At 67.8% G+C, this 57671-nt stretch carries 56 protein-coding genes and 1 tRNA gene (2 of these 57 only partly in view); 18 read left to right on the top strand and 39 right to left on the bottom strand.

What is annotated here, in order from left to right; all coding sequences use genetic code 11:
- The 17 genes from ACT9TC_RS14720 to prmC all read right to left on the bottom strand — a co-directional run.
- Positions 1-1085, bottom strand: the 5' portion of a protein-coding gene (locus ACT9TC_RS14720; RefSeq protein ID WP_458041201.1) for an APC family permease. It extends 466 nt beyond the left edge of the window; the window shows 1085 of its 1551 coding nt (coding positions 1-1085); its start codon is at positions 1083-1085; the stop codon falls past the left edge of the window.
- A gap of 117 nt (positions 1086-1202) precedes the next feature.
- A complete protein-coding gene (locus tag ACT9TC_RS14715; protein WP_458041200.1) occupies positions 1203-4004 on the bottom strand; it encodes an FtsK/SpoIIIE domain-containing protein in 2802 nt (933 codons plus the stop codon).
- Positions 4005-4061: 57 nt separating this feature from the next.
- Positions 4062-4955 (bottom strand): PP2C family protein-serine/threonine phosphatase, encoded by an 894-nt coding sequence (locus ACT9TC_RS14710; RefSeq protein ID WP_458041199.1) that lies wholly within the window; start codon positions 4953-4955, stop codon positions 4062-4064.
- A 286-nt stretch (positions 4956-5241) separates the two neighbouring features.
- Positions 5242-5889 carry a DUF5684 domain-containing protein gene (locus ACT9TC_RS14705; RefSeq protein WP_458041198.1) on the bottom strand — a complete coding sequence of 216 codons (648 nt, stop codon included), beginning with the start codon at positions 5887-5889 and terminating at the stop codon, positions 5242-5244.
- A 101-nt stretch (positions 5890-5990) separates the two neighbouring features.
- Positions 5991-6758 carry a YaaA family protein gene (locus ACT9TC_RS14700; RefSeq protein ID WP_458041197.1) on the bottom strand — a complete coding sequence of 256 codons (768 nt, stop codon included), beginning with the start codon at positions 6756-6758 and terminating at the stop codon, positions 5991-5993.
- Positions 6759-6849: 91 nt separating this feature from the next.
- Positions 6850-7110, bottom strand: coding sequence for a F0F1 ATP synthase subunit epsilon (locus tag ACT9TC_RS14695; RefSeq protein ID WP_458041196.1), 261 nt, complete (start codon positions 7108-7110; stop codon positions 6850-6852).
- 2 nt (positions 7111-7112) lie between these two features.
- Positions 7113-8567 carry a F0F1 ATP synthase subunit beta gene (gene atpD, locus ACT9TC_RS14690; RefSeq protein WP_458041195.1) on the bottom strand — a complete coding sequence of 485 codons (1455 nt, stop codon included), beginning with the start codon at positions 8565-8567 and terminating at the stop codon, positions 7113-7115.
- A gap of 24 nt (positions 8568-8591) precedes the next feature.
- Positions 8592-9500 (bottom strand): F0F1 ATP synthase subunit gamma, encoded by a 909-nt coding sequence (locus tag ACT9TC_RS14685; RefSeq protein ID WP_458041194.1) that lies wholly within the window; start codon positions 9498-9500, stop codon positions 8592-8594.
- A gap of 20 nt (positions 9501-9520) precedes the next feature.
- Positions 9521-11161: a F0F1 ATP synthase subunit alpha gene (gene atpA, locus ACT9TC_RS14680; protein ID WP_458041193.1), complete on the bottom strand. Its 1641-nt coding sequence runs from the start codon at positions 11159-11161 to the stop codon at positions 9521-9523.
- 79 nt (positions 11162-11240) lie between these two features.
- The gene (locus ACT9TC_RS14675) at positions 11241-12032 is read right to left on the bottom strand and encodes a F0F1 ATP synthase subunit delta (protein ID WP_458041192.1); all 792 of its coding nucleotides are present in this window, start codon (positions 12030-12032) and stop codon (positions 11241-11243) included.
- Positions 12032-12601 carry a F0F1 ATP synthase subunit B gene (locus ACT9TC_RS14670; protein ID WP_458041191.1) on the bottom strand — a complete coding sequence of 190 codons (570 nt, stop codon included), beginning with the start codon at positions 12599-12601 and terminating at the stop codon, positions 12032-12034. Before ACT9TC_RS14670 ends, ACT9TC_RS14675 begins: the two co-directional genes overlap by 1 nt.
- A gap of 28 nt (positions 12602-12629) precedes the next feature.
- Positions 12630-12866 (bottom strand): ATP synthase F0 subunit C, encoded by a 237-nt coding sequence (gene atpE / locus ACT9TC_RS14665; RefSeq protein ID WP_165138922.1) that lies wholly within the window; start codon positions 12864-12866, stop codon positions 12630-12632.
- Positions 12867-12909: 43 nt separating this feature from the next.
- Positions 12910-13719 carry a F0F1 ATP synthase subunit A gene (gene atpB / locus ACT9TC_RS14660; protein WP_458041190.1) on the bottom strand — a complete coding sequence of 270 codons (810 nt, stop codon included), beginning with the start codon at positions 13717-13719 and terminating at the stop codon, positions 12910-12912.
- A 229-nt stretch (positions 13720-13948) separates the two neighbouring features.
- On the bottom strand, positions 13949-14500 hold the full coding sequence (locus ACT9TC_RS14655) for a hypothetical protein (RefSeq protein WP_458041189.1): 552 nt from the start codon (positions 14498-14500) through the stop codon (positions 13949-13951).
- Positions 14497-15672, bottom strand: coding sequence for an MraY family glycosyltransferase (locus ACT9TC_RS14650; RefSeq protein WP_458041188.1), 1176 nt, complete (start codon positions 15670-15672; stop codon positions 14497-14499). Before ACT9TC_RS14650 ends, ACT9TC_RS14655 begins: the two co-directional genes overlap by 4 nt.
- A complete protein-coding gene (locus tag ACT9TC_RS14645; RefSeq protein ID WP_458041187.1) occupies positions 15669-16346 on the bottom strand; it encodes an L-threonylcarbamoyladenylate synthase in 678 nt (225 codons plus the stop codon). Before ACT9TC_RS14645 ends, ACT9TC_RS14650 begins: the two co-directional genes overlap by 4 nt.
- 51 nt (positions 16347-16397) lie before the next feature.
- Complete coding sequence (gene prmC, locus ACT9TC_RS14640) at positions 16398-17285, bottom strand: peptide chain release factor N(5)-glutamine methyltransferase (RefSeq protein ID WP_458041186.1); 888 nt, start codon at positions 17283-17285, stop codon at positions 16398-16400.
- Positions 17286-17465: 180 nt separating this feature from the next.
- Here prmC and cysK point away from each other — a divergent pair, with 180 nt between their 5' ends.
- The 4 genes from cysK (at position 17466) to ACT9TC_RS14620 (ending at position 21468) form a co-directional block, all read left to right on the top strand.
- Positions 17466-18404: a cysteine synthase A gene (gene cysK, locus ACT9TC_RS14635; protein ID WP_458041185.1), complete on the top strand. Its 939-nt coding sequence runs from the start codon at positions 17466-17468 to the stop codon at positions 18402-18404.
- Position 18405: 1 nt separating this feature from the next.
- Entirely contained in the window at positions 18406-18984 is a 579-nt protein-coding gene (epsC, locus tag ACT9TC_RS14630; RefSeq protein ID WP_458041184.1) for a serine O-acetyltransferase EpsC, read from the top strand.
- Between the two features lie 163 nt (positions 18985-19147).
- Entirely contained in the window at positions 19148-19891 is a 744-nt protein-coding gene (locus ACT9TC_RS14625; protein WP_458042947.1) for an ABC transporter ATP-binding protein, read from the top strand.
- A complete protein-coding gene (locus ACT9TC_RS14620; RefSeq protein ID WP_458041183.1) occupies positions 19873-21468 on the top strand; it encodes a hypothetical protein in 1596 nt (531 codons plus the stop codon). Before ACT9TC_RS14625 ends, ACT9TC_RS14620 begins: the two co-directional genes overlap by 19 nt.
- A gap of 46 nt (positions 21469-21514) precedes the next feature.
- Here the strand turns inward: ACT9TC_RS14620 and ACT9TC_RS14615 are convergent, their stop codons facing one another.
- The 12 genes from ACT9TC_RS14615 to ACT9TC_RS14560 all read right to left on the bottom strand — a co-directional run bounded on the left by ACT9TC_RS14615 (position 21515) and on the right by ACT9TC_RS14560 (position 37212).
- Positions 21515-23242, bottom strand: coding sequence for an amidohydrolase (locus tag ACT9TC_RS14615; RefSeq protein ID WP_458041182.1), 1728 nt, complete (start codon positions 23240-23242; stop codon positions 21515-21517).
- Between the two features lies 1 nt (position 23243).
- Positions 23244-23657: a hypothetical protein gene (locus ACT9TC_RS14610; RefSeq protein WP_458041181.1), complete on the bottom strand. Its 414-nt coding sequence runs from the start codon at positions 23655-23657 to the stop codon at positions 23244-23246.
- 159 nt (positions 23658-23816) lie between these two features.
- Positions 23817-24800 (bottom strand): endonuclease domain-containing protein, encoded by a 984-nt coding sequence (locus ACT9TC_RS14605; protein ID WP_458041180.1) that lies wholly within the window; start codon positions 24798-24800, stop codon positions 23817-23819.
- 198 nt (positions 24801-24998) lie between these two features.
- Positions 24999-26072, bottom strand: a complete 1074-nt coding sequence (prfA, locus tag ACT9TC_RS14600; protein ID WP_458042946.1) for a peptide chain release factor 1 — start codon at positions 26070-26072, stop codon at positions 24999-25001.
- Positions 26073-26098: 26 nt separating this feature from the next.
- Positions 26099-28522 carry a transcription termination factor Rho gene (gene rho / locus ACT9TC_RS14595; protein WP_458041179.1) on the bottom strand — a complete coding sequence of 808 codons (2424 nt, stop codon included), beginning with the start codon at positions 28520-28522 and terminating at the stop codon, positions 26099-26101.
- Positions 28523-28656: 134 nt separating this feature from the next.
- Entirely contained in the window at positions 28657-29649 is a 993-nt protein-coding gene (gene thrB, locus ACT9TC_RS14590) for a homoserine kinase (protein WP_458041178.1), read from the bottom strand.
- Positions 29650-29662: 13 nt separating this feature from the next.
- A complete protein-coding gene (thrC, locus tag ACT9TC_RS14585; protein ID WP_458041177.1) occupies positions 29663-30748 on the bottom strand; it encodes a threonine synthase in 1086 nt (361 codons plus the stop codon).
- 1 nt (position 30749) lies between these two features.
- Complete coding sequence (locus tag ACT9TC_RS14580; RefSeq protein ID WP_458041176.1) at positions 30750-32105, bottom strand: homoserine dehydrogenase; 1356 nt, start codon at positions 32103-32105, stop codon at positions 30750-30752.
- A complete protein-coding gene (gene lysA / locus ACT9TC_RS14575; protein ID WP_458042945.1) occupies positions 32102-33550 on the bottom strand; it encodes a diaminopimelate decarboxylase in 1449 nt (482 codons plus the stop codon). The genes ACT9TC_RS14580 and lysA overlap by 4 nt, the downstream gene beginning before the upstream one ends.
- Before the next feature lie 118 nt (positions 33551-33668).
- On the bottom strand, positions 33669-34478 hold the full coding sequence (locus ACT9TC_RS14570; protein WP_458041175.1) for an LmeA family phospholipid-binding protein: 810 nt from the start codon (positions 34476-34478) through the stop codon (positions 33669-33671).
- A 2-nt stretch (positions 34479-34480) separates the two neighbouring features.
- Positions 34481-36148: an arginine--tRNA ligase gene (gene argS / locus ACT9TC_RS14565; RefSeq protein ID WP_458041174.1), complete on the bottom strand. Its 1668-nt coding sequence runs from the start codon at positions 36146-36148 to the stop codon at positions 34481-34483.
- A gap of 212 nt (positions 36149-36360) precedes the next feature.
- Complete coding sequence (locus ACT9TC_RS14560; protein WP_458041173.1) at positions 36361-37212, bottom strand: transglutaminase-like domain-containing protein; 852 nt, start codon at positions 37210-37212, stop codon at positions 36361-36363.
- Positions 37213-37327: 115 nt separating this feature from the next.
- Between ACT9TC_RS14560 and ACT9TC_RS14555 the strand changes: the two genes are divergently transcribed.
- The 3 genes from ACT9TC_RS14555 to ACT9TC_RS14545 all read left to right on the top strand — a co-directional run bounded on the left by ACT9TC_RS14555 (position 37328) and on the right by ACT9TC_RS14545 (position 39043).
- Positions 37328-38143 carry an SGNH/GDSL hydrolase family protein gene (locus ACT9TC_RS14555; protein WP_458041172.1) on the top strand — a complete coding sequence of 272 codons (816 nt, stop codon included), beginning with the start codon at positions 37328-37330 and terminating at the stop codon, positions 38141-38143.
- Positions 38144-38207: 64 nt separating this feature from the next.
- Positions 38208-38280, top strand: a tRNA-Arg gene (locus ACT9TC_RS14550).
- A gap of 31 nt (positions 38281-38311) precedes the next feature.
- Positions 38312-39043, top strand: coding sequence for an HNH endonuclease family protein (locus ACT9TC_RS14545; RefSeq protein WP_458041171.1), 732 nt, complete (start codon positions 38312-38314; stop codon positions 39041-39043).
- Here the strand turns inward: ACT9TC_RS14545 and ACT9TC_RS14540 are convergent.
- The 7 genes from ACT9TC_RS14540 to ACT9TC_RS14510 all read right to left on the bottom strand — a co-directional run bounded on the left by ACT9TC_RS14540 (position 39033) and on the right by ACT9TC_RS14510 (position 43990).
- Entirely contained in the window at positions 39033-39374 is a 342-nt protein-coding gene (locus ACT9TC_RS14540) for a putative quinol monooxygenase (protein WP_458041170.1), read from the bottom strand. The genes ACT9TC_RS14545 and ACT9TC_RS14540 overlap by 11 nt on opposite strands.
- A gap of 14 nt (positions 39375-39388) precedes the next feature.
- Positions 39389-39967, bottom strand: coding sequence for a hypothetical protein (locus tag ACT9TC_RS14535; protein WP_458041169.1), 579 nt, complete (start codon positions 39965-39967; stop codon positions 39389-39391).
- A gap of 50 nt (positions 39968-40017) precedes the next feature.
- Complete coding sequence (locus ACT9TC_RS14530; protein WP_458041168.1) at positions 40018-40611, bottom strand: hypothetical protein; 594 nt, start codon at positions 40609-40611, stop codon at positions 40018-40020.
- A gap of 1 nt (position 40612) precedes the next feature.
- Positions 40613-41143 carry an RNA polymerase sigma factor gene (locus ACT9TC_RS14525; protein ID WP_458041167.1) on the bottom strand — a complete coding sequence of 177 codons (531 nt, stop codon included), beginning with the start codon at positions 41141-41143 and terminating at the stop codon, positions 40613-40615.
- 62 nt (positions 41144-41205) lie between these two features.
- Complete coding sequence (locus ACT9TC_RS14520; protein ID WP_458041166.1) at positions 41206-42114, bottom strand: CPBP family intramembrane glutamic endopeptidase; 909 nt, start codon at positions 42112-42114, stop codon at positions 41206-41208.
- A gap of 44 nt (positions 42115-42158) precedes the next feature.
- Entirely contained in the window at positions 42159-42911 is a 753-nt protein-coding gene (gene trmB, locus ACT9TC_RS14515; protein WP_458041165.1) for a tRNA (guanosine(46)-N7)-methyltransferase TrmB, read from the bottom strand.
- A gap of 236 nt (positions 42912-43147) precedes the next feature.
- Complete coding sequence (locus ACT9TC_RS14510) at positions 43148-43990, bottom strand: DUF3097 domain-containing protein (protein WP_458041164.1); 843 nt, start codon at positions 43988-43990, stop codon at positions 43148-43150.
- Positions 43991-44213: 223 nt separating this feature from the next.
- Here ACT9TC_RS14510 and ACT9TC_RS14505 point away from each other — a divergent pair, with 223 nt between their 5' ends.
- The 4 genes from ACT9TC_RS14505 to ACT9TC_RS14490 all read left to right on the top strand — a co-directional run bounded on the left by ACT9TC_RS14505 (position 44214) and on the right by ACT9TC_RS14490 (position 48598).
- A complete protein-coding gene (locus ACT9TC_RS14505; RefSeq protein WP_458041163.1) occupies positions 44214-46358 on the top strand; it encodes a TPM domain-containing protein in 2145 nt (714 codons plus the stop codon).
- 98 nt (positions 46359-46456) lie between these two features.
- Positions 46457-47209, top strand: coding sequence for a PspA/IM30 family protein (locus ACT9TC_RS14500; RefSeq protein ID WP_458041162.1), 753 nt, complete (start codon positions 46457-46459; stop codon positions 47207-47209).
- Between the two features lie 97 nt (positions 47210-47306).
- Positions 47307-48137, top strand: coding sequence for an arginase family protein (locus tag ACT9TC_RS14495; RefSeq protein WP_458041161.1), 831 nt, complete (start codon positions 47307-47309; stop codon positions 48135-48137).
- The gene (locus ACT9TC_RS14490; RefSeq protein ID WP_458041160.1) at positions 48134-48598 is read left to right on the top strand and encodes a Fe-S oxidoreductase; all 465 of its coding nucleotides are present in this window, start codon (positions 48134-48136) and stop codon (positions 48596-48598) included. Before ACT9TC_RS14495 ends, ACT9TC_RS14490 begins: the two co-directional genes overlap by 4 nt.
- Here the strand turns inward: ACT9TC_RS14490 and ACT9TC_RS14485 are convergent.
- On the bottom strand, positions 48577-49050 hold the full coding sequence (locus tag ACT9TC_RS14485; protein ID WP_458041159.1) for an SIP domain-containing protein: 474 nt from the start codon (positions 49048-49050) through the stop codon (positions 48577-48579). The genes ACT9TC_RS14490 and ACT9TC_RS14485 overlap by 22 nt on opposite strands.
- Before the next feature lie 188 nt (positions 49051-49238).
- Here ACT9TC_RS14485 and ACT9TC_RS14480 point away from each other — a divergent pair, with 188 nt between their 5' ends.
- The gene (locus tag ACT9TC_RS14480) at positions 49239-50693 is read left to right on the top strand and encodes a DUF222 domain-containing protein (RefSeq protein WP_458041158.1); all 1455 of its coding nucleotides are present in this window, start codon (positions 49239-49241) and stop codon (positions 50691-50693) included.
- Positions 50694-50831: 138 nt separating this feature from the next.
- Here ACT9TC_RS14480 and ACT9TC_RS14475 read toward each other — a convergent pair whose 3' ends face one another.
- Positions 50832-51551, bottom strand: a complete 720-nt coding sequence (locus ACT9TC_RS14475) for a tyrosine-protein phosphatase (protein WP_458041157.1) — start codon at positions 51549-51551, stop codon at positions 50832-50834.
- Entirely contained in the window at positions 51548-52051 is a 504-nt protein-coding gene (locus ACT9TC_RS14470) for a carboxymuconolactone decarboxylase family protein (RefSeq protein WP_458041156.1), read from the bottom strand. Before ACT9TC_RS14470 ends, ACT9TC_RS14475 begins: the two co-directional genes overlap by 4 nt.
- A 117-nt stretch (positions 52052-52168) precedes the next feature.
- Here ACT9TC_RS14470 and ACT9TC_RS14465 point away from each other — a divergent pair, with 117 nt between their 5' ends.
- From ACT9TC_RS14465 to ACT9TC_RS14440, 6 genes are all read left to right on the top strand, one after another.
- Positions 52169-53107 (top strand): alpha/beta fold hydrolase, encoded by a 939-nt coding sequence (locus tag ACT9TC_RS14465; protein ID WP_458041155.1) that lies wholly within the window; start codon positions 52169-52171, stop codon positions 53105-53107.
- A gap of 219 nt (positions 53108-53326) precedes the next feature.
- Positions 53327-54838 (top strand): ABC transporter substrate-binding protein, encoded by a 1512-nt coding sequence (locus ACT9TC_RS14460; protein ID WP_458041154.1) that lies wholly within the window; start codon positions 53327-53329, stop codon positions 54836-54838.
- Positions 54835-55782 (top strand): ABC transporter permease, encoded by a 948-nt coding sequence (locus ACT9TC_RS14455; RefSeq protein ID WP_458041153.1) that lies wholly within the window; start codon positions 54835-54837, stop codon positions 55780-55782. The genes ACT9TC_RS14460 and ACT9TC_RS14455 overlap by 4 nt, the downstream gene beginning before the upstream one ends.
- Positions 55782-56678 (top strand): ABC transporter permease, encoded by an 897-nt coding sequence (locus ACT9TC_RS14450; RefSeq protein ID WP_458041152.1) that lies wholly within the window; start codon positions 55782-55784, stop codon positions 56676-56678. Before ACT9TC_RS14455 ends, ACT9TC_RS14450 begins: the two co-directional genes overlap by 1 nt.
- Positions 56675-57496 carry an ABC transporter ATP-binding protein gene (locus ACT9TC_RS14445; RefSeq protein WP_458041151.1) on the top strand — a complete coding sequence of 274 codons (822 nt, stop codon included), beginning with the start codon at positions 56675-56677 and terminating at the stop codon, positions 57494-57496. The genes ACT9TC_RS14450 and ACT9TC_RS14445 overlap by 4 nt, the downstream gene beginning before the upstream one ends.
- Positions 57493-57671 carry the 5' end (the start) of an ABC transporter ATP-binding protein gene (locus ACT9TC_RS14440; protein WP_458041150.1) on the top strand. The gene runs 616 nt beyond the window's last position, so only the first 179 of its 795 coding nucleotides appear in the window; the start codon lies at positions 57493-57495; its stop codon lies beyond the right edge, outside the window. Before ACT9TC_RS14445 ends, ACT9TC_RS14440 begins: the two co-directional genes overlap by 4 nt.

Genomic DNA, 57671 nt, shown 5'->3' with positions numbered 1-57671 from the left:
CCCATCACCAGGGTCGAGAAAGACGGGGTCTTGTACTGCGGGTGCACGGAGGCGAACCGATGCGGTAGGGCCTTGTAGGCCGCCATGGAGAGGGTGCCGCGAGCGGTGGGAAGGATCGTGGTCTGCGTGGACGAGACCGCCGAGATGAGGACCGCGACGACGAGCACCCACCCGAACGGGCCGAGCAGGCCGTCCTTGATTGCCAGGAAGAAGTCGTCGGCGTTGGCTTCGTTGCCGAGCCCCGTGCCGTTCGTTCCGAGACCCGCGTACATCATCGCGGCGACGGTGACGGTGACGTAGGTGACGAGCAGGATGACCGTGGTGAGCAGAGCAGCGCGCCCCGGGATGCGCTTGGGGTCCTTCGTTTCTTCGTTGAGGGCCAGGCAGGTGTCCCAGCCCCAGTAGATGAAGAGCGCGAGCAGGATCGCCTCGGTGAAGCCGGACCAGTCGGTGAAGCCCAGCGGGTTGAACCAGGCCCAGTCGAACGGCGTCGCGTTGGGGGCGGTGCCCGAGAAGAATTGCGTGAGCGCTGCGATCACGAAGATCGCCAGGGCGAGATATTGGATGGCGAGCAGAATGTTCTGCACGCGCTCGCCGATTTCGACACCGCGCCAGCTGATCCACGTCATCGCGGCGATGAAGAAAACGCCGGTGGCCGTGACGAGCGGGACGTTCTCGGAGAGCGAGCCGTCGCCGATCAGGGACCAGAAGTAGATGGCCGCGATCTGCGCGAGGTTGGCCAACACGACCATGCCGGCGACTGCCACGCCCCAGCCGCCCATCCACCCGACGAACGGGCCGAATGCCTTGGTGCCCCAGGTGAACGTGGTGCCGCAGTCGGGGACGGCTCTGTTGAGTTCGCGGTACGCGAAGGCGATGAACAGCATCGGTATGAAAGCGATCACGAACGCGATCGGGGCCTGGGCTCCCACCGCGAGCACGACGAAGCCGAGGGTCGCGACGAGCGAGTAGACGGGCGCCGTCGAGGCCAGTCCGATCACGGTCGAACCCCAGAGCCCCAGTGTGCCGGCGGCGAGACCCTTGCCTTCGGGACGGCGGAGGTCGATCGGAGTGGTGGCGGTCATGTCCACACCTTGGCCGAGCGGAAGGCTCCTGCGCAAGTAGAAATCGTGTGGGCGGTGTCCTCGTCCGTTTGCGTCTCCCTCGAAGCGTGTTCGGTCATGCGGCCGATAGCTCTCGCGTCACCCCTCCGACCCGAGCAGGTTCACGCGCACCGGGCGGCAGGCGGGGGCGCACAGCCACGCCCGTCCGATGCCGGGGCGCGCATACGGCGGCAGCGATCGCTCCCCCGCGACGGTCCGCAACTCGGTCGGGCAGTCCGCGTCGATGACCAACGGATGCCGAACGCGCAACTCCTGCAGCAGCCCCCAGTGGGACAGCCAGTCCTCACCATCGCCCACGAGAACCTGCGGCTCTCGCGAGTCGCCGACGATGTCGGCGAGCCGGGACGCCGCGGGGATCTGTCGGAGCATCCGCACGTCGCCGCGTCCATCCCGGCGCACACGCAGAGCATCCGCAACCGTATCCGTCTGCCGCGTCACGACACCGGTCAATATCTCCGGGTTCCAGTTCGCGACCGTTGCGGGCGCAGACGACGGGCGCTCGTGGGTGCGCGCGAACTGAACGTCCCAGGTCGCCAATCGACCACGCCCGGGGGGAAGATCGGGCCGGAATCCGCCGCCTTCGCCACCCGCCGCGACATGATCCATTCGCGTGCTGAGCGCCAACAGCGCGCGCTGCGGCAATGCATCCACGATCCGCGCCAGCCGCCCGGACAGCGACCGCGCTGTGACGACGAGCCGGCCGGCGCGCGCGATCCGGTCCAGCCGGTCGCTGACGGCGACCGCGTGATCGGGCGGGAAGCGCGCGAGAAGGTCATCCGCATCATCGACGAGCCACAGCCCGGACTCCTCGGCGCTCATGAGCGTGTCCCAGGCCGCTTCGAGATCGTCGGAGACGACGACGGCATCAGCCGCCTGTGCCGCGATGAGCGCGATGATCGACGACTTTCCCGACGCGACACGTCCGACGACCGCCAGCCCACCCGCCGCCGTGAGCGTGATCGGGAATTGCCGCTGCCGGGCGGGGTCGTCCGCGAGCGCCAGGAGGACGCCCGCGTCTGTCTCCGAGTGCTCACGCAGCGTGCGCTCGCGAAGCTGTTCGAGCGTCACCGTCGGCGGAAGCGCAGGAAGCCACGGCGAGCTGGGGGGATCCTGCGAACGAGTGGCGGCCGCGACGTCTGCGAGGTCGGCGATGCTGGTCAATGCGATTCTCACGGGGTGCGGAGCCGAGTCGCCCGCGCGCCTCACGAAGGCGCGGCCGCTGCCGGGCAACCCGCCGGGCAGGCGTGACGCCGAGTCATCACCGATGATCGCGCGACTGTCGGCAGCGTCCGCCGCGCGTAGCGCTATCCGCAGCGGACAGTTCGCGAGCAATGCATCGGGCATCGCGCCCGACGCACGCTGAGATCCGAGGACGAGATGCATACCCAGCGCTCGCCCCCGAGCCGCGACATCCGCGAAGATGCGATGCAGACCCTCGTGCTCGGCGAGAAGCGCAGCGAATTCGTCCACGACGATGACGAGCCGGGATAGCTCGGCCCGCGGATCCGCGATATCCCGTGCCCCGCGAAGGGCGAGTTCGTGCTCGCGCCGACGCATCTCGGCACGAAGGCTCGCAATCGCGCGCTCGGCAGAACCACCATCGAGGTCGGTGATAACCCCGGTCACGTGCGGCAGGTCGGCGAGAGCGTCGAACGTCATGCCGCCTTTGAAGTCCGCGAGCAGAAACGTGACCTCTCGCGTCGAATAGGCGGAACACAGACCGGCGATCCACGTGGTCAACAACTCGGACTTGCCGCTGCCCGTTATTCCGGTGACCACCGCGTGGGGGCCGTCCCGTACGAGGTCGACAATCACGATCCGGTCGCCGTCTCGTCCCAGCGCCACGGACAGGCCGCCGGGAGAGCCGACACCGGGCACAGTGCGCACGGCGGAGAAGGAGACCGCCTGCTCCGCCTCGTACCGCCCGTACAGCGTCTGCCCGCGTTCCGAGAGGATTCGGGCCATCGCGCGTGCCTGCGCTTCCGACACCGCCTCGACGGCCAACTCGGTTCGGTCCACCCCGATCACGAGCGTGGCGTCGTCGGGTTCGCGCACGTCGAGCACGGCGCCGCATCGGGGATCTATCGTCGAGCCCGCACTCCCCCACGTCAGAAGAACTCCGGTCGGTGCGGGACCCGCCCCCGCGGGACTGATGACGACGCGGGTCGGAGCTTCGACGTGATTCACGATGGGCGGCAATTCCTGCGGCCCCAGGTGATGGGGCAGCCCCGACATCCATTCCCATTCGTCGGACGCCGGACCCATGACCTGGAGAGTCTCGGGCGTGTGGGCTAGGCAGAGTTGGAGAACGAGCGCACGGAGAACGGCACGCGTCTGCGCTGGCTCTCCGCGCACCGCGATACCCGCACGCCAATCGGCCGTCAGCGGTGCATCGCCCAGATTGGCGAATTCGCGCCTCAGCCGTTCAGCCTCGGGGCGGGACGAGTCGCCCGTCAGCCGAGTCATGCTCTGCCGCACTCCCCGACCGACGACGGCGAGATCGCGTGAACCCGACGGTGCGGCTCGCCAGATCTGCTCGCCTCGGAGAGCGAACGCCGCCACATCCGGATGCTTGGCGCGCAGCTCGCTGCGTTCACGACTCTGGCATTCGATCGCGGCGGCTTCGACCTCGGCCAGGGCTCGGGCGTACTCGGTCTCGGAGCGTGCACGCTGCCGACGCCCGCTTCGCGCATGGTCGATGAGCCCACCGAGAGCGACGAACGGGCCCAGCAGCGCGAAGAGCAGCGCGAAGGGCGAACCGATGATGGCCCACAGGGCGACCCCGCCGATGAGTGGCACGATGGTCGCCACCACCGGGAACGACGCACGGGTGGGAGCAACCGGAACGGCGGGAAGGATCAGGGGCTCGTCGAGAGGCACACTGCCAGTCAACGCGCTGCACGCCCTCGAGCCCCGCGGGATCCCCCGAGTTCGGGATCAGGAGCCGGAATCGGCCTCTGGGGAGGAGTCGCCCGAGACAGGGGCCTGCGGGCGGCGCGCGGATCCGCGTTCTGCCGTATCGGTGTCGTCGTCGGTGAGGTCGAGTGGCCGTGTCCCCGGCCGGTGTACGTCGACCACGACGATCGAGATGTTGTCGCGGCCCCCGTTGTCGAGGCAGGCCTGCATCATTTGCTCGATCGCGATCTGCGGGTCTTCGTTCTCGAGCAGGAAATGACGGATGCCGAAGTCCGTGAGTTCTTTCGTCAAACCGTCCGAGCAGATGACGAAGCGATCGCCGTCCAGCACATCGAGCCGGATGTAGTCGGGGTGCACGCTTTCGCTCGGCCCGACCGCACGGGTGATCACGTTCCCGTACGGGTGGTTCTCGGCCTCTTCGGGACTGAGCCGGCCGGAGGCGATCAGCTCCTGCACGACGGAGTGGTCGGTCGTGACTTGGGCGAGCGTGCCATCGCGCAGCAAGTAGACGCGGGAGTCGCCGATATTGAGAGTGACCCACGTCGGTTCGGTGCCGGTGGTCTCGAGGAAAATCCCGGTAACCGTCGTTCCGGTGCCATCATCGGTCGCCTCCGGGTGGGCGATGATGTCCTTGACCGCCCGCGAGAGTGCCTTCTCGATCGATTTCGGGTTGATCCGACCATCCCGCACCAGATCGCCCAGACGATCGACAGCGCTCGCGCTCGCGATCTCGCCGCCGAGGTGCCCGCCCATCCCGTCCGCGACGATGAAAAGCGGATAGTCCGCCAGCACCGCGTCCTGATTGAGCTCGCGACGCATTCCCCGATGCGTGACAGCCGCCCACGAGAGCGAGAGTTCGCCACCGCCCTTGAGCGTCACGGTGCGGCGATCTGCGATCGCGTCGAATTCGGGCACGCGGTCATCCCTCCGATGGGCCAGCGACTCGGTGCGCCGAGATCACGACCGACCGCGCGCGGCGCGGCGCGGCTTACACATCCTAGTAGACCGCTCCCGACCTGCCCATTTCGCTCGGTGGGCGTGACCGTTGCTCCGAGCGGGGATGCTAACGGGACGACTCCGTGTTCGCTCTGGGCGAACGGGTTTCGTTCGCGAACTGACTCGCGGACGGTGGTGATCGGGACTGGATCGCAGACACGACGAAACCCCCGCCAAAAACGCGCGGGGGTTTCGACGATCGTGATTACGGCCGGGGCGCGTTCGGGTCCTCAGGCGCGGCCGGCGGGACCGGGGGCGCTGCGGGCGGCGGGTACGAGCCTGCCGCCGGCGGGTAGGCACCGGGTTGTGTCGCCGCGTTCGACGGGAATCCACCCGCAGGCGTCTGGACAGGGATACCACTCCAGACCGTCTTGTCCGCGAGGAAGTTGCCCGCCCACGGAGCTGCCGGAATTGCGGTGTTCCAGCGAGACTTATCGAATGCCAGGATGCCCAGCCACACGATCGTGAGGAAGAAGTAGAGGATGAGCCAGACGGCTTCCTTCTGAAGCTTCAGTCCCACACGCCAAGCTGCCATGAGCGTGTACAGGAAAGCTGCGAGCAGGATGAGCTGACCCAGGACGGGAACCCAGCCCAACACTCCTCCGGCGAGCCACAGGACCAGCAGCCACCAGGGGTTGAGGTCGCCGAGCTTGACGAAGATGAGGGTGTTGTAGATCGGGACCCAGGCCCGCCACTTGCCCTGGACGCCCGCCTTCTCGAAGATCTTCATGAAGAAGATGGCGCCGATGATATATCCGGCGAGGGCGATCAAAAGGAACAGGGGCAGGAGGAAGAGCAGGAAGGCGAACGCCGCTGCACCGGACCCGTCGTCGTAGCTGATGCTCAAAGGCATAGTGTTATCCATCTCTCGGGGCCCGGAGGCCGCGGTTCGCAGACCCATCGGGCCCGCGTGTCACATGCTAGCGAGATCCCGAGTAAACATGCAGGAGAATCTCAGGTAATTCCCACTTTTCCCTCGACGAGCTCCCACGTGCCACCCTCCCGCGGACGCACGTCCACACCCGCGGAGTTCGCCCAGCGCGCGAACCCGGCGACGCTGCGAATGCGCGGCCGGCCGGTCGCGAGCAGCCGCGTGAGCGCACCCTTGGCGTGCTTGTTGAAGTGGTTCAGGGCGCGCACGGCACCGCCCTCGGACGCCGTGACCACCCGCAGATAGATGGACGCGATCGTCGACGGCACCGGTCCGAGCGCGACATACGCCTCGGACCGCAGGTCCAGGACGAAGGACGCACCGGATACCTCGAGCGCCGCGGTGACCGCTGACGCCCAGTGCCGACGCAGCGGCCCGAGCGATGGAATCGACGCCCCCGCACCCAAGCGGTACGCGGGGATGCGGTCGAGCGCACCCACCGGACCGAAAGGCGCACTGTGGATCATCGCGTGCGAGCCGAGCCACCGGCGCGCCGCCGGCTCGAGCGAGTCTGCCGCGAGAGCGTCGTACAGCACCCCGGTGTAGCGATCTATGGCAGCCATCGTGGGCGAGGTGCGCAGCGCGGCGTTGACCTCGATCTCGCCCAGCTGACGGGAACTCAGCCCCAGTACACGCGCTGCCGCGACGGCATCGCCGGAAAGCTCGACGAGCGCGTTCACCGCGCCCCGCCGTTGCGGCGTGAGCGTCGGCAGCGCCAGCCGTTCCAGATCGAGCGGTGCGTGCGTGCCCCCGAGCCGCTTCGTCTCGGACGGGGGAAGCAGAATCAGCATGACGACTCCGAGACGCGGGAAGACGGATAGCGGGCTGGAACGAACGAAGGCGAGGAGCCCCTGCGGGCCCCTCGCCTTCGATACGTGCGACTTAGCTGACGAGCGCGGCGTTGCCCGCCACAATGGTGAGCACGTCGTTCTCCATCGAGAGGAAGCCGTCCTGGGCGTTCGCGAGGATCTTCGATCCGTCCGGCTGCGTGATCCGGACCTGGCCCTCTGCCAAGATCGCCAAGATCGGCTCGTGACCGGTCATCAGACCGATCTCGCCCTCGACCGTCTTGGCGATGACGAGCGTCGCCTCACCCGCCCACACCTCCGCGTCCGCGGAGACCAGGCTCACGTTGACGGGCATGCTCAGCCGTTTTCCTTCTGGATCTGCGCCCAGCGCTCTTCGACGTCGCCGATACCACCGACGTTGAAGAAGGCCTGCTCGGCCACGTGGTCGAAGTCGCCCTTGACGATCGCGTCGAACGACTCGATGGTCTCCTTGATCGGAACCGTCGAGCCCTCGACACCGGTGAACTTCTTCGCCATGTAGGTGTTCTGCGAGAGGAACTGCTGGATGCGGCGTGCACGCGACACGACGACCTTGTCCTCTTCCGAGAGCTCGTCAACACCGAGGATCGCGATGATCTCCTGCAGTTCTTTGTTCTTCTGCAGGATCTGCTTCACGTTCGTCGCGACACGGTAGTGGTCGGCACCGATGTAGCGCGGGTCCAGGATGCGGCTCGTCGACGTCAGCGGGTCGACGGCCGGGTACAGGCCCTTCGACGCGATCTCACGCGAGAGCTCGGTCGTGGCGTCGAGGTGCGCGAAGGTCGTCGCGGGCGCCGGGTCGGTGTAATCGTCGGCGGGAACGTAGATGGCCTGGAGCGACGTGATCGAGTGACCACGCGTCGAGGTGATGCGCTCCTGGAGCACACCCATCTCGTCCGCGAGGTTCGGCTGGTAACCCACCGCGGACGGCATACGGCCGAGCAGCGTCGAGACCTCGGAACCGGCCTGCGTGAAGCGGAAGATGTTGTCGATGAAGAGCAGAACGTCCTGCTTCTGCACGTCACGGAAGTACTCCGCCATCGTCAGCGCCGACAGGGCGACACGCAGACGCGTTCCCGGCGGCTCATCCATCTGGCCGAAGACGAGCGCCGTCTTGTCGAAGACGCCGGCTTCTTCCATCTCATGGATGAGGTCGTTGCCTTCACGGGTGCGCTCGCCGACACCGGCGAACACCGACACACCACCGTGGTCCTGCGCGACGCGCTGGATCATCTCCTGGATGAGGACGGTCTTGCCGACACCGGCACCACCGAACAGACCGATCTTTCCACCGAGAACATAGGGCGTGAGGAGGTCGATGACCTTGATGCCGGTCTCGAACATCTGAGTCTTCGACTCGAGCTGGTCGAAGTTCGGAGCCTTGCGGTGGATGCCCCAGCGCTCGGTGATCTCGATCTTCTCGCCCGGCTGCGCGTTGAGCACCTCGCCGATGACGTTGAAGACCTTGCCCTTGGTGACATCGCCGACGGGCACCGTGATGGGGCCGCCGGTGTTGCGCACTTCCTGACCGCGGACGAGTCCGTCGGTGGGCTTCAGAGCGATCGCGCGGACGAGGTCGTCACCCAGGTGCTGGGCGACCTCGAGCGTGAGTTCGGTCGACTCTTCGCCGATCGTCACGGTCGTCTTGAGCGCGTTGTAGATGTCGGGGATCGCGTCGTGCGGGAACTCGATGTCGACGACGGGACCGTTGACGCGCGCTACGCGCCCGACGACCGCGGTCTCCGTCGTTTCGGCGGTGGCGGTGGGGGTCATGGTCTTCTTCTCTTTCGTGTGGGCTTATTTGCTCGAGGAGAGGGCGTCGGCGCCGCCGACGATCTCGGCGATCTGCTGCGTGATCTCAGCCTGACGCGCGTTGTTGCGCAGGCGCGTGTACGTCGTGATGAGCTTGTCGGCGTTGTCGCTGGCGGACTTCATCGCCTTCTGCGTGGCGGCGTGCTTTGCCGCGGACGACTGCAGGAGGGCGTTGAAGACGCGGCTCTGGATGTACACGGGCAGGAGCGCGTCCAGCACCGTCTCGGGGTCCGGTTCGAACTCATAGAGCGGGTACACCGCGCTCGACTCCGAGGCATCCGATTCGACGACCTCGAGCGGGAGCAGGCGGACCGTCTCGGCCGACTGCACCATCATGCTGACGAAGCGGTTGTAGACGAGGTGGATCTCGTCAACACCAGCCGCATCGCCATCCGTGTCTCCGCCGCGACGGTAGCAGTCGAGTAGCTCCGCGCTGATCTTCTCCGCCGTCGTGAACTGCGGGGTGTCGGTGTCGCCGATCCACTGCGCGGCACTCGCGAGCTTCCGGAACTGGAAGTAACCGACCGCCTTGCGCCCGACCAGGAAGTACGTGACTTCCTTGCCCTGCGAACGCAGGAGAGCCGACAACTCCAGCCCTTCGCGCAGGATCTGGGAGTTGAACGCTCCCGCCAGCCCGCGGTCCGAGGTGAAGATGACCACGGCCGACCGGCGGATGACCGGGCGTTCCGTCGTGAGCGGGTGTTCGACGTTGGAGTGGGTCGCGACCGCCGAGACGGCCCGCGTCACGGCGCGCGCAAAAGGTGAGGACGCTTTGACGCGTGCCATCGCCTTCTGGATGCGCGAAGCCGCGATGAGCTCCATCGCCTTCGTGATCTTTTTGGTCGTCTGGGCAGAAGAGATCTTCTGCTTGTAGACCCGTAGTTGTGCGCCCATGGTGTCGCTGTCGCGTCTCCCTAGCCCCGGCGGCCCTTGACGATCTGCTCCTGGTTGACGTCTTCGGCCTCAGCGGCCTCGACCTCTTCGCGTCCGGGAGCGGACAGGCTCTGACCCTTGCCGCCCTGGAACTCCAGGGTGAACGCGTCGACCTGCTTCTCGAGCTCGGCGGCGGTGTCGTCGTCGAGAACGTTGGTCGTGCGGAGCGTCGTCAGGATCTCGGTGTTGCGGCGCAGGTGATCGAGCAACTCGGCCTCGAAGCGCAGCACGTCCTCGACCGCCAGGTTGTCGAGCTTGCCCTTGGTGCCGGCCCAGATCGAGACGACCTGCTCCTCGACCGGGTACGGCGAGTACTGCGGCTGTTTGAGAAGCTCGGTCAGGCGTGCGCCACGAGCGAGCTGACGACGCGAGGTTGCGTCGAGGTCGCTCGCGAACATCGCGAACGCCTCGAGCGAACGGTACTGGGCGAGCTCGAGCTTGAGCGTTCCCGAGACCTTCTTGATCGACTTGACCTGCGCGTCGCCACCGACACGCGAAACCGAGATACCCACGTCGACCGCGGGACGCTGGTTCGAGTTGAAGAGATCGGACTGCAGGAAGATCTGGCCGTCCGTGATCGAGATCACGTTGGTCGGGATATATGCCGAGACGTCGTTGGCCTTCGTCTCGATGATCGGGAGTCCCGTCATCGAACCGGCGCCCAGCTCGTCGGAGAGCTTCGCGCAACGCTCCAGCAGACGGGAGTGCAGGTAGAAGACGTCACCCGGGTAGGCCTCGCGGCCCGGCGGACGACGCAGGAGCAGCGAAACGGCACGGTAGGCCTCGGCCTGCTTCGACAGGTCGTCGAAGATGATCAGGACGTGCTTGCCGCCGTACATCCAGTGCTGGCCGATGGCAGAGCCGGTGTAGGGCGCCAGGTACTTGAAGCCGGCAGGGTCGGACGCGGGCGCGGCGACGATGGTCGTGTACTCCATCGCTCCGGCGTCCTCGAGCGCACCCTTGACGGCCGCGATCGTGGAGCCCTTCTGACCGATGGCGACGTACACGCAGCGAACCTGCTTGTTCTCGTCGCCCGACGCCCAGTTGTCCTTCTGGTTGATGATCGTGTCGATCGCGATGGCCGTCTTACCGGTCTGGCGGTCGCCGATGATGAGCTGGCGCTGGCCGCGGCCGATCGGGATCATGGCGTCGATCGCCTTGATGCCGGTCTGCATGGGCTCGTGCACCGACTTGCGCTGCATGACGCCGGGCGCCTGCAGTTCGAGTGCACGGCGTCCCTCAGTTGCGACCGGGCCGAGACCATCGATCGGGTTGCCGAGCGGGTCGACCACGCGGCCGAGGTATCCGTCGCCCACGGCGACCGAGAGGACCTCGCCCGTGCGGGTGACCGAGTTGCCGGCCTCGATGCCCGAGAACTCGCCGAGAACCACGACACCGATCTCGTGCTCGTCCAGGTTCAGGGCCAGGCCCTGCGTGCCGTCCTCGAACGTGACGAGCTCGTTCGCCATGACGCCGGGCAGGCCCTCCACGTGGGCGATGCCGTCTGCCGCGTCGACGACGGTGCCGACCTCGGTCGCGGCCGCGCCGGTGGGCTCGTACGCGGCGGCGAAGTCCTTCAGCGCGTCACGGATGACGTCGGGGCTGATCGATAGTTCTGCCATTGTCTTCCTCTATCTTGAGAGTGCTGTCTGGTGCGGGGCTCTCGCTCCGCGTTCCGCACGGGGTGCGGGAAATCTGGGTTCAGCCCGCCAACCGCTGACGGAGTTCTGCGAGACGCGCGGCGACCGATGCGTCGATCACGTCGTCCGCGATCTGCACGCGCAGTCCCCCGACGACCGTGGAGTCGACGACCGTGTTGAGCGACACGTCGCGGCCGTACTTGGCACTCAGCAGGCGAACCAGCTGCGCTGCCTGCGCGTCCGAGAGTGGGGTGGCCGTCGTGACGGTTGCAACCGTGCGGTTCAACTCGTCCGAAACGATCCGCATGGTGCGCGAGAGGGACTCACGGATGCGTCGCTCCCCCGGCTGCTGAACGATCGACGCGACGACCAGGGCGGTACCCGCGCTGACACGGCCCGCGAGCAGCGTGTCGACGAGCGCACCCTTGGAGGTGGCATCACCGAGGCGGCTACCCAGCGCGAGCTCGAGCTCGGGATTCTGCGTAACCATGCGCAAAACCGAGAACAGCTCGCCCTCGAGATCGGTCGACCCCTCGGAAATCGCCACAACGCGGATCGCGAGTTCTTCGATACCGGCGATCAGATCGGCGGCCGAAGACCACCGCTGCTCAACCGCGAAGGCGAGCAGCGAGACGGTCACCGGCGCAAACGTCGCACCGAAGACATCCTCGACGACCTTCCGCCGCGACACCGTCGAAGCCGACGGGTCGGCGAGCGCACCGCTCAGGTGCGACGAAGAACCGACGACCCGTGCCGAGTGGAAGAGCTGACTCGCCACGGCGAGATCGAGACCCTTCGCACCGACAAGCTCGGCGTTCGTCGCGCGCTGCGCCTGAGTGGTCGCGCTGCCCATTACTCGGCCTTCCCCGCAGCAGCCTTTTCGGATGCCTCGAGCTCGGCCAGGAACCGGTCGACCACGGACTTAGCCTTCGCGTCGTCGGAGAGCGTCTCTCCGATGACGCCGCCAGCGAGGTCGAGCGCAAGCGTTCCGACTTCCGAGCGCAGCGAGACGAGAGCACCCTGGCGCTCTGCCTCGATCTGCGCGTGAGCCGTCGCGGTCTGACGTGCGGCCTCGGCGGCCGCGGCTTCCTTCGCCTCGGTGACGATGCGCTTGCCGTCCTCGCGGGCGGCCTCGCGGATGTCTCCAGCCTCGCGGCGGGCGTCGGCCAGCTGCGCGGTGTACTCCTGGAGCGCCGCCTCAGCCTGCTTCTGAGCCTCGTCGGCCTTGGCGATGTTGCCCTCGATCGCGGCGGACCGCGCGTCGAGCAGCGCCGTCATCCGCGGAAGGATGACGCGCCAGAACACCAGCAGGACGACGACGAAGCACACCGCAGACCAGACGATGTCGTACATCGCCGGAATGAGCGGGCTGGGCGCCTCGCCCTCGCCTTCAGCGGCGAGAGTGACAAGAGCGTTCAGCATCCTGTCTCCTTAGGTCGTAAGCGGATGACTAGGCGCCGAAGATGAAGCCGGTCGCGATACCGATGAACGCAAGCGCCTCGGTGAACGCGATCCCGATGAACATCAGGACCTGCAGGCGGCCGGCCAGCTCGGGCTGACGAGCAACGCCCTCGATGGTCTTGCCGACGACGATGCCCACGCCGATGGCCGGGCCGATCGCGGCGAGGCCGTATCCGACGGTCGCGATGGAGCCGGTGACCTGGGCGAGAACCGTAGTTGCGTCCACGGGGTTGTTTCCTTTCGGTGAGGGGCGGCGTTTGCCGACCCGATTAGTGCTCTTCCGCGACCGCGAGCTGGATGTAGACCGCGGAGAGGATGGTGAAAACGTAGGCCTGGAGGAATGCCACCAGGATTTCGAAGAGGGTGAAGGCGAAGCCGAAGGCGAGCGTCCCGGCGCCGAGCAGCGACCAGAAGCCGCCGAGCGAGAAGATGAAGAACTGTGTCGCCGAGAAGAACAACACGAGCATGAGGTGCCCGACGATCATGTTCATCAGCAGACGGAGGGTCAGCGTGATCGGCCGGATGATGAAGGTCGACAGGAACTCGAGCGGGATGATGATGATGTAGAGCGGCCACGGCACGCCCGGGGGCATCAGAGAGTTCTTGAAGAAGTTGCCCGGGCTCTTGCGGACACCCGCGTAGATGAACATGACATAGGCGATGACAGCGAGCAGCAGCGGCATCGCGATGACGCTCGTTCCCGCGATATTCAGGAACGGGATGATTCCCGTGATGTTCATGAACAGGATCAGGAAGAAGAAGGTTGTCAGGATCGGCAGGAACCGGTCGCCGTCCTTACGCCCCAGCAGATCGTGCGCGATGTTGACGCGGACGAAGTCCAGACCCATCTCGACAACGCTCTGGAAGCGACCCGGAACGACCTTCATTCGGCGCGTCCCGATGACGAAGATCACTACCAACGCCACGGTGGCAAGGATCTGGATCAGGTTGATGCGCGTGAGCGCGAACCACGTTCCTTCGAAAAGAACCGCGTCAGGGAAGAAATCCCAAATAGACGGCGGATAGAATGCACCATCGTCGGTGCTTGCGGTGGCGATGAAAGTCGCGGCTTGAGTCAACTGCGCTGGCTCCAGCTTCGGGGGCACCGATCGAGATCGATGCGACGGGAATTATCAAAAGTCACCGCTGCGGTGCACATCACTGTGTATCGATTTGAGACTTCGTATCGGTAAAAGACTGCCGAAAATACGTCTTACGCCGGTGTCTGTCACGACTGTGTCTGTCACGAACCTAGGTTCAATGCACGGCTCAGGGGAACATCTAGACCCTATCAAGGATCTGGGCAGGTCACGAATCCGCAGGGGGCTTGGTGAGCGGGATCGAAGCGCCGTCCGAACCAGCGAAGCTCGGCCCATTGCCCGGCCCATCCCCCGGCAACGTCACGTCGCTCACATAGGGCAGACGCATCCGGAGCATGACGACCACGTCCACAGCCAGGGAGGCGACGACTCCCGCGATCAATCCGACGAAGAAGACCGGCGGAACGATCCATTCCTGCCCCCGCAGCACGAGCAGGACGACGATGAAGATGACGAACTTGAGCAGCCATCCGCCCAGCACGATCCCGAAGAAGATCGGGACGAACAGCGGGTCGCCGTACCACCGGTTGGCGATCAGGATGCTGACGGCCGTGATGCCGAGGAACACCGCTGCGGTGAGCACGCCGGCGAGGGCGCTCCATGAGCCATCCGCCCCGGCGACGAAGAAACCGATGACCGCCCCGAGAACGGCCAGGGCGGCCGTGAGTAATCCGCCCCAGCGGAGAGTCATGGTGAGGATCGGGGTGCTCGCGACGACGCGGCCCGAAGACGGGGCGGACGGCGGGGACGGGTCGGTCATGGCAGTTCCTCCACGGGGGTCAGAATCTCGTCGGGGGCGTGGGAGCCCGCCTCGCGGCGGGGCCGACGCGAGGGCATGAATGTCAGGACCAGGCACGCGGCGGCGCCGATCACGGCGAAGACGACCCCGATCCAGTAGGAAAGTTGATTGCGTTCGGCGATGAACATCAGCAGGACGGCGAAGCTGATCACGGCCGTCCAGGCGTAGAAGATCAGCACGGCATCGCGGTCGCTATGCCCCATATCGAGCATGCGGTGGTGCAGGTGTTTGCGGTCGGGCGAGAAGGGACTCTTGCCCGCGTGCAGACGACGGAGCACAGCCATCCCGAAATCGAGCAGGGGCAGCAACACGACGACGACCGGGAGCACGATCGGGATGAACGCGCCGAGTAGTTGCGAGCGACCGATGTCCTCGGGGTCGAGAGCTCCCGGCGGAATGGCGCCCGTGATCGCGATCGCGGACGTCGCCATCAGCAGACCGAGCAGGAGAGCACCCGAGTCGCCCATGAAGAGCTTCGCTGGGCTCCAGTTCAGGGGCAGGAAGCCGAGGCACGCGCCCACGAGCACGGCGGCGATGAAGGTGGCGAGCGAAAAGTTGTTCGTCGCGAACTCGCGCAGCAAGAGATAGGAGTAGACGAAGAACACTCCGTTCGCGATCAGGCACACACCCGCGACGAGGCCATCCAGTCCATCGATGAAGTTGACCGCATTCATCACGATGACGATCGAGAAAACGGTCAGGGTGAAACTCACCCAGCTCGACCCGACCGTCAACCCACCGATCGGCAGCGAATAGATCTGCAGTCCCCCGACACCCGCGATCAGGCCCGCCGCGAGAAACTGCGCGCCGAGCTTGATGAGCCAGTCGAGGTCCCACAGGTCATCGAGGACGCCGACGATGACGATCAGCAGCATCGCGCCGAGGATGCCGTAGATCTGCTGCGGGACGAACCAGAACGGATTGAAGAAGTCGTTGGCGCGGGATACGACGAACGCCGCGAAGATGCCGAAGAACATCGCGACCCCGCCGAGCCGAGGTGTCGGGGTCTTGTGGACATCGCGCTCCCGGATGCCGGGGTAGAGCTTGAAGCGCATGCTGAGCTGCCACACCGCCCACGACAGGACGAACGTCAGGAACGCCGTGAAGAGAATCGTGAAGATGTACTGCTTCACGCGGCAGCATCCGGTTCGAGCACGTCGCCCAGCAGCTCGCGCAACCGTTCAATCGAGATGGCGCCCTCGCGAAGAACGTGCACCCGCGCATCCTCCTCCCGTCGGACCACGGCCGTCGCGTCGATGATGGTCGAGGACACACCTGTGCTCGAGGGCCCATCGTCGAGATAGACCTTGACGCTCGAGCGCAGCATCCGCTCGGCCTCGAGGACGGAGGTCGCGGCCGGGCGGCCGGTGAGGTTGGCGCTTGAAACCGCGAGAGGCCCGGCGTCCTGGATGAGGTCGAGGGTGACGCGGTTGTCGGGCATCCGCACGGCGACCGTGCCGTGCGTCTCGCCGAGGTCCCACGCGAGCGACGGCTGGCTGGGTAGCACGATGGTCAGCCCCCCGGGCCAGAGCTCCTCGATCAGCTGTTCGATCGGCTCGGGGACCTCGCTGACGAGAGCGGCAAGCATGGACGCGCCCGAAACGAGCACGGGCGGAGGCGACTGGCGACCGCGTCCCTTGGCTGCGAGCAGGGCCGCCACGGCGGCTGGGCTGAAGGCATCCGCCGCTACGCCGTATACGGTGTCGGTCGGCAGCACCACGAGTTCGCCACGCGCGATCGAACGTCGTGCGTGCCGCAGGCCCGCGAGGAGCTGCGCCTCGTCGCGGCAGTCGAAAATGTCGGACATGTCCCGCCAAGTCTACGGCGGGCACGAGTGCTGCCATTCTCGGCGCGAGGGTCAGGGGCGGAGAGCGGTCGTCGCGCGGTCGCGCATCGTCAGATCCGGATGCGTCGCTGCCGCGCGCCATCCGTCCGCCGCGAGGATGTCGCGCACGGCAGCCCCCTGCCACTCGCCGTGCTCGATCACGACCGTGCCGCCGGGATGCACGAGGCGCAGGGCGGCTCGGCTCACGCGGCGCACCACGTCGAGGCCGTCGGGCCCACCATAGAGCGCGGCCTCGGGGTCGTGGAAGCGAACCTCGGGGTCGCGCGGGATCGCGTCATCCGGCACGTACGGAGGGTTCGAGACGACGACGTCAACGGTTCCGTTTAGGTCGGGGAGCGCCGTGTCGAGGTCACCCCGGACGATCCGTGCGTTGGTCGCACCGACGAACTCGGCGTTGCCCTTCGCCCAGATGAAGGCGTCCGGCGACTTCTCGACGCCGTAGACGATCGCGTGCGGCACCTCGGTCGCAAGCGCCAGCGCCAGCGCACCGCTCCCTGTGCCGAGATCGACCGCGATCGGCGCCGGTGATGCCGCAGCCCAGAGCGAGTCGATGGCGAACTGCGCGACGATCTCGGTCTCGGGTCGAGGCACGAAAACACCGGGACCGACCCGCAATACCAGACGGCGGAACGGGGCAAGCCCCGTGAGGTGCTGCAGCGGTACCCGCGCGGCGCGGCGCTCAACGAGAGCCTCGAATGCCGAGGCATCCTCATTCTCGATCTCATCGCCCCGGATACTGGCAGCCTGCACTCCCCCGCGACTCGTGCCGAGCACGTGCGCCGCAAGCAACTCGACATCGACGCCCGGATCGGCGATGCCCGCCGCCGCGAGTCGCTCGGCGGCCTCGCGCAGAACGGTCGCGAGCGCACGCGGAGAAGAAGAGTTTTCGATGGGAGGCATGAGCGTCCCCACATTACCGGCGCCCCTCCGTCCTGGCCGCGGATCCGCGGATTCGTCACAATCGCGCCGAGCCCGATGGGCCTCGCCTAGGCTCGTGGAAGTGCGTCGACGACGACGCCGAAGCTTCGATCCATCCCGTGACACCCCGTGACATCCCGTGACATCCCGAAAGGCACGCCCATGGCCGGCATCCACTCAGACATCACGTCCGCATTCGGAAACACCCCACTCGTCCGGTTGAACCGGGTCACCGAAGGGCTCGGCGGCGTCGTGCTGGCGAAGCTGGAGTTCTACAACCCGGTCTCGAGCGTCAAGGACCGCCTGGGCATCGCGATCGTCGACGCAGCCGAGGCATCCGGCGAGCTGAAACCCGGCGGGACCATCGTGGAGTCCACGAGCGGCAACACGGGCATCGCGCTCGCCATGGTGGGCGCCGCCCGCGGATACAAGGTGATCCTGACGATGCCCGCCTCGATGTCGAAGGAGCGGCGCACGCTGCTGAAGGCGTTCGGCGCCGAGCTCGTGCTGACCGACCCCACAAAGGGAATGTCGGAGGCCGTCAACATCGCCAAGCAGATCGTCGCCGACACACCGGGCGCCATCTGGGCCCGCCAGTTCGAGAACGAGGCGAACCCGGCGATCCACCGCGCAACGACAGCGGAAGAGATTCTGCGCGACACCGATGGTGACATCGGATACTTCGTGGCCGGCATCGGCACGGGTGGCACCATCACGGGTGTCGGTCAGGTACTCAAGGAGCGCGTGCCGGGTGTCCAGATCGTCGCCGTCGAGCCCGCGGACTCCCCCATCCTGACGAAGGGCCACCCCGGACCCCACAAGATCCAGGGCATCGGCCCGAACTTCGTGCCCGAGATCCTCGACCGTGACGTCATCGACGAGGTCATCGACGTCTCGTTCGAGGACACCCTCGAGGTGGCCCGCAAGGTCGCAACCGACGAGGGCATTCTGGTCGGCATGTCGAGCGGGGCCGCCATCTGGGCCGCCCTGCAGATCGCGGCCCGGCCGGAGGCCGCAGGCAAGAACATCGTCGTCATCGTCCCGTCCGCGGGCGAGCGTTACCTCTCCACGGCTCTGTACGAGCACCTGCGCGAGGAGTGACGTGGGCCTTCGTTCCGCCTGGCTGACGATCCGAGAGGATGTCACCGCCGCTCGTCTGCGGGATCCCGCCGCACGTGGGGATCTTGAGATCGCGCTGCTGTACCCGGGCCTGCACGCCATCTGGGCCTACCGCATCCATCACCGCCTGTGGGTGCGCGGCGCGAAGTTCCTCGCGCGTGCACTGTCGCAGGTGACGCGGTGGCTGACCGGGATCGAAATCCACCCGGGTGCTCGTCTCGGTCGTCGCTTCTTCATCGACCACGGCATGGGTGTCGTGATCGGTGAGACCGTCGAAACCGGTGACGACGTCATGCTCTACCACGGCGTGACGCTCGGCGGACGTCAGCGCGAGGGCGGCAAGCGGCACCCCACGCTCGGCGACCGCGTCGTGGTCGGCGCGGGTGCGAAGATCCTCGGGCCCGTCGTGATCGGCGACGATTCCGCCGTCGGGGCGAACGCCGTCGTGACCCGCGATGCACCCGCGAACTCGGTGCTCGTCGGCATACCCGCAAAGGCACGTGCCCGTCGTCCGGGCGAGGACACGCGGGCACTCTTGACAGCCCCCGAGTATTCCATCTGACGCAGCGGGACGCGACCGCGACCATCCATGGAGCCGCGCGATGCACCTGAGCGACACGCGCGGTGATATACCAGTTCGCGCATGTTCCCGATAGCGTGAAACGGTGACCTCGCCGACTCCCGCCGCTGCCCCGCCGCCACCAGCCGCTTCCCGCGCTCTCGCCATGCAGCTGAACGGCCTCGTCAAGCGCTTCGGCGACAAGATCGCCGTGGATAACCTCGACCTCGCCGTACCCGAGGGCTCGTTCTATGGACTCGTGGGCCCCAACGGAGCCGGCAAGACCACCACACTGTCCATGGCCACGGGACTCCTGCGCCCGGATGCCGGTCGCGCATTCATCCACGGCGTCGATGTCTGGGCCGAGCCTGTCCGCGCGAAGGCCATGATCGGCAACCTCGCCGACGGCGTGCGCCTGTTCGACCGTCTCACCGGCGAACAGCTGGTGACGTACACGGGCATGATGTTCGGGCTCACGCACGCGGATGTCGCGGCGCGCACCGCCGATCTGCTCCGCATCATGGACCTCACAGTGGCCGCCGGCACACCCGTCGTCGACTTCTCCGCCGGTATGACCAAGAAGATCGCCCTGGCCTGCGCCCTCGTCCACGCCCCCCGCATCCTCGTCCTCGACGAACCGTTCGAATCGGTCGACCCGGTGTCGGCGGCGAACATCGAGGACATCCTGCGCGATTACACACAGGGCGGCGGCACGGTGATCGTGTCGAGCCACTCGATGGACCTCGTCCAGCGCATGTGCGACCACGTCGCCGTCATCGCGGCAGGTCGCGTGCTCGCCGCAGGCACGGTCGCCGAGGTGCGCGGCGACGCGACGCTGCAAGACCGATTCGTCGAGCTCGTCGGCGGCCGACACCACACGGAGGGACCCGAGTGGTTGCGACTCTCCTGAGGATCCGCTTCCGCGTCCTCGGCAATACGCTCTCCCGACAGCCCTGGCAGCTCGTCGGATTCATCTTCGGCGCCCTCTGGGCCGTCGGCGCCGTCGTGCTGATCGCGATCGGTCTGTTCTTCGTCGGCACCCTCGGTCTCGAGGTGACGCGGCTCGTCCTCATCGCCGGCGGCAGTCTGCTAACCCTGGGATGGGTGCTCGCACCCGTTTTCGCGGCCGGGATCGATACGACGCTCGACCCCTCGCGTCTCGCAACGTTTCCCCTGACGACAAACCGCATGATGGTCGCCCTGACGGCAGCGGGTGCGACCGGAATCCCCGGTCTCGCAACGATTCTCGGTGGTCTCGCGAGTCTCGTCGCGTGGTGGCGCTGGCCGATCGCCCTCGCGGCGGCGGTCATCTGCGTCCCGCTCGGCATCCTGATCTGCGTCGTCGTCTCACGGACTTTCGCCTCGATCGCGGCCGGACTGACGGGAGGCCGGCGCATCCGTGAAATCGTCTGGATGCTCGCGTTCATCGTCCTCATCCTCGCCGGTCCGATCATCGCCGGCATCGGTTCGCTCCTGCGCGCCGCGAGCGGCCCCTCCGATGACATGACTGCTCTGTCTGGTGTGCTCGAGGCGGTGTCCTGGACACCCCTGGCGGCCGCATGGTCGGCCCCGGGCGATCTGGCATCCGGGGCGCCTCTCGTCGCCGGCGCGAAACTGCTGATCGCGCTGGCGACGATCGCGCTGCTGTGGTTCATCTGGCACCGGAGCCTGTCGGCATCCCTCATCGCACCTCCCGCTCGGGGCGGCCGCAAGGTCGCCGCGGGGAAGATCGGATGGTTCGGGCGTCTGCCCACCGGCGGCACCGGAGCCAGCTGGGCACGATCGTTGACCTACTGGATCCACGATCCCCGCTACCTCCGTCAGCTCATCACCGTTCCGCTCGTGCCGGTGCTCGTGGTGTTCTGGGCTCGAGGCGACACGACCAACACCTTCATCGCCTTCAGCGCGACGTTCGTCGCGTTCGTCCTCGGCATCGTCCCCTACGCGGATGTGTCCTATGACGGCACGGCCTTCGGCACGATCGTCGCGACGGGCGTTCGCGGTCGTCAAGACCGTCTCGGCCGGATGCTCGCGGCCGCGACCGTCGGGCTTCCGCTGGTAGTCCTCACGGCGATCATCACGATCGCCATCACCGGCGATTGGAACTTGGCGCCCGCGATCGTCGGGTCGGCAATCGGCATGCTGCTCACGGCATACGGCGTGTGTGCGGTGAGCTCGGCCTACCTGCTCGTGCCCGTGCCCGCGGCGGGCGACAATCCGTTCAAGCGCGTGCCCGGCGCGACGTTCTCGATCTTCCTCGGCTTCCTCGCCGTGTGGATTCTCGCCGCGGTGCTCGCCGCGCCCGAGATCATCCTGGCCATCCTGACCGTCGCCACGGGCGATGCACTGTTCGGTTGGCTCGCTCTCGTCGTCGGCGTGGTGCTCGGTGTCGTGTTCTTCGTCCTCGGCGTCGGGATCGGCGGTCGAATGCTGGACCGCACCGCTCCGGACCTGCTACAGCGCGTGCGGGCCGCTTCGTCGCAATAGCTCCGCGCTGCGTCCCCCTGATTCGCGCGATCAGGAGAGCGCCGGATTAGGCGGGCGCCTGATGGCAGCAGGCCGGCACGCCGAGCGCACGCAGCGACGCGAACGCGGCGTCATCGACCTGACCGGATGCCTCGGCGAACGCGTCGAGATCGATCTTTGCGCCGTCGAGCCAGGTGCCGGTGACCCCGATCGCACCGATCTTCTCGGGTGCGACTGCGTAGGGATCGGCGTCGAGCGCGACGAAGTCCGCGAGCTTACCGACTTCGATCGATCCGACATCACCGTCGGTCCCGAGGGTGTACGCCGCGTTGATCGTCTGGGCCGCGAGTGCCTCGTGCAACGTCGTCGCCTGCTCCGCCCCGCGGATCGTTCCGCTGCTGGTGCGCCGTGTGACGGCGGTCTGGATATTGAGAAGCGGGGTGGGCGGGCTCACGCTGCCGTCGTTGTGGAAAGAGGGATGCGTGCCCGCATCGAACGCGTCGCGAAAACGCTGCCAGGGCGCGCCAATACGGCTGTCGAACATCTGGCCGTCGAGCAGGTCACCCCAGTAGTAGAACTGGAACGGCCCCATCGATGTCACGACACCGAGCTCAGCCATCCGCGTGAACTGATCGTGGCGCGCGCCGCCGATGTGCTCCACCCGCCACCTGTGGTCGGTGCCAGCCAGACCGTGCTCGTCGAGCGCACGGCTGAAAGCGTCGAGCACGACGTCGAGCCCGATGTCGCCGTTGACATGGAACGCCATCTGCCAGCCGCCGTCGGCATGGGCGTCCAGGACCGCGTCCAGCTGCCCGCGCGTGTAGTTCATCCGCGCCTCACCCGGGATGCCGGGGGCGATACCCGCCGCGCGGGTGGCGTCGGTGTCGAGATAGGGCTCCGACATCGCGATGTTGCCGACCCACGGAGACCCGTCGGCCCAGAGCTTGATGCCGCGCTTGTGCAGCATCTCGACGGGGACGGTCGATTCGAACGGATCCCCCGCGTCGGCCTCTGTGGACATGTGGTACAGCGTTACGCGAATCGGACTGTTCGGCAGCGACGCCAGTGTCTCGTACGCCGCCTTGAGCGGGGTCTTGTACGTCATTTCCGAGGCGGAGGTGATGCCGGCCGTCGCCATGTACATGTAGTACTCGACCGCACCCTGAAGCGGCTTGCCCTGCGCACCGATCGCGTTCAGCACGGGCGTGGCGAGGGCCATGGCTGCGGGCAACTCGGTGCCCCGGCCATCCAGGCTCCCATCGGGCCGGCGCCCGAAGAACGCACCCACGGGATTGGCCGGCGGGGTCTCGACGAAGCCGAGCTCTTTCAGCACGGCAGTCGTCACATACGCCGTGTGGCCCGAATTTCCCATGACCAAGACGAGTCGATCACCAAAGATCGCGTCGAGGCTCGCCGCATCCGGATCCTCGTGCTGATGCAGTAGCCCATCGAATCCGAAGAACGACAGCGCGGTGCCCGGCGCGGACTCGGTGATCGCCTTCTGGAACATCGCGAGAACGTCATCCCAGGTCGGGCAGAACCACGGCGCGATCCAGTATGCGGGCGGCATTGTCGCCATCCCGCTGAGCACAGGGTGGGAGTGCGAGTCGATGAAGCCCGGCAGCAGGGCCCGTGCCTGGGTGTCTTCGATGGTCGCGGTGGGCGCGGCCGCCTGGCACTCCGCCATCGTGCCGACCGCGATGATGCGACCGTCTTCGATCGCCACGGCCTCGGCGCGCGGGTTCGCCGGGTCCATCGTGATGATCGTGCCGGCGGTGAGGATGCGTGCGGTCATGTCAGGCATCCTTGCCGCGGCCCGAGAGGTCTTTGACCTCGCGCTTGAGCAGAAGCATCGGCAGGAACAGGGTCGCGAGCGCCGTCACGAGCCAGACGACGACTGGAGCGAGCACCCACGAGATCGCGTCGGTGATGCGCAGCCCGCCGATCGGAAGCAGCACCACGACGAGCAGCGCGACGAACGTCGACACGATGCCGATACCGCCGAGCAGCGCCGGGGCGTAGCGCCTCGCCATCGTCGCGATCCAGGGCGCGAGGACGCTCTGCAGAACCGCGAAGATCACGATGCAGACGACGAATCCCCACCACTCGCTCCACTGAATCTGGAAGCCGGGCAACACCCAGTCGGCGACGAGCAGGCCGAGCGCGGCCGAGACCACGAAGATGAGGCTGCGGATGAGGAATCTGATCACGGGCTGACCTTATCGCGCCGGCCGCCTCGCGGCGTCTCTCGCCGCACCCCGCCCCCGCGCGCGCCGCACAAGCCCCGCTCCCCTGACACAATGTGTCGCTTCACACCCTCCGCAAGCGACACATCGCGTCAGGGGAACAAGCGGGGACGGCGCGCGGCGTCAGCGCCGGGCGCGGAGCGCGTCGCGCACGAGGCTGACGAGCAGGTGCGGTTTCCGAAAGAGCATTGCGCTGCCGACGCGGATGACGCGCCACCCGGCAGCCTGTAGCGCTTCGTGCTTAGCGAGGTCGCGGTTCCACGTCACCAGATCTGTGCGGTGGTGGTCTCCCTCGTACTCGATCGCGATCTTCAGATCGGGATACGCCAGGTCGACGCATCCAATGAATGCTCCGCTCTCGTCGTAGACGTCATGATCAAGCAAGGGTTCGGGCAGTCCAGCGTCGCAGATCGTCAGGCGCGTCCAGGTTTCAGGTCGGGATGCTGCTGCCACACGCAACCGAGGCAGTGACTCTCTCAAGGCTGGACGTCCGACTCTCCGGCCTGCGCGCACCGCGGCCTCGAGCTGCGCGAACGTCGCCAAGGGCGGTGGCATTTCGCGCACCCAAGGGCCGGGCATCCGCTGCACCCGGATGAATGCGTCGCCCGCCGCGACGAGATCGTACGGATGCAGCAGCTGTGCCCCGAGCATTGCCCACGTCGTCGCGGGGCTCGAAACCCGCAGCCCGGTCGGAGGATGAGTGACAACACGAGTGAGCCCGGGCTGCGCTTCGTGCGCCACCACGCCGGAAGTACGGACGGCACGTGCAGGCGCGAGCACACTCACGTGCAAACGGTCGTCGTGATTCCGCGGCACCGGCACACCCCAAAGCACCGCAGCCGTCCGATGGCTGAAGAACTCATGGTCTGCCATTCGTAGGGCATACACCCGCGCGAGTCGCAGCACCTCGGCACATTCCTCATCCGAGTACGGCGAGGACGATTGCACATCGAGGTCGGGCGGTTCAGCATCTCCCCGGATCCGCACCCCGTGGAACGGGCGGTGCAGATCGAGACGTCGCACGCGCTCGCGACTCAGACCCGCCTGCAACGCATCGCGGACGAGAAACGCGGGCCCGAGCTCATCGGGCAGCTGTCGTGGTTGCATACCCCCACGCTGGACCGCATCCCGCTACCCAAACGCTCCCGCACGCCCCACACGTGCACCTGCGCCGTTGGCGCCCCCTGTGGAGGAAACATCGCATCCGCTCGCCTGACGCAATGTGTTGGCTCGGGCAGCGCCCAGGCGACACATTGCGTCAGGCGAGCAGATCCAAGGCGCGCGGGCGCGGCGGCTGCGGGGGCGTCAGGTGCCGAGAGAGGCCAGGCGCTCTTCCTCGTCCGCGGCGATACACGAGTCGATGACCGGGCCCAGAGCCCCGTCCATCACCTGATCGAGGTTGTAGGCCTTGTAGCCCGTCCGGTGATCCGCGATGCGGTTCTCGGGAAAGTTGTAGGTGCGGATGCGCTCGGAGCGATCCATCCCGCGGATCTGCGACTTGCGGGCATCGGATGCCGCGGCCGCGATCTCTTCCTGCTGTCGCGCGAGAATCCGGGCTCGCAGCACGCGCATGCCGGCCTCACGGTTCTGCAGCTGCGACTTCTCGTTCTGCATCGAGACCACGATGCCCGTGGGCAGGTGGGTGATGCGGACCGCCGAATCGGTGGTGTTGACGGACTGACCGCCGGGACCGGACGATCGGAAAACGTCGATCTTGAGGTCGTTCTGGTTGATCTCGACCTCGTCGGGTTCATCCACCTCGGGGAAGACCAGCACGCCGGTCGTCGAGGTGTGAATGCGCCCCTGCGACTCGGTCGCGGGCACACGCTGCACGCGATGCACGCCACCCTCGTACTTGAGGTGCGCCCAGACGCCCTGCGCGGGATCGGCGGACGACCCCTTGATCGCGACCTGGACGTCCTTGTAGCCACCGAGGTCGGACTCGGTCCGCTCGAGCAGCTCGGTCTTCCAGCCCTTGGACGCGGCGTACTGGATGTACATCCGCAGCAGATCGGCCGCGAAGAGCGCGCTCTCGGCGCCGCCCTCGCCGCCCTTGATCTCCATGATCACGTCGCGGGCGTCGTCGGGGTCGCGCGGGATCAGGAGGCGGCGCAGACGTTCCTGTGTTGCGTCGACGCGTTCCTCGAGCCCCGGCACCTCTTCGGCGAAAGCCGAATCCTCGCGCGCGAGTTCACGCGCGGCGGCGAGATCGTCGGATGCCGCGGCCCACGCGTCGTACGCGGCGACAATCCGGCTGAGCTCTGCGTAGCGTCGGTTGACGCGCTTCGCACGGCCGGCATCGGCGTGCACGGCGGGGTCGGAGAGTTCCTCCTGCACCCGCCGGTGCTCGTCGATGAGTCCGCGAACGGAGTCGAAAATCCCGGGGTCGGCCACGGCGGACCCGATCAGCGGATGTTGTTGTCGTGCCCGTGGCTGCTGCCGTGCGCACCCTGTGTGGGCGCCGGGATCGACTTCTGCATCTGGATGAGGAACTCCACGTTCGAGCTCGTTTCCTTCAGCTTGCCGAGCACGACCTCGAGGGCCTGCTGCGGGTCGAGACCCGCGAGCGCACGGCGCAGCTTCCAGGTGATCTTGACCTCGTCGGACGAGAGGAGCATCTCTTCGCGGCGCGTGGAGGATGCGTTCACATCGACGGCCGGGAAGATCCGCTTGTCGGCGAGCTGACGGGACAGACGCAGCTCGCTGTTGCCCGTTCCCTTGAACTCTTCGAAGATGACCTCGTCCATCTTGGACCCGGTCTCGACGAGCGCGGTCGCGAGGATCGTGAGCGATCCGCCGTTCTCGATGTTGCGCGCGGCGCCGAAGAAGCGCTTGGGCGGGTACAGAGCCGAGGCATCCACACCACCGCTCAGCACGCGACCCGAGGTCGGCGCCGAGATGTTGTAGGCGCGGCCGAGACGCGTGATCGAATCGAGCAGCACGACGACGTCGTGGCCGAGCTCGACGAGACGCTTGGCGCGCTCGATAGCCAGTTCGGCGACTGTCGTGTGATCCTCGGCCGGGCGGTCGAACGTTGAGGCGATGACCTCGCCCTTGACCGTCCGCTGCATGTCGGTGACCTCTTCGGGACGCTCGTCGACGAGCACGACCATGAGGTGAACCTCGGGGTTGTTCGTCGCGATCGCGTTGGCGATCTGCTGCAGAACGATCGTCTTGCCCGCCTTGGGCGGCGCGACGATCAGGCCGCGCTGGCCCTTGCCGATGGGTGCGACGAGGTCGATGATCCGCTGGGTGAGCTTCTCGGGCGCCGTCTCGAGGCGCAGGCGGTCCTGCGGGTAGAGCGGCGTGAGCTTGCCGAACTCGACACGGGTCGCGGCGTCGTCGACCGACAGGCCGTTGATCGCGTCGACCTTGACCAGGGCGTTGTATTTCTGACGCCCCTGGTGCTCGCCCTCGCGGGGCTGCTTGATCGCACCCACGACCGCGTCGCCCTTGCGCAGGTTGTACTTCTTGACCTGGCCGAGCGAGACGTAGACGTCGCTCGGGCCGGGCAGGTAGCCGGATGTACGCACGAACGCGTAGTTGTCGAGCACATCGAGGATGCCCGCGATCGGGATGAGAACGTCGTCATCGTTGATCTCGGTTTCGAATTCGTCCATCGGCGTGCCGGGGGAACGCTTGGTGCGACCGCGACCGCGGCCGCGTGCACCCTGACCGTTGTCGTCGTCGTCCGCCGGGCCGCTGCTCTGAGCGGCTTGCGCGTTCTGGCCACGCTGCGGGTTCTGACCGCGCTGGTTCTGGTTGCCCTGGGCGTTCTGGTTGCCCTGGGCGTTGTTCTGACCGCCCTGGTCGCCCTTGGCCTGACGACCCTGGTTCTGGTTGGCCTGGTTCTGGTTGGCCTGGTTCTGGTTGGCCTGGTTCTGGTTGGCCTGGTTCTGGTTGGCCTGGTTCTGGTTGGCCTGGTTCTGGTTGGCCTGGTTCTGGTTGGCCTGATTCTGCGGGCCACCCTGGTCGGCCGAGCCATCCTGGCCATCCTGTGCGTCACGGCCACCGCGGCTGCGGTTGCGGTTGCGGTTGCGGCTGCGACGGCTGCCCGTCTGCTCGCCTTCAGAATCGCTCTGGGCGTTGCCATCGTTCTGGGCGTTGCCATCGTTCTGGGCGTTGCCATCGTTCTGGGCGTTGCCATCGTTCTGGGCGTTGCCATCGTTCTGGGCGTTGCCATCGTTCTGGGCGTTGCCATCGTTCTGGGCGTTGCCATCGTTTTGCGCGCCGGAGGCGCTCTGCGCGCTCTCGGCTGAGGAATCGGATGCCTCGCCAGCGTCCGCCTTCCGGGGTGCGGAATCGCCCTCAGCGGACGATGCCACGCCCGGGGCCTCTTCCGCAGACGGCGCGGCCGCGGTCTCCGTGGGCGCGTCGGCAGTGGATGCCGAAGCATCCGACAGCGCAGCGGACGTGAGCGCGGCCGTGACCTGCGCCTCGACGTCCGCGTCGAGCGCCGACTGGGGGGTCTTCAGCGTGTGGCCGAGCTCAGCAGCGACGGCGATGACGCGCTTGGCGTCGACACCGAAGTCCGCGGCGAGCTCACGAACGCGGCGGCGGCGCTTGGAGGCGCGGGCCGGCTTCGAAGCGGGTGCCTCGTCCGGGACGGATGCGTCAGCCTCGGCGGAACCCTGTTCGGGTGCCGACTCGGCGGGCGCCGCGTCCTGAGGAGCTGCGTCCTGAGGAGCCGCGCCATGAGGAGCTGCGTCCTGAGGAGCTGCGTCTTGAGGCGCCGCCTCAGTGGTCTGTGCGCCCTCGGGCGCGTTGTCACCGGTCTGCTCACCCTGAATGGGGGTGGCGCCGGTCTGGATCTCGGAGATTGACTCCACGAGTACTCCCTTGCACGTGTGAATGAACACGACTGCATGCGATGTCGCCGCGGCGGACACCCGTCCACGCCGAAAGAATGGAGAAGGATTCGGGGGGCATGCAGTGCTTCGCAGATTGCGATCGGAGGCCAGATTCACGCGGCCGAAAACGGCTGTGTGGCACCCTCCGTGTGTTCCCTCACTGTAGCACCTTTGAAGTCGACGGCCAGCATGAGGGCCTCCCACGCGGTGTCGGAGACCTGCTCCACGACATCGGCCGCCTCGAGGCGTCGCCCCGGGCCATCGGCGAGGACGAGGATGCTCGGACCCGCCCCCGAGACGACCGCCGCGAACCCGGCGAGGCGCAGGGCCCGCACGATCCGCAGTGTCTCGGGCATCGCTTCGGCTCGGTAGTCCTGGTGCAGGCGATCCTCGGTCGCGGCGAGCAGCAGCTCGGGGCTTTGAGTCAGCGCGGCGATCAGCAGAGCCGACCGCGAGACGTTGAAGACCGCATCCTCGCGCGGCACGTTCAGCGGCTGCAGGCTGCGGGCAAGCGACGTCGACATCGTGAAACCCGGCACGAACACCAGAGGCGCGACACCGCGATGCACGAGCAGCTTCTTGTGCTGCGGGCCATCGGGCGTGATCCACGCGATCGTCAGGCCGCCGAAGAGCGCGGGCGCGACGTTGTCGGGGTGCCCCTCCAGCTCGGTGGCCAGACGCAGCAGATCGTCGTCAGAAACGTCGACCCGCCCTTCCAGCAGCGAGCGGGCGATGACGAGCCCCGACACGACGGCGGCGCCGGATGAACCCATGCCGCGCCCGTGCGGAATCCTGTTGTGTGCTTCGAGCCGCAGGCCCGGCATCTCCTGTCCGAACGCGTCGAACGCGTACTGGATCGAGCGGACCACCAGGTTCGATGCATCCCGCGCGACGTCCTCCGCGCCCTCACCCTCGACGAACACCTCGAGGCCCGGTTCGGGCAGTTCGGTCACCACGATCTCGTCGTAGACGCTCAGCGCCAGCCCGAGCGTGTCGAATCCAGGCCCGAGGTTCGCGCTCGTCGCGGGAACACGGACCACGAAGGGCCGCGGGCCTGGCTTTTCGGCCGACGGGGCTGCGTCGGTAGCCCGAGGGGCTGTGTTCACGCGGATGCCCCGCTCACGCGACGGGCTCGGCGACGAGGTCGAGGACGGACGCGACTTCGGATGTCGCGGCATCGACCACGATCGGCTCCACCTGGGAGCCGTCTTCGCGACGAAGGGCCCACTGCGGGTCCTTCAGTCCGTGGCCCGTGACCGTGAGCACGACGCGGGCGCCCTTCGGGATGATGCCGGCCTCGACCCGGTCGAGCAGACCCGCGACGCTGATCGCGGAGGCGGGCTCGACGAAAATGCCGACCTCGCCCGAGAGCAGCTTCTGGGCGGCGAGGATCCGGTCGTCGTCGATCGCGCCGAACCATCCGTCGGTCGCGTCGCGTGCCTCGAGTGCCAGCTCCCACGAAGCGGGGTTGCCGATGCGGATCGCGCTGGCGATCGTCTCGGGGTGACGGACGATCTCGCCCCGAACGAGCGGCGCGCTACCCGCGGCCTGGAAGCCGAACATGCGCGGCAGCCGGGTCGAAACACCGCGCTCGAGCTCTTCGCGGTAACCGCGCGAGTAGGCGGTGTAGTTGCCGGCGTTGCCGACCGGGATGAGGTGGAAGTCGGGGGCGTCGCCGAGCTGCTCGACGACCTCGTACGCGGCCGTCTTCTGACCCTCGATGCGGTCGGGGTTGACCGAGTTGACGAGGTGCACGGGGTAGTTGTCGGCCAGCTCGCGCGCGATCTCGAGGCAGTCGTCGAAGTTGCCGCGGATCTGGATGAGCTTGCCGTTGTGCGCCACGGCCTGGCTGAGCTTGCCCATGGCGATCTTGCCCTCGGGCACGAGCACGGCGGCGGTGATGCCGGCGTGCGCGGCGTAGGCCGCGGCCGAGGCCGAGGTGTTTCCGGTCGAGGCGCAGATGACGGCCTTGGCGCCGTGCTCCACAGCGCGCGACAGGGCGACGGTCATACCGCGGTCCTTGAAGGACCCGGTCGGGTTCATGCCCTCGAACTTGACCCAGACATCCGTTCCCGTCATCCGCGACAGCGCCGGGGCGGGCAGAAGCGGCGTACCGCCCTCGCCGAGGGTCACGACGGTCGAGGCGTCGGTGACGCCGAGCCGATCGGCGTATTCGCGGAGTACTCCGCGCCAGAGGTGTGCCATGTCAGTCTCCTTCTACCCGCAGAACCGAGACGACCCGCTCGACGACGCCGCTCGCGGCGAGTCGGGTAACGGTGTCGCTGAGGTCCTGCTCGAGTGCCTTGTGTGTGCCGATCACGATGCGTGCGATGCCGGGGCCGCCATCCGGGTCTGCCACGACCGTCTGCTCGACGGTCGCGATGGACACCCGTCCCTCGCTGAGGATGCCAGCGACGGTGGCGAGCACGCCCGTCTCGTCGCTGACCTCGAGCGTGATCTGGTACCGCGTCGTGACGCGGCCGATCGGCAGGATGGGCAAGTTCGCGCGGGTGGACTCTCCCACGCCGACGCCACCCGCGATGTGGTGGCGTGCGGCCGAGACGACGTCGCCGAGCACGGCGGAGGCGGTCTGCACTCCCCCGGCGCCCGCGCCGTAGAACATGAGGCTTCCGGCGGCTTCCGCCTCGACGAATACCGCGTTGTTGGCGCCGTGGACGCTCGCGAGCGGATGCGTGCGGGGCACGAGTGCCGGGTAGACGCGCACCGAGATCGCGTCGCCGGTGCCGGCGCCCGTGCCGGTGCCGGTGCCGGTGCCGGTGCCCGAGGCATCCTCGATGCGCTCGCAGACGGCGAGGAGCTTGACGACATAGCCAGCGTGCCGCGCCGACTCGATCAGGGACGCGTCGACCGTGGTGATGCCCTCGCGGTGCACCGTGTCGAGCGGAACGCTCGTGTGGAACGCGAGGCTCGCGAGGATCGCGGCCTTCTGCGCGGCGTCGTATCCCTCGACATCCGCCGTCGGATCGGCCTCGGCATAGCCCAGGCGCTGGGCGTCGGCGAGCACCTCGGCGAAGTCGGCGCCCTCGGTGTCCATGCGGTCGAGGATGTAGTTCGTGGTGCCGTTCACGATGCCCATGATGCGTCGCACGCGGTCACCCGCGAGGGAGTCACGGAGCGGACGGATGATCGGGATCGCCCCGGCCGCGGCAGCCTCGTAATAGACGGATGCTCCGACCTGGTCGGCCGCGTCGAAGATCTCGGTGCCGTGGGTCGCGAGCAGCGCCTTGTTGGCCGTCACGACATCCGCACCGGACGAAATCGCGTGCAGGATCGACGTGCGCGCGGGCTCGATGCCGCCCATCAGCTCGATGACGATGTCGGAGCCGACGATCAGCGAATCGGCGTCCGTCGTGAACAGCTCACGCGGCAGGTCGACGTCGCGCTGCGCGTCGACCTCGCGCACGGCGATCCCCGCCAGTTCGAGTCGAGCTCCGGCACGGTCGGCCAGTTCGTCGCCGTGGCGCAGCAGGAGACCTGCGACCTGTGAGCCCACGGCTCCGGCGCCGAGCAGTGCGACGCGCAGGGTGCGGTAGTCGGTCATTCGTTTCCTCTCAGACCTGAAACGCCCGCGTCGCGCGCAAGCAGGTCGTCGATCGTCTCGCCGCGCACGATCACGCGCGACGCTCCGTCCCGAACGGCCACGATCGGCGGCCTCGGAACATGGTTGTAGTTGCTCGAGAGGGCGTAGCAGTACGCCCCGGTCGCGGGCACCGCCAGCAGGTCGCCGGGTGCGACATCCGCGGGCAGGTATTCGGCGTCGACAACGATGTCGCCCGATTCGCAGTGCTTGCCGACGACGCGCACGAGGGCGGGTTCGGCGGTGCTCGTGCGGTCGGCGATGCGAGCCGAGAACTGCGCGTCGTAGAGCGCGGGGCGCGGGTTGTCGCTCATGCCGCCGTCGACACTCACGTAGCGACGCGTGGCGTGTGGTGTGGGGCCGGTGGTGTCGGCGCCGGATTCGGATGTCTCGACCGAGACATCCTTCGTCGTCCCGATCTCGTACAGCGTGACGCCGGCGGTGCCGACGATGCTCCGTCCCGGCTCGAATGCGAGGGCCGGGATCGGCACGCCGAGCTTGTGAGCCTCGCTCGCGACGACCGAGACGATGCCGTCGGCAAGCTCGCCGATCGGGGTCGGCTCATCGGCCGAGGTGTAGGCGATACCGAAGCCGCCACCGAGATTCAGAACCGGAAGCGGTTCACCGGGCAAGTCAGCGAGCACACCGAGCAGCCGTGCGGCCGACGCGCGGAAGCCGTCTGTGCCGAAGATCTGCGAGCCGATGTGGCAGTGCAGGCCGACGAGGTTGAGGCCGGGGGTCGCACGCACGCGGGCGACGAGCTCGGGGGCGAGTTCGAGGCCGAAGCCGAACTTCTGGTCCTCGTGGGAGGTAGCGAGGAAGTGGTGGGTCTCGGCATGGACGCCCGTGTTGACGCGCAGCAGGACGTCCTGCGGGGCACTTTCGCTGCCCTTGCGGGAGATGATCGCCGCGAGGCGCTCCAGCTCCCAGACACTGTCGATCACGATCGATCCGATGCCGACCTCGACCGCACGCTCGAGCTCGCTGACCGACTTGTTGTTGCCGTGAAAGCCGAGTTGGGCCGCGGGCACACCGGCGGCGAGCGCGACCTCGAGTTCGCCGCGCGTGCAGACGTCGACGCGCAGCCCCTCTTCCATCACCCAGCGCGCAACCTCGCTCGAGAGGAAGGCCTTTCCCGCGTAGTACACCCGCGCGGTGGTGCCATGACGAGCCGCGGCATCCTCGAAAGCCTCGCGCGTGCGGCGAGCGCGAGCGCGCACCTCACCCTCGTCGAGCACGAGAACCGGGGTGCCGTACTGCGCGACCAGGTCGCGCACGGCGACGCCGCCGAGTTCGAGCTGGCCGTCTTCCCGTCGATGCGCAGCAACAGGCCACACATGTGGGGCCAGAGCGTTCGCATCGGCGGGCGGCACGAGCCATCCGGGGGCGAGCGGCGAGGCGACGGACACGGCAGACCAATCGGTGGATTCGGGACGTTCATCGACGCGCGGGCCGACGCAAATCCGCGGGCGGCGGTTCACACACACCACCCCGGCGGTTGCTGAAAGTCTAGGGCACGGGCGCGACTCAGCCGCAGACGCCCGGCTCGCGCAGGGTCGAATCCACGAGGATGCCGCTGGCGATGTCGAACTGCGCGACGACCTGCTGATCAACCACGGCGACATCTGTCAGCGTGAGCCCGGCGGGAAGGGACGACGCGATACACACCTGCCACGGCTGCAGAACAGCATCGGCGAACGCGCCGAACTGATCGCGTAGGCCCTGCGCATCGGCGGTCGCGTCGGCCACCGTGAATGATGCAGGAGTGAGGACGAGCGCCCCGCCCGCCGCGGACGGCGTGAGCCCCACCCCGATCGGAATCGCCGCACCGAACAGACTCAGCTCGACCGTGATCGTGACATCCGATCCCGACACCCCGAGGGATTCTTCCGGGAACCCCTCGACCCCCGCGAGCAGCGTGCGCAGCTGTTCCTGATCGAGAGTCACGGATGCCTCGGCCGAATCGAGCGGACCGTCGGCCGTGAGCGGCACGCCGCGCGCCGTGACACTCACATCGCCCGTGAAACCTTGCAGCGAGACATCCTGAGCTTCGATCTGGACCTCATCGAACCGACCCGCGATGAGCTGCGGGATGACGAGCCCCTCCACCTGAACCTCGGCCTGGTCGGCCGGGACACCGAGTTCGCTCGCGAGGGCTCCGCGCACACCGCGCTCGACGAGATCGCGCGCGAGCCACTCGCCCGCGAACGCAGCACCGCCGAACAGCACGATCACGACGACGAGCGAGACGATCCAGGGCCACAGGCGCCGCTTCCGCCGCGGAGGGGGCGCATCGTCCCAATAGAGGGTCGGCGCGTCCTGCGGCGGCATGGTCATCGCTACATCCGTTCGGGCGCCGAGACGCCAAGCAGGTCGAGTCCGTTGCGCAGAACCTGACCGGTGGCATCGTTCAGCCAGAGGCGGGTGCGGTGAACGGGCTCGACGGGGGCGTCGCCCAGCGGGATGACGCGGCAGTTGTCGTACCAGCGGTGATAGAGGCTCGCGAGTTCTTCGAGACACCGCGCGACACGATGCGGTTCGCGCACCTCGGCGGCAAAGCCCACGATGCGCGGGAATTCTTGCAGGGCTCCGAGAAGCGCCGATTCGGTCTCGTGTGTGAGCAGCTCGGGGGCGAACTCGCTCCGGTCAACGCCCGAGTCCTGGGCGTTCCGCGCGACGTTGTGTGTGCGCGCGTGGGCGTACTGAACGTAGAAGACCGGGTTGTCGTTCGTGCGCTTCCGGAGGATCTCGGGGTCGAGAGTCAGCGGCGAGTCGGCCGGGTATCGCGCCAACGAGTAACGCAAGGCATCCGTTCCGAGCCAGTCGCGCAGGTCGTCGAGCTCGATGATGTTGCCGGCGCGCTTGCTCAGGCGCGCGCCGTTGATCGACACGAGCTGCCCGATCAGCACCTCGATGTCCTTGTTGGGGTCATCCCCCGCCGCGCCCGCCAGGGCCTTCAGCCGGTGGACATAGCCGTGGTGGTCGGCGCCGAGAAGGTAGATCTTGTGCGCGTAGCCGCGGTCTCCCTTGTTGAGGTAGTACGCGGCGTCCGCGGCGAAGTAGGTGTACTCGCCGTCGGACTTGCGGATCACCCGGTCTTTGTCGTCGCCGAAATCGGTCGTCCGAACCCACACGGCGCCGTCGGCGTCGAAGACATGACCCTGGGCACGCAGCCGCTCCACGGCCTCGTCGACGAGGCTCGGTCCGCCATCCGCGGGCTTCGCGTGGAGGGTGCGCTCGCTGAAGAACACATCGAAGTGGACGTTGAACTTGACGAGCGAACTCTGCAGGTCGCCGAGCTGGAGAGCGTAGGCGCGCTCACGCGCGACGGCGAGCTGTTCGTCGGCTGGCAGGTCGAGCAGTCCGGGCTCTTCGGCGAGCACGCGCCCCGCGAGGTCCTCGACGTACGAGCCGGGGTAGCCGTCCTCGGGGGTGGGCTCACCCTTCGCCGCGGCGAGAACCGACCGACCGAAGCGGTCCATCTGCACGCCCGCGTCGTTGATATAGAACTCGCGGACGATCGTCGCGCCGCTGGCCGCGAGCACACGGCCCATGGCATCGCCGAGCGCCGCCCAGCGGGTGTGCCCGATGTGCATGGGACCCGTGGGGTTGGCGCTGACGAACTCGAGGTTGATCGTGTTGCCGCGCTGCGACTCGTTCGTGCCGTAAGCGGCACCGGCCTCGACGATGGTGCGGGCGAGCGATCCGGCCGTGGCGGCGTCGAGGGTGATGTTGATGAAGCCCGGGCCTGCGACATCCACGCTCTCGATGCCCTCGGACTGTGCGAGGGCCTCGGCGATCTCCGTCGCGAGTTCGCGCGGATTCGCGCCAACGAGCTTTGCGAGCTTGAGGGCGGCGTTCGAGGCCCAGTCGCCGTGGTCACGGTTCTTCGGACGCTCCACCGGCAGGTCTGCCGCGGTGAGGCCGTCGGTCGATCCGGGCCGTCGCGCCTCGGCAAGCGGGCGGACGACGGCGAGCAGGGCGGCGGAAAGATCCTCGGGATTCATAGCTGGCCCAGTCTAGTTCGGCACCCGCGTGGGCTCCGGCCCCGCGCCCCGCACACGCGAGGGCGCCCGTTCCCGGCGCGAGCGTGCCCGTTCCTGGGCGCGAGAGTGCCCGTTTCCGATCCGAGAGTGCTCCGGGACACCGCGCGCGACAGAACGGGCACTCTCGCGGGCAGAACAGGCACCCTCGCGCGTGAGAACAAGCACCCTCGCTGTCAGCCGAGCTGCACGAGCTCCCGGTAGTCGTCGGGGACGGATGCCTCGGCGAACGGGTCCGCGGACAGGTCATCCGCGTCCGCCGGGCCCGCGACATCCGGCACCACCCAGGCGTCGACGTGCAGCCGATCGAGCCCGACCTGCGCGCCGTGGAAGCTGAGGAACGCGCAGTCCGCCGCGTCCCGCCCGGTCGCGATGCGTACGAGGGAGCGCCGGTCGGCCAGGCGCGTCGCGTCGATGACATACCAGGCGCCGTCGAGGTAGGCCTCGGCGACCGCGTGGAAGTCCATCGGGTCCAGCCCCGGGGCGTAGCACGCGGCGTATCGGGCGGGCACGTCCATCGCCCGAAGCAGCGCGATGACGACGTGCGCGTAGTCGCGGCACACGCCCTGGCCGGTCATGAGCGTCGTGACCGCACTGTCGGTGCCGAGGCTCAGCCCCGGTGTGTAGGTCACCGACTGCTCGACGAAGCGGGTCACGGCGGCGATCAGCTCAGCACCGGCGAGCCCTGCGAACTGGTGGCGCGCCTGCGAGAACACCTCGTCCGACTGGCAGTAGCGGCTGGGGCGCAGGTAGATGATGCTGTCGAGCTCGCTCGTGCGGGCGGGCCCCGTCTGACCCTCGACCACCGCTTCGTACCGCACGCGCAGGGGCCCGGGCTCGCCCGTCAGGCGGTGCAGACGGGTGCCGTCCTGGTCGATGATCTCGGTCGGGGTGTACACCAGATCGTCGCGCGTGAACGTCAAGATCTCGCTCGCGAGGGGCACCTGGCGAGCGGTCGTCAACGAGAAGATCAGGTCGGCGGGGCCGGCCAGATCGAGGTCGAGTTCTGCGGTGACGATGCGCTGCACCGAGACATCCTCGCATGCCCGTGTGACGCCTCCGCACGCCGCCAGAACGACGCTCCTCCAAGAGCAGATGACTGCCGTGGCATCCGCACATAATTCTGTGACCTACCCTCTATTCATGCCCGATGCCGCCCGCCGTCCCCGCGTGCGCGTCGGTGTGGTCTGGGCGATGGCGGCCGCGGTCGTCGCGGCCGCCGTGATCGGCGCCTGGCAACCGTGGCAGCGTCCGACGCCCGCATCCGATGTCGCGGGCGGCGCCGGACTCCAGAACGCCGGGACGGATGCCTCGGCCCCGGCCGCCTTGACCATTCCGCCCGATGCGACGGTGCTCGTCTTCGGTGATTCGTGGACGTATGGTTCCGCGGCGAGCGCCCCCACTCTCGGGTACGCGTATGAACTCGGACGCCTGACGGGATGGACGACCATCGTCGACGGCGTCCGCGGGAGCGGATACCTGAAGCCGGGCATCGATGGGCCATCCTTCGGCGAGCGCATCGCGGCGCTCGACCCCGAGCTCGACCCCGACCTGATCATCGTGCAGGGCTCTATCAACGACCGACTGCTCGCCGCCAAGAACGACTACGCCGGGGCCGTGAACGCGGCTTGGGACGCACTCACCGGGCTGTATCCGGATGCCTCGATCGTCGTCCTGGGTCCCGCGCCTCAGGTGCTTCCGGTCGAGAGTGGCACCGCGCTCATCGACTCGGAGCTCTCGCGCCTGGCCGCCGAACGCGGCTGGTGGTACATCTCCCCCATCCACGACACGTGGATCGTCGCGTCGAACTACTTCGACGTCATCGACACGGGCGTCGGCAGAAACCATCCGTCCACCGCGGGTCACGCGTATCTCGCGGAGCGGTTGGCGCAGGCACTGGCCGAACGGATGGCTGTCGTCGAGGCCGTCGCCGAGACGCCGGCACCGACCGAGGGCTGACGCACCTTCGTCCCGCACGCGCGCACGGGACGTCGGCGTTTCGGGTGATAACCTCGACCGGTACGCCTCCGTAGCTCAGGGGATAGAGCGTTGGTTTCCGGTACCAAAGGTCGCTGGTTCGATTCCAGTCGGGGGCACAGTGAGAGATCCCGGTCCGGGATTGTTCGAGTGAGGCGCGGCCGCGGCGTCGCCACCGCGTCAGTTTCGGCGATCCTGGTGCTCGTCGTGGGCGTGATCTTCGCCGTCTTTTCGAGCGAACAGGATGCTTCCCCAGCACCCGCGTCGCCCATCACGGTCCCGACGGGCGCGGCGGGGTCGGCCCTCGCTGTGCTCGAGACCCTCGAGGTGAAGGGCCGCGCGCCGAAGACCGGTTACTCGCGAGACGAGTTCGGCTCCGCTTGGCTCGACGTCGATCGCAACGGATGCGACACCCGCAACGACATCCTCGCTCGCGACCTGACGGCGATCACCGGCTCGGGGACATGCCGGGTGCTCACCGGAACCCTCGCCGATCCCTATACCGCCGACACAATCAGCTTCGTGCGCGGGCAGGGAACGTCCGAGCTCGTGCAGATCGACCACGTCGTCGCCCTCAGCGATGCGTGGCAAAAGGGTGCGAGTCAGCTCTCCCCCGACGTGCGCGTGCTGTTCGCCAACGATCCTCTGAATCTGCTCGCGGTCGACGGTCAGGCGAATTCGCAGAAGGGCGATGGGGATGCCGCGACGTGGCTCCCTCCGAACCGTACCTTCCGCTGCGCATACGTCGCCCGGCAGGTGTCGGTCAAGGCGGCGTACGGACTGTGGGTCACGTCCGCGGAGCACGACGCGATTGCGCGGGTTCTCGCCTCGTGCCCCGACGAACCCGCGCTCGCGGCGACGGAGCCCCTGGTCAGTCGCTGAGGATTGCTTCGGCGTCGAGTCCCGGGTCGTTCAGTTTCGCGGCGTTGAAGTGGGTCAACGCGAGCGGGCCGGTCAGGTAGCGGTCCTCATCCGGGAACGTCACCGGGGTCGTCGCCCAGTCCTCGCCGGCATACGCGACGAGGGATGCCTCATCCGCCCACCGACTGACGTACCGCACCCGCGTGCGGTCGGCGCGATCGACGAGCACCTCGTGATCGAGCAGCCCGGCGTATCGCGCGGGAAATGTTGCGACCAGGTCGATCAGGACGGCGAGAAAGTCGTCGACCATGCCCGGGCGAACGAGGGCCTCGGAAACGCGAACGATCACCATGAAACCAACCCCGCCTAATGCCCGACGGCGGCCAGACACCCGCCGTCCATGATGTACCCGCCAACGTCGACCGCTACCGCATCGGGCGTGACAGCCCCGAACACGCATCCCCCGTCGATCCCGACGCCGAACAGCACCTCTCCGTGGGACTCGCGCACCTGCACCACCTCGACGTCGAACCCGGCCTCGGCGAACACGTCGCGAGCGCCGTCTTCCGTGAGCACGGCGCCGGAATCACGCCATGCGGTCAGCGCGGATGTCAGGGGCCCGACATACTCCTCGCCCACAGCTCGGGCCGCGTCGGTCATCTCCATCCGCTCGCGGTAGAGCTCATTGAGCTCCATGTTCGCCTCGCCGTCGTAAACGACGCATCCTTCGGGCGATTCGACACCCGGCTGCTCGGGCACGGCGCACGTCGGCGTCGGCGTCGGCGAGGCTTCTGGTGCCGTGGCCGACGTCGCGCTCGACGAGGGTGTTCCTGTCACGACAGCGGGCGACGAGGCGCAGGATGCCAAAGTTGCGGCGATCACCGCGAGTGCGCCGACCACGGCGAGGGCATAGCGCTTGCTCGCAAAGGCATACCTCGAGGCCATTCGTTGGTTTCCTCCGAGTCGTGTGGCCTTCGAAGGCTACCGAACGGTCGTCACGGATTCGGGTTCACGCTGAGGTTCTCGTCGAGCGAGATCCACCCCTCCGGCGCCGTGCCCGCCGGTCCCAGATGCGCCTCGCTGAAGCCGGGCTGGGTCGAGGTTAGCTCCCCTCCTCCGCACGCGACGCCTCGCCGGTCCTCGCGTTCGATGGCCCAGGTGACAATGCAGATCGAGGCGGGATCCTGGCCCTCGGCTACCCAGTAGGCGACTTTTTCGTACTCGCCAACGTAGCGGGACGTCTCCGCGCGCAGACTCTGTCGCATGTCCCCCGACATGCCTTCAGGGAGCTCATCCGCGTCCGTTGCGGCGCGCGCAAACGCTGCGATTCCCGACGGGGGTTCGCCGCCACCCGACGTAGCAGAGTCCGCGGGCGCGGGCGCAGGTATGGCAACGACATCACCCGAACGGGCGTACATCGATGCCGTGACGGCACCGACCGCGATCCCCGTCACCACGACGACGGCGGACACACTCACCGCGAGGCGCGCCCGGCTCCGACGGATGCTGTCGGCCCGCGCCGCTCCCGCCAGCACCAACCCGCGCATCTCGGACTTCTCGTCCGAGCCCAATACTGTTCGATCGTCCATGTCAGCTCTCCCACGTCGGGATGATGTCGTCGCGCAGCCGGGCTTTTGCCCGCGCCAACCGCGACTTCACCGTGCCGACCGGGATGCCCAGCGCGGCAGCGGTGTCTTTCTCCGGGTACCCCTCGAGGATCGACAACACGACGACCTCGCGTTCGCGCGTCGGCAACTCGCGCAACGCGCTCAGCAGGCCGGATTCGTCGGCAACAACGGGAGCAGGCACGTCATCCGCTCTCGGCGTCCGGGCCAGCAGGTTCCGGTATCGACGGGCAGACCGTTCGAGGTTCCGCGCCGCGTTGCTGACCCTATTCAGCAACCAGGGCAGCGGCGAACCATCGACCAGGCGCACCGAGCGACGCTTGCGCCACAGCTCCGAGAACGCGATGACCACGGCATCCTTCGCGTCCTCGCGCACGCTCAGAAGCCGTGAGGCATGTCGGAAGAGCCGGTCACCGTGCCGATCGAACAGGCGGGCCAACGCGGCCTCGTCGTCCGCGCAGACACCGGCCCAGTCATCCCGGTCTTCGTCGCTCATACCCGGTTATGTCCGGACAGGACGAAAAGGTTCACGGTGCCGAGAATCCGCGCGCCAAATCGTCAGACGAGGAACAGACCGTCGAGCGCCCCGGGGTTGTGCGCGTGCACAAGCACCAAGAAGACGACCGCATCGAACAACAGGTGCACCGTGACGACGTACGCCAGCGACCGGGTCTTCAGGAAGATGAAGCCCTGCAGCAGCGCGAACGGGATCGTCAGGAACGGACCCCACGCCTGGTACCCGAGCTCCCACAGGAACGACACGAACACGATCGCCTGTAGCCCGTTCGCAACCCACATCGGGAAGTGCCGACGCAGCAGAACGAAGACCGTGCAGATGAAGAACAGCTCGTCCCAGATGCCGACCGCCCCGACCCCGGCGAACAGCCGCGCGATCAGCTCGGGTGTGTTCACGACGGGCCAGTTCGTGTAGACGCCCGAGGTGATGAAGTAGAACGGCAGGATGAGCCAGCCGAGGATCAGGACGACCACCAGCCACGTCCACTGGAACGTCGTCCATTTTCCGCCCCCGCGCCACGGGAACCGGATCGCGTAGTCCCGGTAGACGAACCGCGAGATCACATAGGGCACGACGACCGCGCCGCCGAGCGCGAGGGTGAACCGCACCATGGCCCAGTTGTCGAGCTCGGCCTTCAGGGGGATCACGCTGACGATCAGCATCCCGATCGCGATCAGCGACAGGTCGCGCACGAGACTCGGCGGGCGGGCGACATCTCCGGCGCCGTGCGGGTCCGAGAGAGGACCGGATGCCTCAGCGGAACCCCGACCATCCAGCTGCCTGCGCAGCAACCAGGCCAGCAGCATCCCGAGCGCCAGCAGCCCCCAGCCGAGCCAGGTGATCCGCAGCACGAAGAAGGCGGGAGCCGCGAGGCACACCACGAGCGCCGGAAGCAGCCCGATCCAGACGGTCGGACGGACGGGAGCGTTCTTATCGGTGAGCGCAGGCATCCCCTTCAGTCTCGCAGACAGCGGCCACTGGCGCCCCCGCGAGATCAGCCGACGCGACGGTACGCGAGATCCCGGATGGCTCGACCCGCCCGGATTCCTTTGCGCTCGAACGCCGTCATCACGCGTCCGTCGAACCTCTCGGCCCAGTCGCCGTCGAACGCGCGCTCGAAGTGCGGTGAGGCATCCAGCGCGACGCGCATCCCTCGCGCGTAGTCCTCCCAGTCGGTCGCCAACCGCAGCAGGCTTCCGGGTGCGAGGGCGCGGGCGGCGGCGTCCGCGAATTCTTCTGTCACGAGCCGACGCTTGGTGTGCTTGTTCTTGTGCCACGGGTCGGGGAAGAAGACCCACAGTTCGGCGACGGATGCCTCGGGCACGAGCGTCGTCAGCACCTCGGGCGCGTTCGCCTCGATCACGCGGATATTGCGCGCCCCCTCGCGCTCGGCGTCGAGCATCGTGCGGGCAAGCCCCGCGCGGAAGACCTCCACCGCGAGAAAGTCGTTCTCGGGACGCGCGAGGGCGGCGGCGATGATCGCATGTCCCTGCCCCGACCCGACCTCGACGATCAGCGGAGCTTCGCGACCGTACACCTCGGCGGGCTGCAGGCGAGCATCGCGATGGACGGATGTCTCGGCGTTGCCGCGCTCGACGTCGATCAGGTAGGCGGGGGCAAGGTCGACCCAGGCACGCTCCTGACCGTCCGACATCCGGCCGCCCCGCCGGACGAACGAGACCGGCTTGTCGCGGAAGGTGGGTTCGTCGGGTTCGGTCACACTCTCCAGGCTACCGAGCGCCGGCATCCGTCCCCGCCGCGGGCCGCGTCCGCGCCTCACTCGTCGCGAACGGCGGGAGCACGGCCCTCCGGCCCACCATCTGCGGCGAGTGAACATGTGCACCGGAAAGTCAGTCGTCGCGAATGGCGGGTGTTGACTCCATGCCCCCGCCATTTGTGACGAGTGAACGGTCCTGCGCGGGGTGCGCTTCGACAGGCTCAGCGCGCGGAGTATCAAGACGGGCGATCATGCCGACGCGGGCCTCAGGACGTGACGAAGTCGATCAACTCTTCGACCCGGCCGAGGAGCGCCGGCTCGAGGTCGCGATACGACGACACCGCACCCAGCACTCGCCGCCACGCGCGGGCGAGATCGGCGGGGGTCTCGGACGGCCATCCCAGGCCGCGGCAGACGCCCGTCTTCCAGTCGGTCCCGCGCGGAACCTCGGGCCACGCCCGGATGCCCAGGGCCTGCGGCGTCACGCACTGCCACACGTCGATGAACGGATGTCCCACGATCAGCGTGTGCGCACCGTGCGGGCCGCGCGCCACGGCGTCAGCGATTCGCGCCTCTTTCGAGCCCGGCACGAGATGGTCGACGAGCACGCCGTAGCGGCGCTTCGCCGAGGGCGGCTCGGCGGCGAGCATCGCGTCGAGCAAGTCCACACCTTCGAGGTACTCGACGACGACACCCTCGATGCGGAGGTCATCGCCCCACACCTTCTCCACCAGTTCGGCGTCGTGCCGGCCCTCGACGAGGATCCGGCTCGGCAGCGCGACGCGCGCTCGCGCATCGGCAACCGCGAAAGAACCCGAAGCCGTGCGGGCGGTCGCCGGCCGGGTGGAGGGCGCGGAGGGCGCCGGCGGTCCGAGCTCGACAAGCTGACCATCCACCATGAATCCGGGGCCCAGAGGGAACAGGCGACGACGCCCATGCCGGTCTTCGAGCTCGACGTGGCCGGACTTCACACTGGTCACGGCCCCGCACCATCCGTCCGTGGCGACCTCGACCACCATGTCGTGTTCTGCCGCGACGCGAGGCACGCGTTTTGCGTTTTTGTCGCGCCATCCCGCGGCGAGCACGTCCGTTCCGTACCTGTCGTCCATGTCGCCTTCCGGGGGTCTCGCGGGTCGAGCGGGCGGGTCAACCGACGCCCGAAGCATCCTTCACCCGCCGCGAAACGCTACCTCGCCTCCGAAGCCCGATCGCGTGGGCTCGCCGCAAGGGTGCTCGATCGCCTTGCGCGCGCTGGGCGCCCGCTATCGGGCATGCCGGACGACGCATAGACTCGTCGGGTGGGCTGTTCCTCGGCCCTCGAAGGGGGTCGCGATGCGCGCGCGCTGGTCTCTGAACGCGCGTGCGGCTGCCCTCGGCCTGGTTGTCACGGCGCTCGTGCTGGGCCCTGCCGCAGCAGTGAGCGCAACCCCGCCGGTCACCCTCGGCACCGGCTACGTGCTCGACGACGTGGGCATCCTGACGACGGACGAGATCTCGTCCGCGGAAGCCAACCTCACCGAGTTCCGCGATCAGTCCGGCCTTGACCTCTGGGTGATTTTCGTCGACGAGTTCACCGATCCGTCGTCATCTGCGGACTGGGCGAACCAGACCGCACTCGACAACGGTCTCGGCCCGACGCAATATCTGCTCGCGGTGGCCACCGAATCCCGACAGTTGTATCTCTCGGGCGACAGCGCAGGCCCCGTGACGGACGATCAGCTCGCTGCGATCGAGCAGAACGACACACAGCCCGCGCTCCGCGACAACGACTGGCTCGGCGCCATCGACGCGACGGCCGCGGGACTCGGCGACGCCATCGGCATCACGACCGGCGGCAGTACGGATGGCGGCAGTACGGATGGCGGCAGCGGAACGGATGGCGGCAGTACGGATGGCGGCGGGCCCGCTACATCGGGCGGCTCGGGCGGCTCCTCCGGCGTCCTTCCCCTCCTCGCCGTCGGCGCGGTCGTCGTTGCCGGTTTCGTGCTGGTCGGCTGGGTGCTGCTGCGCAAGCGCAAGCGGCCCACCGGTGCCGGCGTCGAGGCACCCGTCGTGTCGACCGAAGAGCTCGAGCAACAGGCATCCGCTGCCCTCGTCGCCGCCGATGACGCGATCACGACGAGCACGCAAGAACTCGGTTTCGCCCGGGCACAGTTCGGCGACGAAGCCACGGCGGAGTTCGAGGATGCCCTCGCTCGTGCCCGTGCGGCGATGACCGAAGCGTTCGCGCTTCAGCAGTCCCTCGATGACGAGAAGCCCGACACGGATGCCTCGGCCCGCGCGGCCTATTCGCGCATCCTCGAACTCTGCGCGGCGGCGAACGCCGACCTCGATGCCAAGGCCGCGGCCTTCGACGAACTGCGCCAGCTCGAGCAGAACGCTCCCGAGGCGCTGGTGCGCGTCGAGGACGAGAGGGCACAGGCCGCGGCTGCGATCGAAGCCGCCGATGCCGCTTTGGTCACCCTCGGGACTCGATTCGCGCCGGAGGCCTTCGCGACGGTCGCGGACAACACCGATCAGGCCCGCGCTCGCTTGGAGTTCGCCGCCGAGCAACTCGCCGAAGCCCAGCGCGACGTCGGCGCGGGTCGCGGCGGCGAGGCTGCTGTCGGCATTCGTGCCGCCGAAGACGCGGTCGATCAGGCGCGGCTCCTCGAGAAAGCGATCGACGACCTCGCGACGAACCTCGCCGAGGGTGAGCGCCAGGCGTCCGCACTCGTCGGCGAACTCGAGACGGACCTTGCGACGGCCGCGTCGCTCCCCGACCCGGATGGCCGCATCGCTGCGACAACGCTCGCGACCCGGCGCAGTATCGACGAAGCACGGAAGTTGCTCGTCCCGCCGAGCAGGCCCCTCGCCGCGCTGGAGGCACTGCGCTCTGCGAATGACCAGATCGATGCCGTGATCGCGGGGGTACGCGACGCGCAGGCCCGCGACGAGCGCGCCCGCCAACAACTCGCGCAGGCGATGTTGCAGGCCCAGGCGCAGATCTCGGCCGCCGACGACTACATCACCTCACGCCGCGGCGCGGTGGGGGCACCGGCCCGCACGCGACTGGCCGAGGCGCGTGCTTCGCTCGCCGGGGCGCAGCAGCTCCAAGCCACCGATGCGGCCGCTGCGCTCGGGCAAGCCGGTCGAGCGGCCCAGCTCGCGGCCGAGGCCACCAGCGCCGCCCAAAGCGACGTCGGTGCGTTCGATGGCGGTGGTTTCGGCGGTTCGGGCTTCGGTGGCGGATCAGGCTCGAACAGCGGATCCGGGATGCTCGGGGCCGTGCTCGGCGGCGTTGTGCTCAACTCTCTCCTCGGCGGCGGCGGCTCGCGATCGTCGGGCGGCTTCGGGGGCCTCGGCGGTCTGGGCGGTTTCGGCGGCAGTTCCCGCGGGGGCGGCTCACGCGGCGGCAGCTTCGGGGGCGGCCGCGCCCGCCCGGCTAGTTTCGGTGGCGGCGGCACCCGAGGACGACGCGGCGGAGGCCGGTTCTGACCCGGGGTGCGGCGTGACAGCCGAGCCGAGCCCCATGCATCCGTCATTCAGACCACAGACCACAACCATGTGAACAGCCAACAAGGAAGGAAACCGTAATGGCCAAGCAGTCCATTTTCGGCCGCATCTCAACCCTCGTGCGGGCGAACGTCAACGCCATGATCGACCAGGCCGAAGACCCGCAGAAGATGCTCGACCAGCTCGTCCGCGACTTCACCAACAACATCGCCGACGCAGAGACAGCGATCGCCGAGACCATCGGCAGCCTGCGCCTGCTCGAGCGCGACCACCAGGAAGACATCCAGGCTTCCAAGGAGTGGGGCGGCAAGGCGCTCGCGGCGAGCCGCAAGGCCGACCAGCTGCGTGCGGCGGGCGACCCGACCGACGCCGATAAGTTCGACAACCTCGCCAAGATCGCGCTGCAGCGCCAGATCGCCGCCGAGAGCGAGGCGCGTGCCGCCGAACCGCAGATCGCGTCGCAGACCGAGGTCGTCGACAAGCTCAAGGATGGCCTGAACGGCATGAAGCAGAAGCTCGAGCAGTTGCGCGCGAAGCGCAGCGAACTGCTCGCGCGGGCGAAGACCGCCGAAGCTCAGAACCGCGTGCACGACGCGGTCAAGTCGATCGACGTCATGGACCCGACGAGCGAGCTCGGACGTTTCGAGGACAAGATCCGTCGCCAGGAAGCCCTCGCCGCCGGCAAGGCGGAGCTTGCCGCGTCGAGCATCGATGCGCAGTTCGAGAGCCTCGAAGACCTGGGCCAGCTGACCGAGGTCGAGGCACGCCTGGCCGAGCTTAAGTCCGGTGGCCCGCAGCGCGCCGCGATCGACGCGCCGAGTCCCGACCTCTGATTCACACCACGGTCGTCGAGCAGGGCCGCGCCGCGGCATCCGTGATTCCGAGAAGGACGCGGATGCCGCGGCGCGGCACGTGCGGAAAGATGGGCAGATGGCGCGCTTCGTGATCGTCCCGCAGTGGCAAGGTTCGTCGTCCAGTCGCGCGATGCAGCTCGTCGACGGGGCGACCGCGATCGCGGGTGATCTGCCGCGGTCGGCGTGCACGCTCGTCGAGGTACCCGCCGAGGCCGGTGAGAGCCTCGAGACGAATGTGCGACGCCTGTCGACTCTGCGTCGTGTGCGTGAGTTGGTGCAGGATGCCGTCGCGGGCGGTGACGGCCCCGCGATTGTCATCGGGGGCGATTGCGGAGTGTCGGTGGGAGCCGTCGCAGGTGCCGTCAGAGAGAACGGGACCGCAGGCGATGTGGCGGTCGTGTGGCTCGACGCGCACGCCGATCTGCACACTCCCGAGACGGTCGTGTCCGGGGCCTTTCACGGCATGGTGCTGCGCGCCATCCTCGGCGAAGGTGTCGATGGGATGACGCTGCCCGTCGGCGTGATCACGCCCGATCGTGTCGTTCTCGTCGGGACACGCGATCTCGCGGCGCCCGAAGAGGAGTACATCGCCGAGACGGGCATGCGGATGCTTCCGGTCGAGAGTCTCGCCGACCCCGCGTCCGTCGTGGCCGCGGTGGCCGAGACCGGGGCGAGCCGGGTGTTCCTGCACATCGACGTCGACGTGCTCGATCCGGCCGCACTCGCAGGGCTCGCGTTCCCCGTACCCTTCGGAGCTCAGCCCGCCGACCTGATCGCGACGATCAAAGCGCTGCGGGCGCGCTTCCCGCTCGTGGGCGCGGCGATCACCGAGTTCTCGCCGTCGTCGCCGGACGATGCCGTCAACGATCTGGGCACGATCCTGCGCGTCGTCGGTGCGCTTGTATGAGCCCGGCGACTCCCCCCGACGGATGGCGTGAACGCGCCGATCGAGCGGTGCGCCGCGGACAACAACTGGACCGATTCATCCCCGCGTTCCTGCTCGACTCCCCCGTCAGCCGCGCCGGCTACCTCTACGCCACGGGCGTCGCCTGGGTATGGGGCGGGCTGCTCAGCACCGGGCGCATCGAACGCAAGAACGGCCTGTGGGTGTTCCGCGGGCTCCCCGCGTGGGCGTTCGCGCGCGGGGGCGTGTGCACAGGAGCGTGCTTTCTGACCGGTGACGACACCGTGCCGGCATCCGTTCTCCGCCATGAGGCAATCCACCGTCGGCAGTGGCAGCGATACGGGATGCTGATGCCGCTGATGTACGCGATCGCCGGGCGAGACCCGCTCCGCAACCGCTTCGAGATCGAGGCGGGCCTGGAGGACGGGCGGTACGTTCCGCGTCAGCGGGCGAGCAAGCCGTAACGCTGCGGCGTCGTGATGGCCTCGGGCGAGACGCCGCGGCGGTCGGTCAGGTGCTCGAGGATGTCGGCGGTGCCGAGGAATCCGCCCAGCAACGCCACGCGAGTGTCATCGCTCTCGTCGCAGATCATCTCGTCTGCCCAGGCGGTGACGGCGCGGGTCAGAGCGGCGCCGGGTGCACAGGCGCGGCTGGTTCCCGGCTCACCCGAGCGACGCGACCGGTCGAGCCACGTGAGCGTCATGCGCTGGGGCACCTCGAGGTCGGTGATGTACGACGCATCCGGCACCTCGACGAAGATGCGGCCTGTCGAGCAGAGCGGCAGCGTCACGAGCAGCGCCTCGAGCTCGGTGAGCGAGGTCTCGTCGGCGGTCACCAGGTGCTGCGCGCGGCTCGCGCGCGACGCACGACGCGTCGTGGTGCGCGGCACAGCAGTGGGGAGGGAATCGATCGACATGATGCCTTCCACTATACCCGCGAGGAAGGCATGCCTAACCTTTGTGGCCGTGAATAACCTGCGGGCTTTCGACCCCGGTTCGAACACGGCAGGTACGGGCAATTTTTCTCATGTTCTTCTCATGTGCGAAGGCCTGATCGGGGTTGTTTCGGGGGTCGAGTGTCGGTGGTTGGTCGGATGATGTAGTCATGACCGAATCCGCAGTGAATGCCCGTCTTCGGGCTGACGCGCGGATGGACGTGTTGTTGCCGAAACTGATCGAGATCCGTGCCGCGAAAGCCCGGCTCGATGCTGAGGAAGCCCGCGCGCTGGCGGAGGCACAGACGATCGCGGCGGACTGGACCGAAGAATCCGACACCGGTCGGGTCGGGTCGGATGCCGGTTTCCCGTACCGGTCGATCGCGGCCGAGATCGGTGCGGCGTTGCGGGTCAGCGACCGCACCGTGCAACGACAAATGGGTGAAGCCGCAACCCTCGTGCACGACTACACCGGGACATTGGAAGCACTGGATGCCGGGGTGATCTCGGTCGCGCATGTGCGGGCGATCGTCACGGCCGGGGCCATCATCGAGACGCCGGAGATGCGGGGCGAGTTCGAACAGGACGTGCTGCAGATCGCAGCGGCGGAGTCCGCGACGCGTTTGACGCCGTTGGCGAAGCGCCGCGCGGAATGGTACGCCGACACCACATTCGAGCAACGCCACCGCCGCGCCGCCGAAGACCGCACCGTCTGGGTCACCGACCTCGACGACGGCATGGCCGAGCTTCGCGCGATCCTCCCCGCCGTCATCGCTCACGGCGTCCACGACCGCCTCAGCGAAATGGCACGCACCGTCATTGATGCACGCCGCGTCGAAACTGGCGCGGGCGACGGGTCCGCGGGCACGACTACCGACGCAGGCGGATGCGGGGACGACGGGCCCACGGACTCACCTGATGTCCGCACGACGGACCAGATCCGAGCCGACATCCTCGGCGACCTGCTCCTCACCGCCGCACCCACCGGCCACACCGACCTCGGAGCGATCCGCGCCACCGTCCAGATCACCGTCCCGGTCATGTCGCTCATCGAGAAGCGCATCACCGACCCCTACGAGAGCGCATTCCTCGTCGGACACTCCCCCGTCGATCCCGAAACGGCCTGCATGCTCACCGCGCAGGCACCGGGCTGGGACCGGATCCTCACACATCCGATCTCCGGCCAGGTGCTCGCCGTCGACAGATATAGACCGAGCGAGCAGCAACGAAGACACCTCACCGTCCGAGACCAACACTGTCGATTCCCCGGATGCCGCATGCCCGCCAAACGCTGCGATGTCGACCACACCATCGACCACGCCCACGGCGGCCAAACAGACGTCTGCAACCTCGCCTGCCTCTGCGAGAGACATCACACGCTCAAACACAACACCGCCTGGACCGTCCGACAACTCCCCGGCGGAATCCTCGAATGGACCAGCCCCACCGGCCGCATCTACATCGACACACCGGTCAGCACCATCGAATTCGCACCCGACCCCGAACACGAGATACCCAACGACCCCATCCCCGCCTCGACGACGCGGGTGCCCGAGGAACTCGACCCCGACGACATCGACTTCGACGAGCTCCAGTTCGACCCGCTCGAGCTCATCCCGTTCTGACCATCACCCGCGCCGTTCTGACCCTCACCCGCGAACAAACCCTGCTCGTTGAGCGCGCACAGCGAGACGAAACGACACCGCCGACAACCACCGTTTCGACTCGTCGCTGCCCTCCTCGCTCAACGAGCGAAATGGCGGTCAGGACGAGGCGACCAGCACGCGGCGCAACTCGACGATCTCGTCATCCGCGAGTCCGTGCGCCGCGAGAAACCCGACCGGCGACCCGTACCGCTCACCCAGCCGGTCGAGAAGTCGCCTCATGACCGGTGCCGGCGAACGCGTCGCGAGCTGCTCGATGTTGACGGCCTCGGGGTGCACCGCTCGAATACGCTCGACGACCTCACGATTGCGCTTCTCGGGAAGCAGCATCTCGGTGCGCGCATAGTCGGCGATGACGGCGTCGCGGTCGACGCCCGCCGCGAGCAGGGTGAGTGCGACGGTCACGCCGGTCCGGTCTTTGCCGACCGTGCAGTGCACCAACACGGGCTGATCTTCGACGATGGCGCGCACGACCTCGACGACGCGCGCGGCCGAGGCATCGATCATCTGCCCGTACATCGCATCCAGATCCATGTCCTGCGCGAAGAAAGACCCGACCGAACCGTGAAACAGGGGCACACGGACGGTTTGGACCGACTCGGTGCCGATACTCGGCGAGCGCTCGACCTCGTCGTCTGCACGCAGATCGACCACACGGCGCAGCCCGAGGGTGCCGAGAGCGGTACGCCCCGAATCGGCGACGGCGGCGAGGTTTCCGGAGCGGAACAGGACGCCGTGCCGCGTCACTCCACCTGCGGCGGGCAGACCACCGGTGTCCCGAAAGTTCAGTACTCCGGGGACGAGGGATTCATCGCTCACGCCGGGCCCGCCGGCGTGCCGGCATCCGTCCCGAGCACTGGCTCGAGCGGCGGCACGGGGTACCGCCCCGCGATCGCGACACGGTTGAACGCGTTGATGGAGACGCTCAACCAGCTGATGGCGGTGTACTCCTTCTCCGAGAGGATGCCTCCGACGCGGTCGTAGACCTCGTCCGAGATGCCGCCCTCGTGAATGAACGTGAAGGCCTCCGCGAGTTCGAGCGCCGCTCGCTCGCGCTCCGAGAACACCCCCGACTCTTCCCACGTGGGCAACTGAGCGACAAGGTCCGCCGTCCCACCGGCCTCGATCAAACGCGACACGTGGATGCGGGCACAGTAGGCGCATCCGTTCAGTTGCGAGATGTGCAGCAGCACGATCTCGCGCAGACGCTCCTCGATGCCGTTCTCACGAGCAATGGCGCCGACGGCCTTCGAGAACGCATCGAGTGTGCGGAAGGCGGTGGGCTCCGCGCGGGAGAGGTGCACCCGCGGCTGAGTCATGCGCCCATTCTATCCGCGCGGCACCCCGCGAGCCTCTGTCACTCGAATTCGCCGCGACTCGCGAACGACGGCAGAATGGGCACGACCGCGCTTCTGAGCCGTAGAGGACCCTCCCTGATGAGTGACACTTTCGACGAGTTCTCTTTCGTCGCCGAGCAGGCCGAGGCCGCGGGAATCGCAACACCGGAGACGGCACACGAGCGCCTCACGATCCCGCTCGAGGACGGACGGAGCCTGAGCGCCCTGCGCTGGGGGGCCGAGCGCCCGCGGGTGACGTTCCTGCACGGCGCCGGGCTCAACGCACACACCTGGGACACCACCATCCTCGCCCTCGGCATCCCGGCGCTCGCGATCGACCTACCCGGGCACGGCGACTCATCCTGGCGCGACGACGCCGACTATCACCCACGGACGATCGCGCCGGACATCGCTGCCGCTCTGAAAGCCTGGACGGATGCCCCTCAAGTGCTCGTCGGCCAGTCCCTCGGCGGTATCGTCTCGGCGGCCGTGGCTGCGGCGCATCCGGAGTTCGTCCAGTCGCTCATCATCGTCGACGTCACCCCCGGGATCGACCCCGGCGAGGGTCCCGAGGTACTTCGTGAGTTCTTCTCCGGGCCGACCGACTATGCCACGCGTGATGAGCTCGTCGACCGGGCCATGGCCTTCGGCCTCGGCGGCGATCGTCGCGCCACCGAGCGCGGCGTCTACCTGAACACCCGCGTGCGCCCGGACGGCCGCGTCGAGTGGAAGCACCACATGGCGCGCCTGGTCGCGACGGCGCTCGCGCCCGCGTTACCCGAAGCTTCCGCGCCCGGCTCCGGCGAGCCCCCGCGGGAGCCGGTTCTCGGCGCGCACGGCTGGGACGACCTCGCAGCCGTGCGCGCACCGCTGATGCTCATCCGCGGGACGCAGGGTTACGTAACCCCGGCGAACCTCGAGGAGTTCGAACGGCGCCTGCCCGACGCATCCGTGGTCGAGGTGGAAGCGAGCCACAACGTCCAGGAAAACATCCCCGTGGAGCTGGCAAACCTCGTGCGCGAGCGGATCGCCGACTGAGCCGATTCGGCATGCGGGGAACGTATGGCGCGCTTGTGTCGTTATACAACCTTGTGTCGTTATACAACCTTGTGTCGTTATACAACACCGTCAGGTCCGATACACCCGGCTCAGCGCTCTAGGCTGGGTGATCGCAGCAATGACGCACCCCGAGAATTTTCCAGCCGCGGCGATCGCACAGCAATCCGACGCCGCGGTACCTGCGAAAGGACCTCCCACATGTTCCGCCGTCCCGCACTGCTCGCCGCCGCAACGCTCGCGGCCGCAGCTCTCGTCCTCTCCGCCTGCTCGGGCAGCACCGAGCCCGACCCCTCGACGCCCTCTGCGGAAGTCGACCCCAGCGCCACCGTCACGGTGCGCTTGGTGCTCGAGCCGAGCAACCTCAACATCCGGGAGACGTCCGGCGCCGCCCTCGACCAGGTACTCGTCGACAATGTCTATCAGGGCCTGATCTCGCGCACACCCGAGCAGGACATCGTGCCGACTCTCGCAACGGAGTACGACGTGTCGGACGATGGCCTCACCTATACGTTCACGGTGCGGGAGGGCGTTACCTTCCACAACGGCGAGCCCCTCACACCGCAGGATGTCGTCAGCTCGCTGACCACGGCACGTGACAACCCCGCGTTTGTGGACTCGGGACGCCTGGCCGGCATCACCTCGATCACCGCCGAGGGCCAGAACGTCGTCCTCACCCTCGCCACACCCGACTCGACGCTGCTCTGGACACTCACCGGTCGCGCCGGACTGGTGTTCAAGGAGGGCGACACCACCGTCCTCAACACCGCCGAGAACGGCACGGGTCCGTTCACTCTCGCCAACTGGCGCCAGGGCGACAGCATCACACTCGCGCGCTACGACGGCTACTGGGGGGAGCCCGCCGCGGCCGCCGAGGTCGTCTTCGACTACATCCCCGACAACACGGCCGCCCTGAACGCCGCGCTTTCGGGCGAGGTCGATGTGCTGACCGGCTTCGACGCCAACTTCGAGGATCAGATCGAGGCGAACGGTGACTTTGCCCTGGTCACGGGTCCTTCGACCGACAAGGGCACCCTCGCGTTCAACTCGCGCGCCGAGCCGCTCGACGACATTCGGGTGCGCGAGGCCATCCGCCGCGCGATCGATCACGACGCGATCATCGAGGCACTCGGTGCCGGGCAGACCCTGTACGGTCCGATCCCCGAGCTCGACCCGGGCTACGAAGACCTGTCGGACGTCGCCCCGTTCGACCCGGAAGCCGCGCGCGAACTGCTGGCCGAAGCCGGCGAGGAAGACCTCGACCTTACGCTCACGATCCCCTCCTTCTACCCGACCACGATCGCGCAGGTTCTCGTCTCGCAGCTCGCGGATGTCGGCATCACGCTCACGGTCAACTCGGTCGATTTCGCAACCTGGCTACAGGACGTCTACGTCAACCAGGACTACGACCTGAGCTTCGTGCTCCACACCGAGGCGCGCGACTTCGAGAACTGGGCCAACCCGGACTACTACTTCACCTACGACAACCCCGAGGTGCAGCGCCTGTACGCGGCATCCGTCGCCTCGCTGGACGAAGAGACCGCGGCCGACCTGCTGCGCCAGGCCGCGCGCTTGGTCTCGGAAGACATGGCGGCCGACTGGCTGTACAACGGCGAGTCCGTTCTTGCGGTCGGCACGAACGTGTCGGGGATGCCGTCGACCAACGTCAACGAGCGCCTCAACGTCGCGGAGCTGGGTAAGAGCGCCGATTGATCCGATACGCGCTGACACGGCTGCTCCTGCTGCTCGCGGGACTGCTGGTTGCCAGCGTGCTCATCTTCGCCACGCTCCGGGTACTGCCCGGCGACGTGGCGCAGCTGATCGCGGGCGCACAGGGGAGGCCCGAGCAGGTCGCGGCAATTCGCGAGCGGCTCGATCTCGATCAGTCCGTTGTGGCGCAGTACGTCGAGTGGGTCGGCGGGCTGCTGCGGGGTGACCTCGGCACCTCGCTGATCAACGGATCGACGGTCGTCTCAGAGCTCGTGCAGAAGGCCGAGGTCACCGTCCCGCTCGGGCTCATGTCGCTGCTCATCGCTCTGCTGTTCAGCCTGCCGCTCGGGGTGCTCTCGGCCGTGCGGCGCGGGAGGGCGGGCGGCACAGCCATCAACGTCGGCTCACAGGCCCTCGCCGCCGTGCCGGTCGTCTGGGCGGGCATGATGCTGGTCGTCGTGTTCTCGGTATGGCTCGGATGGCTCCCCGCCCAGGGATTCCCGCGCGCGGGATGGAGCGATCCCGCGGCCGCCCTCAGATCGCTGCTGCTGCCCGCACTGACGATCGGCATCGTCGAGGGGGCACTACTTTTGCGGTTCGTTCGGAGCGCGACACTGCAGGCGGCCGGACAGGACTTCGTGCGCACCGCCGCAGCGAAGGGGCTCACCCGCACGCAGGCACTGCTGCGCCACGGCCTGCCGAGCGTCGGCCTCTCGGTCATCACGGTGCTGGCGCTGCAGGTCGCCGGCATCATCGTCGGCTCGGTCATCATCGAGCAACTCTTTGGCCTGCCCGGAATCGGGCGCATGCTGGTGGAGGATGTCCAAAATCGCGATCTTCCGAAGGTGCAGGGCGAGCTGCTCGTGCTGACCGGTTTCGTGCTGGTTCTCGGCTTCGTGGTCGACCTCGTCCACCGCGCTCTTGACCCCCGACAGCGGGAGGCGTAGTGAGTACGCGTCGTCGCGGGAGCACCCTCGGCCGGGTCTGGCGCCAGTGGACCGGCAGGTTCGGGCTGATCATCGTCGGCCTGGTCGTTCTCGCCGCCGCGGTGTCACTCGTGTGGACCCCTTTCAACCCGCAGAGCATCGACATCGCCGATCGGTGGGCACCGCCCGGATGGCCTCACCTGCTCGGCACCGACAACACCGGCCGCGACATCCTCAGCATCCTCATGGCGGGTGCCCGCACGACGGTGTTCGTCGCCGACGGCGCGGGCATCGTCGCGACCGTCTTCGGCGTCTTGCTCGCGGCGCTCGGAGCGCTCACGGCCCGCTGGCTGCGTGAGTCGATCGCGGTGCTGGTCGACATCCTGATCGCCTTCCCCGTCTTGCTGATCGCGATGATGATCTCGGCCGTCTGGGGGGGATCGCTCTGGGTCGTGGTGTGGTCGGTCGGCATCGGATTCGGCGTCAACATCGCCCGTGTGATGAGGCCCGAGCTGCGGCGGGTGCTGCACAGCGACTTCGTGATGGCCGGGAAAGCAGCAGGTCTCACCCCCGTACAAAACCTTGCACGTCACCTGCTACCGAACGTCGCGCCGGTTTTCATCGTGCAGTTGTCGTGGTCGATGGCGGTCGCGGTTCTGGCCGAGGCGGGTCTCTCGTACCTCGGCTTCGGGGCATCGGTCACCGAGCCGTCGTGGGGTCGTCTTCTCGCCGACCTTCAGGGGTATCTGACCGTCTACCCGTTGTCGGTGCTGTGGCCGGGACTCGTCATCACCTTCACAGTTCTCGCGCTCAACCTGCTCGGCGATGCGATTCGAGAGGCGACTGATCCGACGCTCCGCCAGTCCGGCGGCTCGGCACGTGCCGCTCGTACCCATGTACCGGAGGTCGTCTCGTGAGCCTCGTCGTGCGCGACCTCGTGATCGAGATCGACGGTAACCGTGTCGTCGATGGTGTGTCGTTCGATGTTCCGGATGGCACACGCCTCGGGCTCATCGGCGAATCCGGTTCGGGTAAGTCGCTGACCGCGCTCGCGATCCTGGGGCTGCTTCCCGAGGGGGCCGAGGCATCCGGCAGTATCGTCTGGGACGGCCGGGAGCTGATGGGGATGTCGGATCGCGAACTCGCCGCTCTGCGCGGCGATGACATCGGCATCGTCTTCCAAGAACCCCGGGCGGCGCTGAACCCCATCCGCACCGTCGGGCGCCAGATCGCGGAATCGATCCGCATCCACGAGCGCGCGTCGAAGCGCGACGCGTGGCAGCGGGCGCTGGGTGAGGCCGAACGCGTACGGTTGCCCGATCCCCCGCAGCTCCTGACGCGCTACCCCCACCAGCTCTCGGGCGGTCAGTTGCAGCGCGTCGCGATCGCGATGGCGCTCGCGTGCCGGCCGCGACTGCTGATCGCCGACGAGCCGACGACCGCGCTCGACGTCACGATCCAGGCCGAGATCCTGCGGCTCCTGCATACGCTCGTCGACGAGGACGGGATGTCGCTCGTCTTCATCACGCACGACCTCGCCGTGCTGTCACAGATCGCCACGCACGGCATCGTGCTCGAGCACGGCCGGGTCGTCGAGTCCGCGCCCGTCCGCGAGCTCCTCACCGCACCGCGCTCCCCCGTTACGCAGGGCCTGCTGCGCGATGCCACCGCGACGCTCTGGCGCTCGGCCGACCAACTCGAGGCGGAAGCCCGCGGCGCGGAGGATGCATCATGAACCGCGACATGCTGCTCACCGGACGCGGCCTGAACCGACGCCACACCCTGCCGCGGCGGACCCTCTTCGAGCCGCGCCGCGTCACGACAGCGCTCGAAGACGCCGACATCGACGTGCGCGCGGGCGAGTCCGTCGGGATCATCGGCGAGTCCGGATCGGGCAAGTCGACCCTCGT

The organism is Microbacterium sp. HM-570, from assembly GCF_054165885.1.
This window is presented reverse-complemented; position numbering and strand designations above follow the sequence as displayed.

Coding starts and splice junctions, on each gene's coding strand:
- ACT9TC_RS14615 (WP_458041182.1), bottom strand. CDS start 23,242: ATGACCGCACGCATCCTCACCGCCGGCACGATCATCACGATGGACCCG.
- thrC (WP_458041177.1), bottom strand. CDS start 30,748: ATGGCACACCTCTGGCGCGGAGTACTCCGCGAATACGCCGATCGGCTC.
- ACT9TC_RS14465 (WP_458041155.1), top strand. CDS start 52,169: ATGAGTGACACTTTCGACGAGTTCTCTTTCGTCGCCGAGCAGGCCGAG.
- ACT9TC_RS14535 (WP_458041169.1), bottom strand. CDS start 39,967: ATGGCCTCGAGGTATGCCTTTGCGAGCAAGCGCTATGCCCTCGCCGTG.
- ACT9TC_RS14510 (WP_458041164.1), bottom strand. CDS start 43,990: ATGGACGACAGGTACGGAACGGACGTGCTCGCCGCGGGATGGCGCGAC.
- ACT9TC_RS14520 (WP_458041166.1), bottom strand. CDS start 42,114: ATGCCTGCGCTCACCGATAAGAACGCTCCCGTCCGTCCGACCGTCTGG.
- ACT9TC_RS14645 (WP_458041187.1), bottom strand. CDS start 16,346: ATGTCCGACATTTTCGACTGCCGCGACGAGGCGCAGCTCCTCGCGGGC.
- ACT9TC_RS14675 (WP_458041192.1), bottom strand. CDS start 12,032: ATGGGCAGCGCGACCACTCAGGCGCAGCGCGCGACGAACGCCGAGCTT.
- ACT9TC_RS14485 (WP_458041159.1), bottom strand. CDS start 49,050: ATGTCGATCGATTCCCTCCCCACTGCTGTGCCGCGCACCACGACGCGT.
- ACT9TC_RS14470 (WP_458041156.1), bottom strand. CDS start 52,051: ATGACTCAGCCGCGGGTGCACCTCTCCCGCGCGGAGCCCACCGCCTTC.
- ACT9TC_RS14505 (WP_458041163.1), top strand. CDS start 44,214: ATGCGCGCGCGCTGGTCTCTGAACGCGCGTGCGGCTGCCCTCGGCCTG.
- trmB (WP_458041165.1), bottom strand. CDS start 42,911: ATGCCGGCGCTCGGTAGCCTGGAGAGTGTGACCGAACCCGACGAACCC.
- ACT9TC_RS14670 (WP_458041191.1), bottom strand. CDS start 12,601: ATGCTGAACGCTCTTGTCACTCTCGCCGCTGAAGGCGAGGGCGAGGCG.
- ACT9TC_RS14570 (WP_458041175.1), bottom strand. CDS start 34,478: ATGACCATGCCGCCGCAGGACGCGCCGACCCTCTATTGGGACGATGCG.
- ACT9TC_RS14530 (WP_458041168.1), bottom strand. CDS start 40,611: ATGGACGATCGAACAGTATTGGGCTCGGACGAGAAGTCCGAGATGCGC.
- argS (WP_458041174.1), bottom strand. CDS start 36,148: ATGAATCCCGAGGATCTTTCCGCCGCCCTGCTCGCCGTCGTCCGCCCG.
- atpD (WP_458041195.1), bottom strand. CDS start 8,567: ATGACCCCCACCGCCACCGCCGAAACGACGGAGACCGCGGTCGTCGGG.
- ACT9TC_RS14540 (WP_458041170.1), bottom strand. CDS start 39,374: ATGGTGATCGTTCGCGTTTCCGAGGCCCTCGTTCGCCCGGGCATGGTC.
- ACT9TC_RS14460 (WP_458041154.1), top strand. CDS start 53,327: ATGTTCCGCCGTCCCGCACTGCTCGCCGCCGCAACGCTCGCGGCCGCA.
- ACT9TC_RS14655 (WP_458041189.1), bottom strand. CDS start 14,500: ATGACCGACCCGTCCCCGCCGTCCGCCCCGTCTTCGGGCCGCGTCGTC.
- ACT9TC_RS14525 (WP_458041167.1), bottom strand. CDS start 41,143: ATGAGCGACGAAGACCGGGATGACTGGGCCGGTGTCTGCGCGGACGAC.
- ACT9TC_RS14625 (WP_458042947.1), top strand. CDS start 19,148: ATGCAGCTGAACGGCCTCGTCAAGCGCTTCGGCGACAAGATCGCCGTG.
- ACT9TC_RS14490 (WP_458041160.1), top strand. CDS start 48,134: ATGAGCCCGGCGACTCCCCCCGACGGATGGCGTGAACGCGCCGATCGA.
- ACT9TC_RS14705 (WP_458041198.1), bottom strand. CDS start 5,889: ATGCCTTTGAGCATCAGCTACGACGACGGGTCCGGTGCAGCGGCGTTC.
- ACT9TC_RS14500 (WP_458041162.1), top strand. CDS start 46,457: ATGGCCAAGCAGTCCATTTTCGGCCGCATCTCAACCCTCGTGCGGGCG.
- ACT9TC_RS14605 (WP_458041180.1), bottom strand. CDS start 24,800: ATGCAACCACGACAGCTGCCCGATGAGCTCGGGCCCGCGTTTCTCGTC.
- ACT9TC_RS14555 (WP_458041172.1), top strand. CDS start 37,328: ATGCCCGATGCCGCCCGCCGTCCCCGCGTGCGCGTCGGTGTGGTCTGG.
- prmC (WP_458041186.1), bottom strand. CDS start 17,285: ATGCCTCCCATCGAAAACTCTTCTTCTCCGCGTGCGCTCGCGACCGTT.
- ACT9TC_RS14480 (WP_458041158.1), top strand. CDS start 49,239: ATGACCGAATCCGCAGTGAATGCCCGTCTTCGGGCTGACGCGCGGATG.
- atpA (WP_458041193.1), bottom strand. CDS start 11,161: ATGGCAGAACTATCGATCAGCCCCGACGTCATCCGTGACGCGCTGAAG.
- ACT9TC_RS14495 (WP_458041161.1), top strand. CDS start 47,307: ATGGCGCGCTTCGTGATCGTCCCGCAGTGGCAAGGTTCGTCGTCCAGT.
- ACT9TC_RS14580 (WP_458041176.1), bottom strand. CDS start 32,105: ATGACCGACTACCGCACCCTGCGCGTCGCACTGCTCGGCGCCGGAGCC.
- ACT9TC_RS14685 (WP_458041194.1), bottom strand. CDS start 9,500: ATGGGCGCACAACTACGGGTCTACAAGCAGAAGATCTCTTCTGCCCAG.
- ACT9TC_RS14700 (WP_458041197.1), bottom strand. CDS start 6,758: ATGCTGATTCTGCTTCCCCCGTCCGAGACGAAGCGGCTCGGGGGCACG.
- ACT9TC_RS14695 (WP_458041196.1), bottom strand. CDS start 7,110: ATGCCCGTCAACGTGAGCCTGGTCTCCGCGGACGCGGAGGTGTGGGCG.
- cysK (WP_458041185.1), top strand. CDS start 17,466: ATGGCCGGCATCCACTCAGACATCACGTCCGCATTCGGAAACACCCCA.